This window comes from Mycobacterium lepromatosis (assembly GCF_000975265.2).
Lineage (GTDB): Bacteria > Actinomycetota > Actinomycetes > Mycobacteriales > Mycobacteriaceae > Mycobacterium > Mycobacterium lepromatosis.
On the sequence record NZ_CP083405.1, the window covers coordinates 3,171,602 to 3,229,272 of the forward strand.

General features: G+C 55.5%; 32 protein-coding genes, 9 pseudogenes and 1 riboswitch (1 of these 42 cut by a window edge). Of the genes and pseudogenes, 19 read left to right on the forward strand and 22 right to left on the reverse strand.

Going from position 1 to position 57,671, the window contains the following annotated elements; translation table 11 throughout:
- Together dop and MLPF_RS15000 are read right to left on the reverse strand one after the other, a co-directional pair.
- Nucleotides 1–527, reverse strand: the beginning of a protein-coding gene (dop, locus tag MLPF_RS14995) for a pup deamidase/depupylase (RefSeq protein WP_045843064.1). It extends 982 nt beyond the left edge of the window; the window shows 527 of its 1,509 coding nt (coding positions 1–527); it begins with the start codon at nt 525–527; the stop codon falls past the left edge of the window.
- A 493-nt stretch (nt 528–1,020) separates the two neighbouring features.
- A complete protein-coding gene (locus MLPF_RS15000) occupies nt 1,021–1,251 on the reverse strand; it encodes a hypothetical protein (RefSeq protein ID WP_237817136.1) in 231 nt (76 codons plus the stop codon).
- A gap of 642 nt (nt 1,252–1,893) precedes the next feature.
- Here MLPF_RS15000 and MLPF_RS16660 point away from each other — a divergent pair.
- A pseudogene (locus MLPF_RS16660) lies at nt 1,894–2,903 on the forward strand (acyl-CoA dehydrogenase family protein); the annotation flags it as partial.
- A 519-nt stretch (nt 2,904–3,422) separates the two neighbouring features.
- Nucleotides 3,423–3,605, forward strand: a complete 183-nt coding sequence (locus MLPF_RS15010; RefSeq protein WP_156147328.1) for a hypothetical protein — start codon at nt 3,423–3,425, stop codon at nt 3,603–3,605.
- A 440-nt stretch (nt 3,606–4,045) separates the two neighbouring features.
- On the opposite strand, the gene MLPF_RS15015 is transcribed toward MLPF_RS15010, so the two are convergent.
- Entirely contained in the window at nt 4,046–4,888 is an 843-nt protein-coding gene (locus MLPF_RS15015; protein WP_045843982.1) for a polysaccharide deacetylase family protein, read from the reverse strand.
- A 1,357-nt stretch (nt 4,889–6,245) separates the two neighbouring features.
- On the opposite strand from MLPF_RS15015, the pseudogene MLPF_RS15020 reads away from it, so the two are divergent.
- A pseudogene (locus MLPF_RS15020) lies at nt 6,246–6,353 on the forward strand (DUF2127 domain-containing protein); the annotation flags it as partial.
- Nucleotides 6,354–6,551: 198 nt separating this feature from the next.
- Here MLPF_RS15020 and MLPF_RS15025 read toward each other — a convergent pair.
- Nucleotides 6,552–6,692, reverse strand: coding sequence for a hypothetical protein (locus MLPF_RS15025; RefSeq protein WP_156147329.1), 141 nt, complete (start codon nt 6,690–6,692; stop codon nt 6,552–6,554).
- 2,326 nt (nt 6,693–9,018) lie between these two features.
- Between MLPF_RS15025 and MLPF_RS15030 the strand changes: the two are divergent.
- From MLPF_RS15030 to ag85C, 3 genes and pseudogenes are all read left to right on the forward strand, one after another.
- Nucleotides 9,019–9,126, forward strand: a pseudogene (locus tag MLPF_RS15030) (16S rRNA (guanine(527)-N(7))-methyltransferase RsmG); the annotation flags it as partial.
- A gap of 148 nt (nt 9,127–9,274) precedes the next feature.
- Complete coding sequence (locus tag MLPF_RS15035; RefSeq protein WP_045843985.1) at nt 9,275–9,772, forward strand: metallophosphoesterase family protein; 498 nt, start codon at nt 9,275–9,277, stop codon at nt 9,770–9,772.
- Nucleotides 9,773–10,378: 606 nt separating this feature from the next.
- Nucleotides 10,379–11,380, forward strand: a complete 1,002-nt coding sequence (gene ag85C / locus MLPF_RS15040; protein WP_045843986.1) for a diacylglycerol acyltransferase/mycolyltransferase Ag85C — start codon at nt 10,379–10,381, stop codon at nt 11,378–11,380.
- Here ag85C and MLPF_RS15045 read toward each other — a convergent pair.
- The 5 genes and pseudogenes from MLPF_RS15045 to MLPF_RS15065 form a co-directional block, all read right to left on the reverse strand.
- Nucleotides 11,314–11,743, reverse strand: a pseudogene (locus MLPF_RS15045) (DUF1275 family protein); the annotation flags it as partial. The gene ag85C and the pseudogene MLPF_RS15045 overlap by 67 nt on opposite strands.
- A 185-nt stretch (nt 11,744–11,928) precedes the next feature.
- A pseudogene (locus tag MLPF_RS15050) lies at nt 11,929–13,124 on the reverse strand (maltokinase N-terminal cap-like domain-containing protein).
- Nucleotides 13,098–14,530, reverse strand: a pseudogene (locus MLPF_RS15055) (alpha-amylase family glycosyl hydrolase); the annotation flags it as partial. The pseudogenes MLPF_RS15050 and MLPF_RS15055, both read right to left, overlap by 27 nt.
- Entirely contained in the window at nt 14,497–14,739 is a 243-nt protein-coding gene (locus MLPF_RS15060; RefSeq protein ID WP_162197002.1) for a hypothetical protein, read from the reverse strand. The gene MLPF_RS15060 and the pseudogene MLPF_RS15055, both read right to left, overlap by 34 nt.
- Nucleotides 14,736–15,800 (reverse strand): S1C family serine protease, encoded by a 1,065-nt coding sequence (locus MLPF_RS15065; RefSeq protein WP_045843987.1) that lies wholly within the window; start codon nt 15,798–15,800, stop codon nt 14,736–14,738. The genes MLPF_RS15060 and MLPF_RS15065 overlap by 4 nt, the downstream gene beginning before the upstream one ends.
- Nucleotides 15,801–17,293: 1,493 nt before the next feature.
- On the opposite strand from MLPF_RS15065, the gene MLPF_RS18160 reads away from it, so the two are divergent.
- Both MLPF_RS18160 and MLPF_RS18165 read left to right on the forward strand, forming a co-directional pair.
- Nucleotides 17,294–17,503, forward strand: a complete 210-nt coding sequence (locus tag MLPF_RS18160) for a GTP-binding protein (RefSeq protein ID WP_420329666.1) — start codon at nt 17,294–17,296, stop codon at nt 17,501–17,503.
- Nucleotides 17,504–18,513: 1,010 nt separating this feature from the next.
- Nucleotides 18,514–18,831, forward strand: coding sequence for a hypothetical protein (locus tag MLPF_RS18165; protein WP_420329667.1), 318 nt, complete (start codon nt 18,514–18,516; stop codon nt 18,829–18,831).
- A 660-nt stretch (nt 18,832–19,491) separates the two neighbouring features.
- On the opposite strand, the pseudogene MLPF_RS15075 reads toward MLPF_RS18165, so the two are convergent.
- Both MLPF_RS15075 and MLPF_RS15080 read right to left on the reverse strand, forming a co-directional pair.
- Nucleotides 19,492–21,022 (reverse strand): annotated as a pseudogene (locus MLPF_RS15075) (AMP-binding protein).
- Nucleotides 21,023–21,285: 263 nt separating this feature from the next.
- On the reverse strand, nt 21,286–21,540 hold the full coding sequence (locus tag MLPF_RS15080; protein WP_050039408.1) for a hypothetical protein: 255 nt from the start codon (nt 21,538–21,540) through the stop codon (nt 21,286–21,288).
- 227 nt (nt 21,541–21,767) lie between these two features.
- Between MLPF_RS15080 and MLPF_RS15085 the strand changes: the two genes are divergently transcribed.
- Nucleotides 21,768–21,914: a hypothetical protein gene (locus MLPF_RS15085; RefSeq protein WP_156147331.1), complete on the forward strand. Its 147-nt coding sequence runs from the start codon at nt 21,768–21,770 to the stop codon at nt 21,912–21,914.
- A 454-nt stretch (nt 21,915–22,368) separates the two neighbouring features.
- Nucleotides 22,369–22,581 (forward strand): hypothetical protein, encoded by a 213-nt coding sequence (locus MLPF_RS15090; RefSeq protein ID WP_050039409.1) that lies wholly within the window; start codon nt 22,369–22,371, stop codon nt 22,579–22,581.
- Nucleotides 22,582–22,780: 199 nt separating this feature from the next.
- Here the strand turns inward: MLPF_RS15090 and MLPF_RS15095 are convergent, their stop codons facing one another.
- Entirely contained in the window at nt 22,781–23,713 is a 933-nt protein-coding gene (locus tag MLPF_RS15095) for a LysR family transcriptional regulator (protein WP_045843988.1), read from the reverse strand.
- 466 nt (nt 23,714–24,179) lie between these two features.
- Here MLPF_RS15095 and MLPF_RS15100 point away from each other — a divergent pair, with 466 nt between their 5' ends.
- Together MLPF_RS15100 and MLPF_RS18170 are read left to right on the forward strand one after the other, a co-directional pair.
- On the forward strand, nt 24,180–24,932 hold the full coding sequence (locus MLPF_RS15100) for a L,D-transpeptidase (protein ID WP_045843989.1): 753 nt from the start codon (nt 24,180–24,182) through the stop codon (nt 24,930–24,932).
- A 2,099-nt stretch (nt 24,933–27,031) separates the two neighbouring features.
- Nucleotides 27,032–27,674, forward strand: a pseudogene (locus MLPF_RS18170) (MDR/zinc-dependent alcohol dehydrogenase-like family protein); the annotation flags it as partial.
- Between the two features lie 53 nt (nt 27,675–27,727).
- On the opposite strand, the gene MLPF_RS15115 reads toward MLPF_RS18170, so the two are convergent.
- The 3 genes from MLPF_RS15115 to MLPF_RS15125 form a co-directional block, all read right to left on the reverse strand.
- A complete protein-coding gene (locus MLPF_RS15115; RefSeq protein WP_162197004.1) occupies nt 27,728–29,467 on the reverse strand; it encodes an NRAMP family divalent metal transporter in 1,740 nt (579 codons plus the stop codon).
- Between the two features lie 697 nt (nt 29,468–30,164).
- Nucleotides 30,165–30,333: riboswitch (M-box (ykoK) riboswitch) on the reverse strand.
- A 710-nt stretch (nt 30,334–31,043) separates the two neighbouring features.
- Nucleotides 31,044–33,086 carry an acyltransferase family protein gene (locus tag MLPF_RS15120; protein ID WP_193386787.1) on the reverse strand — a complete coding sequence of 681 codons (2,043 nt, stop codon included), beginning with the start codon at nt 33,084–33,086 and terminating at the stop codon, nt 31,044–31,046.
- A 1,044-nt stretch (nt 33,087–34,130) separates the two neighbouring features.
- On the reverse strand, nt 34,131–34,601 hold the full coding sequence (locus tag MLPF_RS15125) for a hypothetical protein (protein ID WP_237817219.1): 471 nt from the start codon (nt 34,599–34,601) through the stop codon (nt 34,131–34,133).
- Nucleotides 34,602–36,506: 1,905 nt separating this feature from the next.
- On the opposite strand from MLPF_RS15125, the gene MLPF_RS18175 reads away from it, so the two are divergent.
- Together MLPF_RS18175 and MLPF_RS15130 are read left to right on the forward strand one after the other, a co-directional pair.
- Nucleotides 36,507–36,800: an AMP-binding enzyme gene (locus MLPF_RS18175; protein ID WP_082082456.1), complete on the forward strand. Its 294-nt coding sequence runs from the start codon at nt 36,507–36,509 to the stop codon at nt 36,798–36,800.
- An 854-nt stretch (nt 36,801–37,654) separates the two neighbouring features.
- Nucleotides 37,655–42,478: a cation-translocating P-type ATPase gene (locus MLPF_RS15130; RefSeq protein WP_045843997.1), complete on the forward strand. Its 4,824-nt coding sequence runs from the start codon at nt 37,655–37,657 to the stop codon at nt 42,476–42,478.
- 388 nt (nt 42,479–42,866) lie between these two features.
- Here MLPF_RS15130 and MLPF_RS15135 read toward each other — a convergent pair whose 3' ends face one another.
- The 5 genes from MLPF_RS15135 to MLPF_RS15155 all read right to left on the reverse strand — a co-directional run bounded on the left by MLPF_RS15135 (nt 42,867) and on the right by MLPF_RS15155 (nt 49,763).
- A complete protein-coding gene (locus MLPF_RS15135; RefSeq protein WP_237756052.1) occupies nt 42,867–43,181 on the reverse strand; it encodes a hypothetical protein in 315 nt (104 codons plus the stop codon).
- The gene (locus MLPF_RS15140; protein ID WP_156147334.1) at nt 43,165–43,395 is read right to left on the reverse strand and encodes a hypothetical protein; all 231 of its coding nucleotides are present in this window, start codon (nt 43,393–43,395) and stop codon (nt 43,165–43,167) included. Before MLPF_RS15140 ends, MLPF_RS15135 begins: the two co-directional genes overlap by 17 nt.
- Before the next feature lie 234 nt (nt 43,396–43,629).
- Nucleotides 43,630–45,870: an NADP-dependent isocitrate dehydrogenase gene (locus tag MLPF_RS15145; protein WP_045843998.1), complete on the reverse strand. Its 2,241-nt coding sequence runs from the start codon at nt 45,868–45,870 to the stop codon at nt 43,630–43,632.
- Nucleotides 45,871–48,199: 2,329 nt separating this feature from the next.
- Nucleotides 48,200–48,544: a hypothetical protein gene (locus MLPF_RS18180; protein ID WP_045843999.1), complete on the reverse strand. Its 345-nt coding sequence runs from the start codon at nt 48,542–48,544 to the stop codon at nt 48,200–48,202.
- Between the two features lie 946 nt (nt 48,545–49,490).
- Nucleotides 49,491–49,763: a hypothetical protein gene (locus MLPF_RS15155; protein ID WP_156147335.1), complete on the reverse strand. Its 273-nt coding sequence runs from the start codon at nt 49,761–49,763 to the stop codon at nt 49,491–49,493.
- Between the two features lie 836 nt (nt 49,764–50,599).
- Between MLPF_RS15155 and MLPF_RS15160 the strand changes: the two genes are divergently transcribed.
- From MLPF_RS15160 to MLPF_RS15175, 5 genes and pseudogenes are all read left to right on the forward strand, one after another.
- Entirely contained in the window at nt 50,600–50,770 is a 171-nt protein-coding gene (locus MLPF_RS15160) for a hypothetical protein (RefSeq protein WP_156147336.1), read from the forward strand.
- Entirely contained in the window at nt 50,767–50,997 is a 231-nt protein-coding gene (locus tag MLPF_RS15165; RefSeq protein WP_050039420.1) for a hypothetical protein, read from the forward strand. The genes MLPF_RS15160 and MLPF_RS15165 overlap by 4 nt, the downstream gene beginning before the upstream one ends.
- A 1,505-nt stretch (nt 50,998–52,502) precedes the next feature.
- Nucleotides 52,503–52,838, forward strand: a pseudogene (locus tag MLPF_RS18185) (CoA transferase); the annotation flags it as partial.
- Between the two features lie 256 nt (nt 52,839–53,094).
- On the forward strand, nt 53,095–53,247 hold the full coding sequence (locus MLPF_RS15170; RefSeq protein WP_156147337.1) for a hypothetical protein: 153 nt from the start codon (nt 53,095–53,097) through the stop codon (nt 53,245–53,247).
- A 1,281-nt stretch (nt 53,248–54,528) separates the two neighbouring features.
- The gene (locus MLPF_RS15175; protein ID WP_156147338.1) at nt 54,529–54,795 is read left to right on the forward strand and encodes a hypothetical protein; all 267 of its coding nucleotides are present in this window, start codon (nt 54,529–54,531) and stop codon (nt 54,793–54,795) included.
- 604 nt (nt 54,796–55,399) lie between these two features.
- On the opposite strand, the gene MLPF_RS15180 is transcribed toward MLPF_RS15175, so the two are convergent.
- Complete coding sequence (locus tag MLPF_RS15180; RefSeq protein ID WP_156147339.1) at nt 55,400–55,543, reverse strand: hypothetical protein; 144 nt, start codon at nt 55,541–55,543, stop codon at nt 55,400–55,402.
- Nucleotides 55,544–55,638: 95 nt separating this feature from the next.
- Entirely contained in the window at nt 55,639–55,899 is a 261-nt protein-coding gene (locus MLPF_RS15185) for a hypothetical protein (RefSeq protein ID WP_237817220.1), read from the reverse strand.
- Between the last annotated feature and the right edge of the window lie 1,772 nt (nt 55,900–57,671).

The window sequence follows — 57,671 nt, forward strand, 5'->3', positions numbered from 1 at the left end:
GGGGTCAACCCTGCGATGATAGCTGAAAACGGTGTCTGCCGCGACATCAGGTAGTTCTCATGTGCCCCGTAGGAGGCGCCCTTGCCGTCAACGTTGTTCTTGTACAACTGCAGCTTAGCGGCTCCCGGCACACTGGCAACATGCCGGGCGGCGGCTTCCATCACACGCTCCCCAGCCTTGTCCCAGATCACCGCGTCCAGCGGATCGGTACATTCGGGGGCAGAGTACTCCGGGTGCGCATGATCAACGTACAGCCGCGCCCCGTTGGTCAAGATCATGTTGGCAGCGCCAACCTCATCAGCGTCCACCATCGGCGGCAGTCCCGCTGACCGGCTTAGGTCGAAGCCCCGGGCGTCCCGCAGCGGCGACTCCACCTCGTAGTCCCAACGGGTACGTTTGGCACGCTGAATACCAGCGGCGGCTGCGTAGGCCAAGACCGCCTGCGTCGAGGTGAGAATCGGGTTGGCGGTCGGGTCCGACGGCGACGAAATGCCATACTCGACCTCCGTCCCAATAATCCGCTGCATGACTTGAAGCCTAGGCGAAGCGTCGACGGCTTACGTGGGCGCGCGTCTCGGCGCGACGCCGGTTCCACAACCATTGGTCTATACACCAGGAGAAGCGCAACGGCGAAAAGATCCGAAAGTGGGTGGGCAGATAACCGGAGGTGCCCGCTCTCTTCATGGTAGGAAAACAGGTTTAAGTCCGGTAAATAGATCGCTTCACCGGCAAGAAAGAGGTTTGGCACTTACATGCCAATGCACAGAGATCGGCTGAGAGTGCCAGGCAGCGGAAGGGCAAACGGTGAGATATTTAGCAGCAGCTTATCGTACCAGGGCATCGAAACAGGATGCGGAGACAGTTCGTTCGTCAAGCTTTCGTATTCGATTGCACTGTGTGAAACCACCCGATGTTTTAGGTGATCACCGTTGTTGTGTTGTGGTTGGCTGTGTTGGTGCCGTGTTGGTTTCACAGTTCGTCGATGACCTCGCAGCCGGTGATGACGCGTACGGCGGTGCTCTAGCCTAGGGCAGTACTTGACTTTTTGTGGGGATCGACCGCGGAAGGAAGATAAAAGCCATCCACGGCGTGATCTGGTGACTTGTGCGCGTGGCGGGCTAACACATCACCAGAAAAGCGCAACTGATCCCCGGCCACCCGCCACACCATACGCACCCCCAGCATCGCCAGCTTCGATGTCGCGGCCGGCGACCAACACCAACTACTCAGCGGCCCTTGCAAGCAGCCCACCTACGCCGCGACCAACCCTAAACCACCAACACAACCCACACCACCGATCCCCACCACATAACCCACCACACCCCTCAACCACACAAAACCAAACCCAAAAATCAGCACATCCTAGGACCCGAAAGAGGCTTAACCTCGAGTTGGATTGCACAACACTTAATGGTCCGCGGATAAGTTTTGGTGGGTGAGTTGTGATTGTGATCGGTGTAGTGCCGGTCAACTCACCAAGACCGGCACTACACCGATCACAATCACAACTCACCCACCAAAACCGCCGCGACAACAAAATAGTACGAGTTCGTCGTGGCCCCCGTGAGAAAGTTTAAGTCACGTGGCAGGCCACGTTCGGTAACAACCAGCGAGCAACTACTTTTCTCATCGTGCTCACGTAGGGAGGTGATTAGCTGCGTGCTGTAGCACTGAAGGTGTTTGCCTCCAAGGGTGCGCAGCAACATTGGTTCCCGATGTTCAACAAGCGTTCGGTCTGGAGCCAGGTCCAGGTCCTACATATCTCCTAGGAAATTCGACAACCTTTGATCAACAAATTATTTCAATTTCAGTAGTAGATCGATTACGTTCGAACTACAACTGAGCAATAGTGTGATTGAGCGGCGTTATTGAGTCCACTGGTTTGCGGCCGAGATCATCTGCCCCGATACAGCCGAATGAGACGAACAAGAGAAAATTCCTTAACCGGTTATCCAGAAGGCCGCGAAGGATAGATCTCTATTCCACGGAGTTCTTCAGTGAGCAGACCGCTGAGCTAACCGGGCTGGCCATGCTCACGTGTTTGAGAACATGTTCTGGGCCGACGTCGGTACCGCGCTGTCTATCATGGGAATCATTCTGGCGGCAGCAGCTTTGGCGGTCAAAGGAACTCCTGAACAACTGAGTCGCTGGATTCCGGAAATGCTTAGTAAGATCGATGCGCCTACACTCAATGCGTTCTGCTCACCCGAGCCCGACGCGGGTTTTAACGTCGGTATTATTCATACCCGCACTACGACCAGTCGGTAAGTTCTCAATGGCACTACGACCTGGACAATCAACAGCGGTATCGGCAACGTGCGCATGGTGGTGGCGTCAGTATATACGGAATTGGGTACACGCAGCCAGGCCATATTCGTCATCCCAGCGGGTACCAAAGGTTTGGCTAAGTGACATAAATGCAGAAACATGGTATCCGCGCCTCCCACACCGCAGAGGTGGTGCTCGACGATATCCAGTTGCCCCAGGATCATATTCTCGACAGCCGAGAAAAATTCTCGGCCCATATCACCTGAGTCAAATCCGGTGCTGCCGCGGGTGGGCAGGCAGCGATGAAGACCTTCGAACGTACGCGGATCACTATCGAAGCAATGGCTGTAGACGTGGTACGAACCTGCCTATGACTAGGCTCTCGAATATTCCTGCTGGCGTAAATAATTTTGACGGAAGATCGGTCGATTCCAGACGGTAGAATTCAAGTTGACAGATATGAAATTTCAGATAGACGCGGCTTGTTTGATGGTGTGGCTTGCTGGTTGAATGGCGAGGAATAACCAAAGCTGCGATTCGGCGGAGGATTCGATAGCCAAACGGTTGCAAGCAAGACTATAGTCTATGTCACCAACAAAGCTCTCCAGATCCTGGGCAACAATGGTTACACCGGCTAATACCCCGTGGAGAGGATGCACCGCTTACCTGGTGGTTTAGCGGTCGTTGACGGGTCTGTCCATCCCCTTAGGGCACCAACCATGATGGCGGAATGACCCACCGAGATACGGGGTTCTCGACAGAAAAAACAACCTAATTGCCGTAACGTATGTGTTTCACACCGTCATGGCTGGGTGGCCGCCTTTGCCGAAGTGCAGACACAGCCAGATCGCAGAGCTGCTTGAACCCAGCCCTACCGTCGATGCACAACTCATCGGTACAGCCGATTCTGTAACGCGCAGATTAACGCTTCCCCGTGGACCAGCCGGCGAACACGGCGGAGTGACTCAAATCACAATTCTGCCATTGTGGGCCTGGGAGAGGTTTGATCACCAAGCTGATCCAGCATCAGTGGCACGACATTGCGGAACTCGCTTACTCGCTTAGGTGGTGGAGCGGGAGCCGAATCGGGTTCCGCCCGGAATCGCCCCGACGACACCGAGACGCGATTCGCCGGCGCATGACGTACCATCGTGGTGGAGGACTTTTTGCGTCCACCACAAAAGCATATCTCAGGCTGCAGCGGGGTGTGGCGACTAGTGGTCGATGAACGCACTGGCGAAACCCAGGCTGTGGACAACTCGGTAGACGAAGCGATGACCTGGCTGCTTGCTGATCAGCGGGATATGCGAGCAGCGGCGGTGCATGACGAACACTAGCTCCGCATCGTCCGCGCCCACAAGAGGCTCGCAATGCCTCGAGATATTAAATACAGCACCGGCACTATTGCAGTCCATGAACAACGTTCGCTGCAAATTCGGGCAGCTTCACCATAGTTGGCGTCGATGCCGAATCGATGAACGGCCGCGCCCTAATACACGTCATGCTTGAGGGGCTGGCGGCCATCCTAAATCGGTGGCGCCACTTGGCGCAGTCTCGTCGCGGCCTAGCTGACACGGGCCGCTGACCAGGCGGCGCTTGCGGTGGCCGAATCGATAGTTTGTGGTCGACGGTACGGGCCATATGCAGAAATCTTTTTCGATATAGTTCAAGCACCTAACAAAACAACCGGGCTAGCAGCGTTCTGAACGGTTCCGCTCTCCCATTGTTGCCAAACAGCTTTCGGCGATCCTCTACGCAGATCGCATATTGTTGGGAGTTACGAGGTTGTAAGGAATACGTCGTTAAGAGTGACGGTACGAAGATTTCGTGAGCGGATGATGTCGATGAGCTGCGGGTAGACGTGAGTAACCGGTAGATGGTTGAGGTGTCCAATCACGATGGCTTGCGGGGTGAAATACTGGGCGGCCATCTTCACGATGTAATCCTCGGTGATCAACGTGGAATCCGACAACGAACCCGACCATAAGGTTGGAACGGTGTAGCCGAGGTCGACCGCCACCGCATCAACAGTGGCGTTGTGCTTGGCATAAGGTGGACGCCAGTACGGTTTCGCGGCGATACCGTAGTTCTTCTTCAGGAAATCGTCGTTGCGGGTAAGTTGCTTGGCGATCTCGCTTTTAGTCATTGCTGTCAAATTTGGGTGAGACCACGTGTGGTTGCCGAGTTGGATCTGGCCAGACTCCACCAACGGCCGCAACATCGACATGTTGTCGGTCCAGGAGTTGTAGACTCCGTTGACGAAAAACGTCAGCCTTATATCAGTGTCTTTGACGAACTGCACGTAGGCACGCACTACCTCGGTGTTGACGCCGTCATCAACAGTAAGGGCAAGCAGATCGCCATGACCCGGGATCTTGGATAGCGCGCCACCGCCAGGCAACGAGATGCGTGCACTCGTTGGTGGCGGCGGTAATAAGCCTACGGCTCTAGGAGTCAGCGGCTCCGCAGCCATCGGCGCTTGGACGAATGTTCGCGGTTGCGGGTCGACCACGAGGCGTGCTGCGCCGACGCCGGTCACAATGGACACGGCGAGTGCGCCCAAGAAACTACGCCGGTTTAGCGCTGACACAGCAAAGCCTCGAGCATACGTGCGCACCATGACGGATCCAGCAAACCCAACCCGGTCATTGTGAGTTGGTCGGCGATGCTACACGCGATAGACAAGCCCGCTTGCGGGATGCCCATGTCGCCGAAGTCGGCCTTCACAGCAGCAAACCGTACCACCAACAGGGACAATATGCTGGATAAGTTCCGGCAGGTCAGTCGCAGATTACTATCGAAGACTCAAATTGTGACCTTCGAGGACGTGTCCGTTAGCACAGCTGAGAAGCGTTCAGATGCCGTTTTCAATACGGGTTCCGTCGCGGCAGTGAATGCTCCCACTATGCGGGCTTACCCACCCTAGGTAGCCGGTGCATAGACGAGCTCCATAGTAATAATTAAGTGATTTAGGATGCATTGACCACGGTGCGGGGTGCGCTGCTGTGGAGCAGCGCACGATTCGGTTGTGGGGGAGATGGTGGAATCCGAGCACGGATCGGACCATAACGTGTCGTCGACAATTTGGCGCTCAATGTACCTGGACAACTAATTCGCTAAGGTGATAAGGACTGATGACGTCGTTGTCGACAAAGTCGAGTCGGTGGATCACCCTCTATATATTCTTATAAGGCTGCGACCGCTGCTGGCGTCGGCTTTCCCGCCGACCCGGCGGCAAATCGGTTCCGCCCCAGCGGTGCGCTTGGCCGGTTAGGTCAACCCATTGGTCGCTATAAGCTTTTATACGGCAATCCGAGATGTTCGCTCCCGGAGCAGTGGTTCACCGAGTTCAAAGTGACTAACATCGCCAACACGCTGCAGGCGTACTGGATCGCCCTGAGCTCCATCGCCGTCCGTAATCATCGTCGAACCCGATTCACTTGCGATAGCTGACTATCTGTCGAGTTACCAATCCAGAAACACTACAACTTGATTGGTTATTCCTTAAAGTGGCTACTCCGTCGATACGCTGCTACCGCAATCCAGCCATAGCCGTATAAGTTGCCGCTAGTAACTTGCGTGAGCATAGCACCGAGGACAGGGTCGGCGCGCGCTCGCTACGCATTTTGGAGCCGCAAGTTTTCCGCCCTTCCCGCTCAATCAACGAACCGCCGCCGGAATTGACCACCTGCCGATCTGCAGCTGTTACGAAAAGATATTTCGCCGCACATCCAATCGCGGACTCATGAGCTTTCCTAGTCGCCGGCCGTATCCGATACCCAAAAATTGTCGAGCTGCAAGTCATCCGGCTGCCCGGATTACTCCAGCACCCCGGAGCTTGCATGACAGTCAATTCAACGGGCGCAAGTACCGCCCATCGACCAGCCAGCGATACCCCAGTTGGCCCGGTCGGCGATCACCCCGAAATTCGAGACTATGAATGACACAACATCAACGTGTAGGGAAGTAGTCATCGGCTGATCTTGAAACGGTTGTTTGGTCTGCGAGGTGGGCCGCAAGCTTACGACGAAGAAGGACGCAGCGAACAACTGCTTGACATCCAACGTGCCGCGCTGAGCATCTGACCTCCGCAACTGCACACCACGATGCTCAGCGCGGGCCCGGGACATCACCGACTCGAAACTGGTAGCCGCATTCAACACGGGTGCGAAGGTTGCCGGGCGCAACCCCGGCCTCCTCAGCAAATGTACCGAACTGTTCACCCACGACACCGGCGAGACCGAAGCCACGTGCGCTGACGCCTTGTGGCGATTTACCGACGATCAACCAACCCGGTTGAGATCCAGCACGCTGCCGAATCGAACCCGGTCGACAAAATGCTCGCCAACCGGGTCACCGGCACCACCCCCATACACATCAATGTCGTACAAGCAGTTCTCGACGCTGGCACCATTCCGTGTCACCCCAGTTCCACCCAGGACAACTCAACGACTGCAATACGCTTCCATGTCGACAATGTAGTATCTTAACTGCATTTATAGAGTCGAGGATGGTCTTCCTGGCGTTCCCACTCCTGTCGGCGGTGCGGGCCGGTTCCTAAGACTATCGGATGGCTTCTTGACACACTAACCAACGTGCAACCCTCTGCACTGCAAACCCGCATCGCTGCAGTACTGAGTTACCGGTCGCACGTTTAAGTTAAGCGTCGTCGGATAACTCAACACTGGGTCCCGACGGGAAGCGACGAGAGAGGAGTGCTGAAGGTGAGCATTGAAACCTGCTAGGTAGCCGATACCAATGAACTGGCCGGCAACCTCACCTGGTACAAAGAAAAGTGCCTTAACAAGGCACTGTGGTTCGATAACTATATAGCGAACACCAAGCGCAATGACGACCAAGAGGCCGCCAATCTTTTCTGTAAGGCATAGGCGGACAGTCGTAAAGTGCGAAAATGGCGAAACAATTGCTCACACAGCAACTCTAGCTCTTGCCGGACACGACCGCTTAGACTAGCACCGAAACCGGGAGCCCACAGGCTTGGGCTTCGATCGCCAAGCAGGGTGCTCAAGGACCAGTTAGCTCCTTACAAAGGATCAAGGTACACGACTAGGATTATCCGGAACGATTTATGGCACAGTAGCTTTCCTCTGCTCCGCAGTATAGTTTCGACTGCAAAGCAACACAGACCAGCGAAACCGAATTACTGACAACGGAATTAAAAGTGACCAGCGTGGTGTCGGTACCCTTTCCAATGAGGACACGCTCAGCATAGTGTAGTTTCACAGGTAGTTCTCATGCATCGCAAGGAGATTCGTGCCCAGATCTACAGATGGTACTTAATAAACTATACTGGCGTAGGTTATCCGCCAGAGCATGATTGTCGACGGTGTTAGTGCTTCGAAACAAACCCGGAACATCAAACAGTTGGACTGAGTTGACAAGTTCCTTCTCGAGGAGTGTGATCTAGTCGCCCTTGATCCGTATGACAAGAAGAATACCAAGGTTATAGCGATCTGGCGCCATGGAAGCATGGTTAAAGAACAAGGATTTGTGGACCACCCATCTGCGGCACGAACTCGGCGTGCAGAGCTTCGGCCAGGGCAATTTTCCATACAAATCGAGCTGGATCCTCCTGCTATTCAACGACCGAACCGCAGGACGACTCTGATACCGGACTGTTCGTCACAAACACTATCCGCGACGACTTAGGAAGTGAGGGACTGGATCATTAATGGGGAGAATGGATTTGCTACAACGCCAAGCACACTTCGTTCCTCACCGTCATGGCCGTGACCGAGCCTGTACGTACGACAAGACGTCGTTGTTCATCGTTCCCGGTGAAATGCCGAACATCCAGATCGTTAAGCGATGGCTGCGCGGGATTGGGATGGAACCCAGCATACGTCACCATGAATAGCATAGCGTATGCCATAACCAACTTTGGGTGCCAGCAGATTACGTCCTAGGCGGTGAAGGCCAGGCGTTCATGATCGCTCAGATTCAGCTAGGAAGAGGGTGCTCCATCACGCTATGCGCATAATTACCCAGGCAAGCAATACTTTTTAACTTCTGGGACGATGTGTGAAAAAGCGGTCTCCCGGCAGACCAGACATGGGCTACCGGGAGAGATCCATATATGGAGACTCAAGAGAAGATCGCTGACTTCAGGGATCCAGATCGAGCAGTTCCGTTTACTGATGCTACGCACCACCTGGCTGATCGACAAGCACAATAACGATTAAGAAGGAGGGCCGGGACATCGCGGCAGTGAAGGTTGCTATGTCCCAGATTCTGCATGACGTCGCGCAACAAGCCATACATCATGCATGAGACGCTCGAGATCTCCGACGAGAGGTCGTTTGCCAAAATGTATAGTGGCCGTCGAGTCACCGGGCATCGTCACCGAGCTACACAAGAATTTTTCCGTGTAGCGCATATACACACAATGCGGCGATCGAAGAAATGGCCCGCATTAGTGCCGGGCGAGTGTTAACGGGATCTGCTAGTCAATGTTAGCGACACTTAAAGTTGTTAGCGACACGCCGAAAAGAGAGGCGGTAATGTCAATCTCCAGACAACAACAACGGCTACTAGACATAGCCGAACGATGTTTTCGACCACACACACCGGCTTGGCCGACCCGGCGATCTCGCCGGTGGTCTACATGATCACCTGCACGGCTCCACTGGCGAGATCTTCGACTCCGATTAACGAACAAAACGACCCCTGATCGTACACCCTGAATCCGACCGGCGCCGGTGCCAGTAAGCAGACTTAGTTGAAGCCGTAGTCAATTGCGAGCTTGACGCCGTTGATGTTATGGTGGTGATATGTGGCGTAGATTATTTGTGTCCGCCCGCAACAGTAGTCCTGAAGCAATGTGGATCCATATGGTGACCGCCTACCGCAAAGACAAAGCGGGCAACGTCATCCTGAGTATATAGTCGCTCTGTTCGATCGTCTCACCCGCAGCGGCAATAAGGATGCCAACTGGGTCGAAGATCTGCATGGGTTTCTCTTCTGCCAGTGGGTAAGCATAGAACTCATGATGCTACTGCTGATTGCCGATACCCATGTGCCGCAACGCGCACTCGACCTGCCCGCCCAGCTATGGGACGAGGTAGCAAAGGCTGATGTCGTATTTCACGCCGGCGACTGGGTAGCGCCCAAATTACTCGACAAGCTGGAATCCAAAGCTGCTCGACTGGTCGCGTGCTGGGGAAATAACGATGGGCCCGAACTGCGGTCACGGCTGCCGGAGCGAGCGGACGTGATGTTAGCAGGCGTGCATTTCACGGTGGTGCACGATACCGGCGCCGCGGAAAGCCGCGAAGTCCGGATGTCGCAACTATATCCGGAAAGCCAGGTCTTGGTGTTCGGACATAGTCATATCTCGTGGGATACCACGACAACGACCGGTTTGCGACTGCTGAATCCTGGCTCGCCAACAGATCGTCGTCGTCAAGCTTTTTGTAGCTACATGACCGCGAATGTCGACAACGGGACATTAAAAGACTTAGTCGTCCACCGCTTGGAAAAGTAGCTTACTATACCAAAATATTATAAATATTGTTTGAGTTGAGTAATGTACCGGCCTAGGCGCCGAGTGGCTACGCGTCCTGAGCCGATTTCGTCGATAGCTCCTACGGTCACCAGGTAGCGGGTTCAATACAGCGCGGCTCACCGAGTCAGAATCTGAACTGCTATAGGCTTGTCGGCCGGCACCTGAGGAGCTCGGTCAGCTTGGCCAACCACATCGCATCTAGCAGATCGCTAGGGATGACGATCTACCCGCAACACCTGACCTATCACTATGGCCGGTTAAACGCCGCGAAGCAACCTTGGCTATGTAACGCAACAACTTTCTATCAAAACCACTTTCGGCGTCCACTCTGTTGCGCCATCTCGTTTCTTAGCTACCGAAACAGTGTATCCGCTATATAACCTTCGAAAACGCCAACATCGTTCGCTAGCCAATCGTGATTTGAACGTAATGAAGCCGGACTGACTCTTGATCGTTAGCCAACCGCAATCATCAGCTCCGGCCGCGGCAGCAGATTCGGATGTTCTCCCTATGTTTAACTCGCCCAGAACAGATTGAACCGCCTAATACGGCAGATGAAAATGAAAGTTGGAATGGGTAGAAGGCATGAAGTTCTTGCAGCAGATGCGAAAGTTGCTTGGCCTAGCGGCAACATTCCCGCGACGGCTGGCCATCGCAGCTATAGGGACTGCCCTGTTGGCCGGTCTTGTCGGTGTCGTCGGCGACACGGCAATAGCAGTAGCGTTCTCTAAGCCGGGTCTTCCAGTGGAATATCTGCAGGTGCCATCAACGTCGATGGGCCATGACATCAAGATCCAGTTCCAGGGCGGCGGCCAGCATGCGGTCTACCTTCTCGACGGGCTCCGGGCCCAAGACGATTACAACGGTTGGGACATCAACACCCCAGCCTTCGAGGAATACTACCATTCCGGCTTATCGGTGATCATGCCGGTCGGCGGCCAGTCGAGCTTCTATAGCAACTGGTACCAACCGTCGCAAGGCAACGGTCAGAACTACACCTACAAATGGGAGACGTTCTTAACCCAAGAGATGCCCTCGTGGCTACAAGCCAACAAGAACGTGTTACCGACCGGTAATGCAGCGGTGGGCCTGTCGATGTCGGGCAGTTCCGCCCTGATCCTGGCCGCTTACTACCCGCAGCAGTTCCCCTACGCCGCCTCGTTGTCGGGCTTCCTCAATCCGTCCGAGGGCTGGTGGCCGACAATGATCGGCTTGGCGATGAACGACTCGGGCGGCTACAACGCAAACAGCATGTGGGGCCCGTCCACTGACCCGGCATGGAAGCGCAACGACCCGACGGTACAGATTCCACGGCTTGTCGCCAACAACACTCGGATCTGGGTGTACTGTGGCAACGGCGCACCAAACGAACTCGGCGGCGACAACATACCGGCGAAATTCCTGGAAGGCCTCACGCGGGGCACCAACGAAACCTTCCAGAACACCTACGCAGCCTCGGGCGGACGCAAAGGGGTGTTCAATTTCCCACCCAATGGAACACACTCGTGGCCGTACTGGAATCAACAGCTGGTTGCCATGAAACCCGATATCCAGCAAATGCTCAACGGCAGCAACAACGATGACTGACACCACCAACCCGTAAACCAAACAGCAACCCCAGGGCGCTCAGACAACAGAGCGCGGCGACCAGAGTGAAAGTAGGCATAGCCGGTTGTCACCCCGCACACGACAGCCGCAATCGCCGGCATTTGGATTCCGTGGACACGCACGCTGATAGCGCTGCCCAACTACAAAACTGGCGAACAACGAAAAGTAGCCGAGCCAGTCCGTCACTTTTCCACCGGCGATGTGAGGTTTGATGCCACGCAGTATCTTGACCAGTGTGCCGGTCACATAGCTAATTGGGATCGGCACTTCGTCATCTTTGCTATACGCTGTGTTCAGCATGTTGATACCAAAAACCACAAGCAGAATTGGCGTGAAATCGAGTTGGATTTAATCTTATCAGCGCACGAGATATCGCACCCTGCGCCACGGCAACCGCCTACACCACCCCGGAATCGACGTCGCTGTCGACAACCTCACGAGCCCCACACCTATGGTTTCAGATAAGCCCAATGCTCACAGCGCACAAACCACACCAGCAAGCGCTACGAACAGGGTCAGTGAACAACCTAGGCAGCGGTGAAACGGACCGCGGAAACCGCGGTGGGATTGGAAGCCATCCGGGTCCGGTTCCGATTTTCATACCCGGCTCCATAGACCGCCTTGTCAAGCTAATAGGCGACCAGTAGTTGTGCCAAACCTCGGGGATCGATCCCCGACGCGACCGCGTAGCCGTCACAAAACGTGGTGCAATTGCGTTAGATCCATTCCAGAGCGCGGACGGCACGCTGCTTATCGGCGGCGTGATCCACGAGTGGCATTTAGCCAGCGTAATCGAAGGAGAGCAAAAGGTACGCCACGTATCACGTAACAGCGAATCCAGCGCCCGTCCAACGGCTGGTCCGGCTCACCCTCGAAGTCAATCAGCAGCCAGCTCTCCGGGGTACACAGCACCTGTCTCAAATGCAGCCGCTGCGCGGTGACCGTCAAGTTCACGAGCTTTTGGAATCGATCTTCGATCAGTGCCACGTTACTGCTCGAGTGCCAGAACCACCACCACCGTCGACGGCTACCGTACTAATACGTTGTCCCCGGGGAAGGGGACCTGCGTCGTCCCCGAGCATTCGGCAATGGTGGTGGGGACGGATGCAATGGCCTCCCCTAGTCGGTAGTACTCGCCGGCGAAATCTCAGCCGACCTCGTAAACATACAAATCTCCTTCCGAAAACAGGTCATTAACGTTGGCGGCAGTCCATCGACCAGCCTTCGGCGGCGTTGGCCTTACACTTGGTCGCCATGCTCAACGGGCAAGCTTTAAGCAGTGGCGGCCTTTGGCGCAGCCGGCACCATAGCCATATAGGTGCCGAGCAGTCGGGTCATGTAACGAGTTATCCGCGCGGTCCAAAACCCGGTTTAGTTCGATGTCGGGGGTCGATAACGCTGCTGATCTGACGGAAGAGGCTAATCGGCTATAGCAGACATTGGGGACGGCGAGTATACAGCGCATCAAAGCCCGCGCGACTCTCGTAAAGGCCGATAGTTGCTATGGTGCTGTTACTCGGTGGTCGGCACGAAATCGCCCCCACAATCATCTAATGGCGCTCTTATGAAGAATCACTGTAGTTGGCGTCCACCAACACCAAGTCGAGTTCGTCTCTAAGCGAAACAGATTACCGCAACCTCAGCGGCGAAAAGCTCACCGATTGCGTACGGCGTACCAACGTTGCTGTGGCAGCCACTCAAACCAAAGCAGCTTGGCTGGCAGAATCAACAGATAGGGCAGGTGGGCAGATACACACGGAAATCCACCTGCCCGATAAGCTCGACTGGCGTGTAGCCGGTCCAATACGGCAGGTTCAGTTCGATGGGCTGCGAGAACCGCGACAAGTTGTTGACGCACAACACAGAGTCGCCATCACCGGTTCGTTTGCGTATAAAAGCCGGCACTGGCGGATTTGAGCCTTGCAGCTCCTGCAAAGTTTCAATGGCAAAGGCGTCATGCTGCCAGCTGATTACCATGCCATAATACGGGTGAAGTTGAGCAGCGACGCGGCGATGTCGCGTTGTTGTTATACATTGACCAACCTGGTAGCGGTAGACCGAATCTTGGCTGGACAGCAGATACAGCCGAGCCGAGTTAGCCGTTAAAGAAACCGGCGTTGCGGTCCGGTTTCCACTTACATCGGTAGTATTCACTCCGTCGTGGTCTCCCAACCAGACCATGTCACCGTAGTACCGGACCGGCTAGTCGGGCAACAACACGTAGAGCGGTGAACCACTTGATTTGGTTACGGTCGTTGTCCAGCAGTGGTGCCAACCGGCGCCGGCTTCCGAGATTCGCCTTCATCTGTGTATCCTTGGTATAATAGGCATACGTGTAGTCGCGTTTCTAAATAGGTGACCATTTCCCGTGGCAACTCGCCGTAGTTGCGCAGGAAAATATCCCACTGAGCCATCTCTGGGACCATAGCCGTTTGCGCCAGGATCCCGAAATGGGAACCGCGACTCCCCGGCATACCGGCATACCGGCATACCGGCATACCGGCATGAAGATACACAGCACAGCGGGCAATAAAACGCCATATGGCCAAACGACATTCGTCACCGCCGGTGCTGGCATCGCCGAAATCCGCGCCCACATCGACCGGCCACTGATTGGTTTCAGCCAGAAATACCCGTCTCGGGAATTCGTCGCCCCCCTTGCGAACGTGCTTGAGAAAAGCATGAGCCTCGGGCAATTTATCGCAATTGGTGCACCTCGCGCTCGAAGAAGTAGAGCACTACCTCCAGCTGAAACCCGTCGATGGACATGCCAAGTCAAAAGCGAGAAAGTTGATCCTCGTTTCTTGCACGCCCCAAATTATCGTAGTTCAGAGCCGGCTGGTGAGAGGAGAAACAAATGCCAATAGAACTGGTGGCAGAACTGGGTCGAACGTTCAGTTCGACTCTTCGCTGTCGACCCAGATGATTCGGGCTTCGGCGTAATTTTCACTGGTGTAGCTCCACACGTAATAGTAGCTGTATAACTCCGTCAGGAGCCCAACGAAACTCCTGAAAACCATGGATGTGATTCAGAAGGTGTGGTTTATCACCAAATCGTTTACGATCCAGATACCTCGCCGATGCACGTCAAGTCATCAACGATACGACATCGTCGGCGGTCCCCCGTTCAGTGTCGGTATACATCCGCCAGCGGTTCGGTAGCACCTCTTCGACGTTACTGCCCCTGCGGGATGCTGCTCACCAGCTTCGGCGAGATGGACTTTGTCGATGAATGACCCCACAATGCCGCGGATACCCGAGGCAAGACACCCCGAAATCAGGTATCGCTCCAAGCGAATTGGCTGGCCGGCGGCCACCACTATCCGACCGGATGTCAAGCTGGAGGTCCCTCCGTCAACGTCACATTCGCGGTGAGGTCACCACCGCCCGTAGGGCGATAGTTCACCGCAACGGTGTCCCCAGGATGATGCGGCACAAGCACATCCATCATAGCGGTGGGCTCGTTGATGGGGACGCCGTCGACCGACGTGATAATGTCGCCTACCGAAATCCCAGCCATTGCGGCGGGACCCGCCGCGACCACACGGGCAACCCGTGCGCCGTTGCCGTTGTTGTCGAGAACGCCTAGGCCAAAAAAGGCTGTCGGGCCGATGTGCACGGTGTTCGACCCAGCCCCGGACCGGATGGCACCGACGACCCCCATCGCCTGACCAATCGGAATGGCGAAGCCCTGCCCACCCAACATCTTGTAGTTATCGGTAGCAGCCGTGTTCATGCCAACCACCTGACCTCCGCTGTTGACGACGGGCCCGCCCGAATCGCCGGGTTTGATCGGGGCGTCGACCTGGATTAGTCCGGACAACGTCTCTTGGGCGCCGGTCAGGGCCTCAGACGCTTGGACGGTCTGGTTAAGTGCGACAACACGACCCGGCAACACGCTGGGAGGTCCACCCTGGCCACCCGTGTTGCCCAGTGCCACAATCGGTTCGCCGATCGCCACGTCACCACCGATTACTGCGGTAGGCAGGTTGCTCGCGCCACGAAGCTGCAGCACCGCGACGTCCTGGGTACGGTCGTAGCCAACCACGTTGACGCCATAAGTTTTGCCGTTTCCGACATCGAACGCACTGATATCGGTAGCACCCGAGATCACGTGATTATTGGTCAGCACGACACCGCTGGGATCGATAACGATTCCCGTCCCAGCTCCCACCGCACTGTTGTAGCCTAATCTAGTGCTGATGTTGACCACCTGCGGCGCAACCATCGCGCCAGGATTTAGCGGCAGAGGTGGACGGTTGCTGAACCGATAAAGCGCCAGAGTGGACGGCCCAGACAGTGTGGCTGACCCCGGCGCCACGGCTAGACCTAAACCCAGCGCAGTCAGTAAGCTTACCAACCATGACCACCAGAGTGAACGATGGGGCCGTTTGCTCATCCCGTAATCTCCCGCATCCAGCTAAGAACCAGAATTGTCCCAACCTTTGGTTCTGGGTGGCATGACTTTGTGTACATCAAGCTAGTGCAAATTGCTATCGGCTACACATTTGGGATATCGCTCCGGGCGCGGAGAAACGGAGGGCGTAGGTCGCTGTCAGACGATCTACGGTGCAGGAGTTATAGGGTTAAATATGGTCGCAGCTGGCAGGGGAATTCGCCTCAATGTCGGTCGGTGCGACTGCTGCGGCAACTGGACCGCCACTGACTATCGCCCCGCTCCAGGCGATCGTGGTATCGGCCAAGTAACAATCACCTACAGCGTAACCCCCGCTGTCTGATGTCACGCGGTGGAGCAGGCTGCACCGGGTCGCAATACCAACCTCCTCGTCGACCTCGAAATCGAATTGCTAACCACGCGTTTGATTCGGGGTGTGCTATCGGGATAAAGCACATGATTTGAGTGACTTCCAGATCGCCAGCAGTCGGACGGCATCCGGTGTCGTCGGCGCCAATGCGGATATCGGCGCGCTTGCAAGAGAGCCGACCGCCACCACCAGGTAGCGACTGTCGATACGCGTGGCATAGCGACAGAGGAGGTTTGCGATCTACGGTACCCGGCCGCATTCCGTTAATCTAATGAGGCCCTACACCGACACAGTCCGGGAATTCGACCCGACGAACGGGCTCATATACAGTCCCTGACATGTAAGACCTGATCACCGTAACAATACGAGGACATATCGCATCTGGTGCTAGTCGCTCTCGCAGTCAATCAGAACGACCGATATTACACCGCCCGTTGATGCGAACCCGAAAACGACAAAACGGCAGCTGTGTCCGACAAAAAACATCGAGAACAATCCACCGGTCCGCATGCTGACCTATCCACTACGCCGACGATCATACGCAGTTTTTGAGTTCACCGCACCACACGATGACCGAGGCGACGTCGCTCGCGATCCATCAAGACGGCGCAGTGGTGCAGAACGCATACCGGCTGTTTCGCACTCAGATACACCCAGTATCAATCGAGTCCGTTGAACGGAACGGTAATTGCGGTCGTCGTGCACCACTGGTCCAACTGGCACGCACGGCAAACCCGAGTCGACACACGCAAGCCAGTGCTACGGACCAATCATTTGTACCCAGCCGGCGGCCTTGTGTTGGGCGGCCGATGGCGGGAAAGCTGTTTACCTCATATGTGAGATAGGACACCCGCATGTAAGGCGCGTAATGGCCCAGGAAAACTGCGATAAGATCCTATAGTGGACAGGATGAAGATATCTTGGGGCAAGGTGTAGTCGCTCCCATCGCGAACAAGCTCGACGATGTTCACAATGTGGTTCTGGTTAGTCCGTCCGGAGCTGGTAAGACCACCTTCATCGAGACCCTATCGACCTCGGCCAGCGTTTTGTCCAGGCCGGGCACAGTGGGTGCACGACAACACGGTCGGCGACTACAGCGAGGCTGAAATCCGGAAGCAGCGGGTCAGTGCGAGTTCCCCTGACTTATCTGCTACACGACGGCATTAAGGTCAACCCCGTCAACACGCCCGGATACACCGATTTTGTGGGTGAGATACGAGCCGTAGATTGCGCGTTGTTTGTCATCGCGGCAAGCCAGGGCGTCGACGAACCAACCAAGTCGCTCTGGCGGAAATGCAGCCAGGTCGGGATGCCCCCACGCCGTAGCAATAATTAAGCTCGACCACGCCTAAGTGAATTATCAGGAGCCAATTTCTGGCTTACACAACACGTTCATGGGAAGGATTTTTACGGCTTTACCTGCCTACCGAAGACAACCTGATCGGATTGTTGTCACAGACCTGCTATCGGTACACCGACGGCCCAGAGCAACGCACGCCCTCGACCCGTCGGATTCCTATCGAATCGAGCAAGCGCGACACCCTGATTGAAGGAATCATCGAGGATCCGAGGATGCGTCGATGATGGAACATCCAACGCCAAAGATCTTCACACCGAAGGGCTTTCCACACGCCTAGCTGACTTGTGACGCTAACGCGTAGTTACTTGCAGAGGAGGTGAAGACGACGTCAGACCCCTACGGTCGGCAGCCTCGGCCTGCTACAGGCGTTCTCCGGGACTATCAATCCTGACACGACGGTTCACGTTTCGGGCCATTTTGCTATGATTTTCAGATAGACAATGGCGCGACAGCATCTGCGCAGAGTTACCATGACGAGGATGGACGTATTGGGGTCCTTGCATTCCCACTCAGCGGGTAGCTCTCTACACCGCTCGCGGTGGTAGCGGGCTTAATCGGCAACTGGGCTGAGCCGAAACCGGCTACACATTCTCGGACAAATCCGAGCCCTTGGTACTGAAATCCTGGAAAATTCCTGAACCACTGATGCCGGGCGTCATTCAAGCGCACGCCAAGACCGACGAAGATAAGCTGTCGGTCGGGCTGGGGTGGTTGGATGCCTAAAATCCAACACTGCGTATCGAGTAAAATCGGGATACACACCAGATCGTGTTGTGATGCAGGAGCGAAGAACTCATCGGGTCGTGCTCGATATGCTGGACAACAGGTCGGAAGCGACCACGGACACGATGAAAGTCCTTATCCTGCTGAGGGACACCTTCAACGGCAAAGCGAAAGGCCATAGCCACCATATCAAGCAATCCGGTGGCTACGGCCAGAACAGAGTGTGCGATTCGAATTAGAGTCGCTGCCAGAATGCTCCGGGTTTGAGTTACTCGATAAAAGGTGGTAAGCGAGACAGTGCTGCGGCAACTCATCCTCAGCGTGAAAAAAGGGGGGTACAAGCCAGCTACCCGGTATTCGATGTCCGGATAACACTGCTCGACGGCAAAGTCCACAGCGTCGACTCTTTGGACTTCACATTCCAGAAGGTGGGTGCGATGGCCTTACTGAAAACGGCAGCTGCGACGAAGGTGACCTTGCTCGAGCCGATCGACGAGATCTCTGTGCTGGTATCCGATAAGGTCGTAGACGCGGTGATAGGCGACCTGTCGATTTTGTCGCGTCCGGGTTCTCAGCATTGATACCGCCGGTCAGGAACGCACGGTGCTAAAAGCCGAGGTCCCTAAACCGAGTCTGCCCCGGTACACAATCGATTTGCACTCACTCAAACAACGACGTTGTGTTATTCATCCGCTGTGAACCTATGAAGGAATCCGCAACGGCCTGGGTGAATACCACGCATGTTTAGTAAAGCCTTATGTTGACGATTAGCGAACGGCCCGCCCACATACTGCTAAACCATTTCGTCGTCTTGGAAACGCTGACAACGATTTTGGCGATCCGTTGCGCGCTGTGGACGCAACCGACGACGACTGACTGGTTGGTTCTGGTGCTTGCTTTCAGCGCTTAATAACTTGATATCTTGACCCTATTGACCCCGCGCGCGAATCTGATGGATAAAACCCCAGATCGATCCGTCCATCGCCTTGCGGATTCACAAAGAACTCAAACGAAACCTTGATTTACATCCTTGTGCAGCTGGTAGCCGCGTTAGCTTTGCTAGCCGCTGTTGATAGAGGTCGGAAAACAGTGAAATTCACTTTGCACGAGACTGATCGGAGTGCTGGTGATCGCCGACGCTGTAGCCACCACTGGTCCAGACTATCGCATCGGCGATTCCGGGGCGTTGGTCGCGGGGGAAACGTGGCCTCGAACGTAACAGGTCCTAACATCTTCATCATTCACTCCCGATGGGCGAACTGTGCGGCCACAGCGCGGCGGTCGAGTGAACCTTTAGCGGTGTGTGGAAACGCGACCGCCTCCTGAAAGCTGGTGGGTATTTCGAAGGCCGCCAACCGATCACGGCAGAACACCGCAAGCTCCGCTGGGGTCGGCGCTCTGGCGAGATCTTCTCGCCAGAGCAGTTTATGAGTTCCTTGATCCGGCCACGGATCCTCAGGTCACCGGTCACTGACAGTGACCCCAAATCACCGGTACGCAGCCATCCGTGGGTGAAGTTCGCGGCGGTTATCGCCGGATCACCCAGATACCCGTGAACCACTGTGGGGCCACGCAACCAAATCTCCCCTAAGGTATCCGGGGGGAGGGGCTGGCCGTCGGAATCGACGATGCGGATCTGGACGCCAGTAGATTGACCTACGAGACCGTTTGGTGAACTAGGACTTTCGCTTTGGTTCGAACCACTCTATACCCGTAGTTGTCACCTGGTGAGTGGCCTCGGTCATGCCGAAAGCACATACCACCGGCGCCGAGAACTCTTCACACAGCGCTTGTGCCGTTTCCTGGGTAAGAGACGCGCTGCAACTGCGGATAAAGCGGAGTTTAGCGCGTTTACTCCCGAAAAATTGAGTAGAAGCGAACCTCAACAAGATCCGGTGAATCGTCGGCACCGCGGTGTACCAAGTGGCCGCAACGGCGTCGAGGTCGTCCCAGAATGTGTGCGCCGAGAACCGCGTGCGAGCAGGGAGTAACACCACACCCCCAGATGCCAGAGTCGACAGCAACGCAGCAATAAGCCCGTGACCGTGGTATAGCGGCATCACCACGACGGGCGCATCCTGCGGGCCGAGTTGGTACGCGGCAATGATAGCGTGAACGGAGCTGGCGGCATTCTCGTCTGTCCACAGAACCATCTTCGGCAAACCCGTAGTTCCTCCGGTGAACATGATCATGGCGTCGTCGTTCCGGAGCCCGCGAGGCGTTGAAGTGACCGGATGCAGCGGCGCAGTGTCGTCCAAGTGGACCGACAAGCTGCCTTTCGGAACGCCTGTGGCACGCCCGTAGGAAACTGCGATCGGCCCGTAGCGCATCGTCGCTTCACGCTGGTCGCTAGCGTCCTTAGGGGCAAGATTATACCACCAGTGTCAATCGCGGGCCCGCTGCTTGGCTCCGGATACATTGCTCGTTGACGGGTAGAGCCGGATCTAACGGAACCACAATCAGGCCGGTTCGCTACGCCGCTAGGAGGCCGACAACGAATTCGATGTTGTTAACCGCGCACAACCCTACCCGATCCCCAGGAAACAGGCCACCCTGCGCCAGCTGGACGGCCAAATCATCGACCAATCGGAACATATCTCGGTAGCTCACCGCTATGCGACCGTCGGTCACGACAAGCGCTGGCGCATCTGGATTCCGAATAGCCGCCGCCTCGACCAAGCTGGCGATAAGCGGGCTTTCGAATTGGCCAGTTAGCCTCGCACCGAGCTGTTCAACTGGAGCTTCGCTGCTGGTGATCGACTCTGATTTCATCGCCGCGCACCTTACGCCTTCTTCGATATTGAACGGCGCTTCTCTTCAGAAAACCATGCCGAGCAGTTTGTCATGCGTCCAATACTCATCCGCTAATGTTTAATAACACATACTATTGAAGTAATATAAGGCGCCGACTAACAGGTAAAGAGTCCGCCGATAGACGACGTGAATCGCCGCACAGCGGCTTAGTCTTGGACAACGGCGGTCGGGTTCGTAATCAGTGCGATTACACAAGTCGCTGCGGATCGCCTACAGACCGCCTAAACGCACACGATGTAATCTGCTCTACATGCCCCTCCTGGCAGCGAAGCGGCAGCAAGGTCGGAAAGCGCGCGGTTGTCCGCGTTGTGGATGCACTCAAGGTCAACGGCATCAAAACAATCCACAGGGTCGCTGGTATCCCGATCATCGACTTCGTGCGTATCGCGCAGGTGTCTGAAATCCGCTATATCAACTTCCGGCAGCAGACCTCCGCCGGCTACACCGCTGCCGCTGCTGGATTCCTCGCCCAACACCCTTGTGTGTCTAACGGTGTCGGCACTCGGCTTTCTCAACGGCCTAGTTGCCTGGGCAAACGCCACGATGAAGTGCTTTCCGATGACTCAGACCTAGGGGTACAAGCGATCAAGCGCTGGCGGATCTGCAGTAAGAAGATTACGATGAGCTCGACCAACTCAACGCTGCAAAGCTTTTCGCGAACGCGACATCCCAGATTAACCAAGTTTAAGACATTGAGAGCGGCGTGGCGCGCACCATTCACGTTGCAGTCTCGGGATTCCCGGGCACCGTCTACCGCGATATCCTCGGTGATGTGCTGGTCCGAGCCATGGCGGCCTCGGCCACATCCGACACAATTTACAATTCGTCGATTTCGCGCCCCGCCAACTGACGGCAGCGGAGGCTGTCTATCGCGCACTGAACATGTTGGCAACAGGGACAACTGTATTAATTATAATCGGCTTATCCAGAAGCAGACAACATGATTCAGGCCATGTCGAAGGTCTCCTGGGCAAACGTCCACGTGGATGTTTACGACCAAAGGGCTATTGCCCAACTAACACCCGAATTCCGCTACCGCCGTGCGTTTGCTGGCCATCTATATGCAGGTGCAGTATCGTCGGGTCGACGCCCACCCAAACTGGCTTATCGGCTATGGTGAATTACCGCAGTGGTAGACTGATGCTAAGAATTATTTTTATTCAGGTCGATATTAAGGCGGCGGAGTTTGCCAGTAAACGGCGCCGAGATCAGCCGACGGCTGGTCGACGATTCTCGTCCAATGCATTTCTATAACACACTGGGAGTTATCCGCGAGATGCTGCACGAAACCCTGAATTATCTATGTGGTCGACGCAGGAGCCCATATACTCACCCTGGCCCGCAATGTCCTTAAGATGGAGGAGCCCCAGCACCGACTGGACACAGGAACCTGGGACGTGACAGGTATCAGTATGGGCTACGCCATCGCCGCCGCAGTTACCGAAATCATGCTCAGCAATGATGCCTGCCACCGCGGGGCGGTCCCCGCAATAAATCTAAAACACCGATTCGACTAAACGCGAGCAGCATAACTTAATCGAAAAAGCCTTCAGTAACAGAGTATACAACATCATAACACTTTCCTAGCTGCGGTCGGCTCTAACCGAAGCGATCACATCGAACAGACTTATAAATCGTTGACTGCGAGCCCCCGACCGTGGGGGGTGAAAAACGGACGCCTGGCGCACCTCAATCCCACGAGCGCCGCAATACCGGTCAACGTCGACGAGTGATTCCTGCTAACTGAGCTTCAAAAAACTCGTTCAACGCAAGTTGCTTCGCAGATGCGACGAGCGCACGGGCTACCGGAGAACCGGGCCCTGCGGAGTTGGTAGCGAGCGCAACGTCGGCCTTCAGAACCGGGTCAACCATTTCTACCGCGCGGATCTCTGAGCCTATCGGCGTCGTCCACAGCCAGGTATGTGGAACGATGCACGCCCAGTTTCCGGTGGCTACCTGGGCGAATAACGAAGCGACAGAGTCGGTTTCGACTTGCGGGGTAGCGGTTATCGCGTGACCAGCAAAGGCCCTATCAATCAGCTGGCGGTCCCGCATGTCGGGTGTGAGTAAAGCCAGCGGCAACTGCGAGGCGTCCGGCCATGCCAACACCGACGCCCCAGGCGGCAACATATCCGCCGGTGATACCAACACGTAGTGTTCATGGTAAAGTGGAACCAGGTCTACGTCGTGAGTGTCGTCGGGAGCAGAGTGTACGATAACGGCATCGAGCTCAAAATCGCCCAGCCGCCGGTGCAGCTCAGTGACAGGTAATCGGGAAGAGATTTGCACCTTTATCAATGGATGCTCCGAACAAAAGGCCGAAAGCACCAGGGACGCCGTCGTCGAAGCAGTAGGCACCGTGCCTAGTCGAAGCGTCCCAGTGATCCCGGACCGTACTGCGTACACCTCGGCCTTGAGTGCATCGTGTTCGGCGAGAATACGTTTGGCCCACACGACTAGGCGCTCCCCTTCGGGCGTCAGGCCCTCAAAGCTGTGGCCCCGGTTAATCAGTGTGACGTTAAGCTCGCGCTCAAGTTTGGCGATCGCGGATGAGAGAGCGGGTTGCGAAACGTAACACCTCTCGGCAGCTCTGGCGAAATGCCGCTCCTGGGCTACCGCGACGAAGTACTCCAGTTGACGGAAGAGCACCCTTACCTCCTCCCTTTGGGTACCAATCTCGCTGAGGCTAACGCGTCGGCTATCAGCCCAGCCAACCTACCCACTCGAAGCAACCACAAATAGATCTACTGACAGCTAGGCGGTTAGTTTGGTATCAGCGGACAGGTGGCGATGTTGAAAACTACGAATACTTATTCTTGTTGCTATTTTCACCATACGGAGGTCAACGTCTGCCAAGTTTAGAGTGCTGCGACTTGTTGCAGGCCACCGGCCATAAGAAAAAACTTGTGTCCCAGTTCAACAACATTGAGCAATGAACCGGGATTGCTTGGTGCGCCAATCCGCGCAATGTGCGCACCAACCGCTCCTCATGCTGGGACAGCAAGCAAGAGGCTCCCCGAGCAAATGATCAACGTTTGCTAAAACCTGTACTGGGTAGATGGCAACTAACTAGAGTAACGTTGCGTTGACCGCACCATCTCGAAGGGCGGACACCATGCATCAAGCGGTTCGTTATCTACTGGTTATGGCCGCCATCACCCTGATGGCGGTGGCACGATCAGACAACCCTAGCGTGGCCGCTACCCCTGCACTAAAGCCGACCCCTGGGGTTGCTTTGGTGTTGCCTACTAACGGCGCGGTGGTGGGTGTGGCTCATATGGTGGTGGCGTTCACCGCGCCAGTGACGGACCGTTTCGCTGCCGAGCGATCGATTCGAATCACCTCGCCGACCAACATGACCGGCAACTTCGAGTGGCTCGATAGCAATATCGTGCAGTGGATTCCAACCAAGTACTGGCCCGCCTACACTCATGTATCGGTAGAGGTTCAGGAGCTGACGACGGGCTTCGAAACTGGTGACACGTTGCTCGGCGTTGCCAACCTGTCCACGCACACCTTCACCGTAAGCAGAAACGGAGAGGTACTCCGTACCATGCCGGCGTCCATGGGTAAGCCCACCCGTCCGACACCGATCGGTACGTTCACCGCATTGTCTAAGGAGCGAACCGTCGTGATGGACTCACGAACCATCGGTATTCCGCTAAGTTCTCCCGAAGGGTATTTGATCACCGCGTACTACGCAGTTCGCGTTACCTGGAGCGGCGTCTACGTGCACTCAGCCCCATGGTCGGTGAACTCACAGGGCCACACCAACGTAAGTCATGGGTGTATAAACCTAAGCCCAGACGACGCCTCATGGTATTTTAACATCGTTAACGTCGGTGACCCTATCGAAGTGGTGGCCTAACTCGAGACAACTGCGGTGTCGCTATGCGAGACACACAACTTGTGCGGACTACCGGGCGCAGGCGCGTTAGCCGTTCGACTTCATAACCGAAATAGTCACCTCACAGGTTGCAAAGGTGTACGGCGACTAGCGGTCCGACGACGTGATGAACTCACACGATGACGGGCTCTTCCCGGAGGTGTTCGTGGACTGGCTACTCGAACCTGGCCACGACATCCAACGGATCGATGATTATGACCAATAGCTAAGACTTTTCGAAGCCGCTATGCTGACTTTGTTTTACAAACAGAGTCAGCAGTCAGCCCTTTAATCGCTTATCGTAATCCGGGGCAGACGAACGATGTTATGCGAAAACAGTCCAGACAGTCAAAATGAGTGCGTATAAAATATATTTCGCATCCATCGCCGTATTTGATCGAACAAGTACGTTACAGATCTGCGGTTACTTGACCTGGTTTAACCCGCAATCATGCGGGCAGCGCAGTACTTGCGTGGCCGCTAGCTTACCGAAGAAAATCCGACATTCGGATCTAAATCTAAAACGTGCAGCAGTTGGGTAAGTCGTTGAATTGGTCGGCGATCCACAACAGCAGCGGAATGACGGATGCGACCACCGCGCCGTCAGCACGTGGTTGATTGAAGTCTTGTCCTGGAACCGCGGCTCCTCGTTGGTCTAGAACTGGACATCCGCGCCCTGCTTGCACCAAGCATGTCCGAGTAGGGTTGGGGTGCGTACACAGTACCAGCGGATCGTACTAATTGCTGGCTATGAATACCGGGAAATTTTTGACTTATAGTGTCCGATCAACTATATATCGAACAACTTCTTGAACGGCTCTTAATTGACAAGTTTGTCCATATCGTCGATGAAATATCTCGGAGATTCCGTAACTGGAATTTGAGCCGCTTTTCGCCGATGCATTGGTGGAAGATCTTGACCAGTAAATCTTCACCGTGCAGAGCCAACAACGCATGAATCGCAGCTGCCAATTTCGGGTAGTTATAAATGACCTCATGGAGCAAAACCTGCCGCGCCGAACAAGGCGTTGTCGTCGACATAGTGCAGGATTTCTGACCATGTTGGCGGACGATACCCAAGAACGGGCACCCACTACATTTCGACCCGGGTAGGCTGACGCAAGTGCGTCCGTTGAGGCCAGCCTTGGCTGTAGCCGAGTCCTCATAGTCGGTCATGACCATGAAGACCCGCGAACTACCAGCGTGGCTACGAACGAATTTTTCGTAGTTAACCATGCAGTATAACCACGGTAACCAGTGTATGCCCTGGCTGAACAGTCGTGACAGCACGCAGTGGTACCCTAACCCTTGATGCTAGGGCCTTAGTCGAGCAGCGAGGATGACCCTTTTCCGGGGCCAGGGATTATCCGGGTCGAAGTGCGGGCCGGTTTATCGGCGACCAGCCGACCGCGAGGGTTGGTGTTGCGGTGGCCGGCAGTACTGCATGACATCGGCAAGATGTCCAGACGGCCCGAGGACTAGCCCCATTGGCTCGGTGCGGATCAGATCGGCCGGGCTGACCGGGCGACAACAGGTCGTGTGGTGTGTAAGACTCCTCGAAACTGATTTCGATAGCTCTTGAAATAAAAATGGTCTTCTGTGTGTCCCGGCGGACAATACTTCATTAAAACTATGATAACACAAATTAAGCCAAATGCGGTTGCGGAAAATTGGCCTTAAGTTACCCGAAGCATGGTCGGAAGACTACCGAGGCCATCAACCCCTAACGAACGGAGCCGGGTAGGAAAAACCGCAGCTAACTGGGCAATCCATTCTTTCATCACGGCAGCTTGCTGCCGCCGATATGGGTTACAACGCCTTGGACTGATCGGATGGTCGGGCGCGCTGTCGAATTTAAGATTAACGAACACTTTGCCCGCGATAAATAGCAACAGCGGCTGGCGGCGAATTGCTGGTGCAGACCGAGCGATTACCATTGGTAGTCCGTTACTACGAAAAGTTGGCAGGAACACAAGGGGACGGCAAACATGGCCACACAGGCCCATAGTCGGCAGGTGCTTCACCACCTATGGTGTTGTGCAGCAACGCATAAACTCTGATTCACAGGTAAGGAGCTCGAGATGACGGCCGTTGTGGCGCGTGCTGGGCGGTTCGACCGTTACGGAGGCCTTAGCTTGTTATACCTAGCGGACATCTGTATGCCGGCTCCTCGGCTTGGCGAGTTAGTAGCCGAAAGTAACACAGACGGCATCAACCCCGGAGCAGAAGCCAGCAGTGTTAGCGCGGTGCATGAGATCTTCCCCGTCGAGTTTGCGTTCAGTGAGGGCAAGCGACCTTGCCAGCGTAGTAACCGCCGAGTTGCCTGACGTCACCTAGTTCTTCGTCGGCGACGAGGTCCCGGGTGCAGCTTCAGCTGCCCCAGCCACGCCACTCGCACCGGTGTTCCATTGGGGCAGTTTGATCTCGCAACATCCCTTAATTGAGTTGGAAGGTAGCTGGTTAACTGTATGTTGTCGGGGGCGACGTTGGCAGCCTTGTCGTGCAGTTGTTGGTCCTGCTCAAGGCGCGAGTGCTTGACATTGTAGGGCTGAGCAACGCCGACTGGGTGCGCTCGTATGGCGTCATCCGGATCGCCTACGGAAACGTTTCCAGGGGCTGGCCAAATCGACTGCGGAAGACGGTGCCGAACGGAATCGACGCGTTAATCGACTTGTATATCCTACCTACGTTCAGCTCGCCGTGGATCTTAACGTAGCTCTGGAATGGGTCGGCAACCACCGTCTTGTACAGAGTGACGTCTCAAACTGCCCAGCACGCTAGCCGATACCGAACTGGCCAACTTTAACCACAACCAACACACAGGCCAGCACCAAATAACCGCGTAGCATCAACAGCCCTGCCCGACGCGCAGGTGACATGACGGGCCGATCCAGGGTTGCTAAGACGGGCATGGTCCAGTTTGCGCGACGCTCGTCACACAAGGCCCTTCTTTCAGCACGCGTCAGTTTAGCCAGCGCATCGAACTGCGCTTGCTCAGAAACCGATCGACTAGGCTGCTGCACGATGCCCGCCGCGTCGCGTCGCTCAGCTAACCAACCGACCGCAACGACAGCGGCCGCCCCGACAACGCCAAGCACGGCGGCGGCACCCAAGCCACCCACCATCGTCGCTGTCGATAAGTTGGGGAAGAATGTCACCACGGTCAACATCAGCGACAACACCACCAGCGACCACACGATCATCCACGCAAGAACATTCTGGCGTGCGGTGTTCACCCACGGACCCAGCACTGGGCGGTCATTGCACAGCAGCACCAAAAACACAGTTGCCGAAGGTAGCAACACTCCAGCGAGCGCCTGCACACCTTGGGTGATGAGACCGAGGATGTGATCAGGGCTAAACGCTACCACAGCAGATATTCCAAGAAGCGCTGTGTAACTAGCATAAAACAATGGGGCTTCGGTAATTTTCCAATGCAGCGAATGCGGCTTGCCCAGAGCGTCGCCAAGTGCATAGGTAGTGGCGAGCCCAACGACATTTGCACCGATCAACGACGCATCCAACAAGATGATCGCAAACAATACACCGATCGGATGCCCGACGTGGCTGGACAGGTGGTACGCCACCGCTCCCGCATCAGTGAAGTTGCCAGCGTCAGCCGTACCTGCGAGCCCGAAAGCGGTTGCCGACATCAGGGCGATAGCCCCCGCCACAGCGCCAATGATACCGATAACCAAATCAGCTCGGCCATAGTGCATCCAGCGCGGCGTGATGCGTTTGTCAACCACATTGGACTGTTGAAAAAACAATTGCCAAGGCGCCACCGTGGTGCCCACAATCGCTATGATGACCAGCAACACAACGGAGGTCGGGGAGTCCGGCTTGCCGGGTAATGACGGCATGAGTCCGTGCAGGCTCGGACCTAGAGCAGGATGCACCGACAACACCAGCGGAATGACAGCGACATTTACCGAAATCAGCATGAACATCACTTGCTCCCAACGACGGAATGAGCCGCCAGCGACCACCGCGAACAACAGCACTGCGGCAGCGGGTATAGCGATCGACTTCGGGCAACCCAAAAAGCCGAGCGCCAATGACACACCGATGAATTCGGTGACGATTGTCAACGCGTTGAGTATCAACAGGTCACCAACGCTGAAAGCACCCCAAAACTTACCGAACCGCTCGAAAATCAGCCGCGCATGTCCAACCCTGGTGACCGCACCCAACCGGAGCACCATCTCCTGGTTGACATATAGAACCGGGACCATCAGCACCAACGTCCACAACAAATTCATCCCGTACTTCTGTCCGGCCTGTGCGTAGGTAGCGACACCACCAGCATCGTTGTCACCAATCATCGCAATCAGTCCCGGACCTGTGATGACCATCATCAATCGAAGTTGTTGCCAACGACTGCGGCCCGCATGAGTGACGTCCCGCCCTATGCGGCCAAACGCGCCAACGATGTCACCAACGTGCGCGGAATCCAACACCGATGAGCCGGATGTGTCGGGTGTTACCCTCGGTGTAGCACAGTTTTTGACACACATAATACCGTCACCGGTGGTAGGCGGAACCGCTACGACATTGATTGCATCAGTAGAGATGGAAGGCATTGGATTCTCGCTATCTCGACGGGCTCGTGCTCAAACAGGTGGGCGACAAGGCACGCTAAACAGGGGAAATCGCCCGACGCCGGGTGGGTTATAGCAGGACAGACCAGAGTGGTTCTCCGTACTGACCGACGGATAACCGCCTAGCTAGCCGGCTATATATCGAAATAGGCATTCGCAACAGACACCGGTCGGCCGGCTCCTGTGAGCCCAGAAGGAGCAGGGTTCCCCGACTTTTGGTTCGCTGCTGCCACGCACGCAACACTGACCATCCGGTAACCCTCGTGGCATAGATAACACGTTGGGCGCCAAAAAGATCATAATCGTTCTCCTACCAGGAACCCAATCGGCAGGTGGCATTCAAAATGTCATACACAATGGCTTTCACAACATCGAGACGCATTTGGGCATGCGCTACAAACGCCACATAGCGATAGAGGCACACGGAACGTCCGAGAAAGCTCAGGCAGCAGAAAGAACACCGGAACTGGATCGGGACAAGACAATTTTTTTCACACACGGACTGTCACTCGGACTCATCTCGCCCCCACCTCCTCACGGCCGGGACACACGCGGTGTCGGCTATAGTCACCTGTACGGAAGAGGCAAAAACATTCAGCAGCAAACCGCCAAACGCACCCCCCTCTCGTCGGAGCTTCGGCACTGCACGGCGTATCTGAACCAACGTCCAGAAGCCACTTGAACCCAAACCCTTGGATATAGCCCTGACCTGATCCTTCTCTCGAAGTTTCGAGGGTCTATGGCCTGGATCCATGCAGAAACCTCACCCACCGAGGTGCTTGCATTCTCATACTTACACCCGACACCTGGTGCTCGTCAAACGCCTTAGTAAAGAACCCTAACAAGCTTAGATTGGCATTTATGGCCAGCTGCACGCTTCCAGCGTTTGGTAGAGACCGCCAAATAAAATATCCAGCTAGGGTCGCGGCAGCGCTCAAACCAAATGTATGACGAGGAGAAAAGCGAGACGTCGCTGTTACGCTAGTAAGATGGACGAGTTCGAGCAGATGTAGTCGACAAATGCACAAAAACGCGCCGATGCGCTGCGTGACTTCCGTACATACCAGTATACTCCGAATTCGACCACCGTCATACACATCGCGGTGGCAATACAGCTCACAAAGACAGCGGCGATTAGTCCATTCAGGTTGCGCTTAGCGCCACCAAGATCGCTGCTGCGAAAAAGCTCAGCAAGACCAGATAAACTACCTGATCACATGTCTAAAAGAAGGCGAGCTTTCGACGCTTGTAAATATCAACAGAACAGTCGATTTCGTTTGATCGACAGTTACGAAGAAGCACTATCTACCGTAAAACTGCTCAAAACGCAGCTTTCGGTGGGCGAACTGGGCGTAACTGACAACAGTAACATGCCTGATAACCAGCCACACCTCAATTACACATGTAATCCAGACAATAGCTACATCAGTGTCGATTGCTCCGGCTAAATTCCAGAAGCATAAAACTAAGTGGGTGCGGCAGTAATTAAAGACTACCGCAAAAATTCTTCTAGCCACGGTGTCAACCATTTAACGCCTTCCGGAGTGAGGTGGACACCGTCGCTACGCACCTTAATTCCGTCGACCTTAGCGGTGTAAAAACCGTCCGGACATAGCTTTTTGTTCAGATCGAGGATCTGTACGTTCGAATGTTGACTAACTGTATTACGCAACATGGTGTTCCACTGGTTAACTCGATCCGGCTGATCCTCTGGATACAACTGACCATCGGGCTTTTCGCCGCCGCGGCTGTAAGGCACCGTGGCAACGACAACTCGAACACCAGAAGAGCCCAGGATATTCAATGCTTGCTGTAACTCCGCATGGAGATAAGCATCGAAGGTTGGATCGCCGATGTGGGTCCATTTTCCTTCGTTAACTCGGTCTACCGTCTCCCAGCGACCTATAATCAGCAGAGCGACGTTTGGACGGTCTTTGTTGATCTGCGTCGACCACCTGATAGGCCAGTTATCACATTCTGGTCGCTGCTCCAGGATTTGGCCAAAATACTGATATGGTGTACCACGCACCAAACTGCAGCCGATGACGGTGTGGTCGATAAAGGCGAATCCAGGCGTCGGCGGAAGATAGTGCATCCAGGTCCACCCGATCGAATCACCAAATACCGCAACGGTAAACGGCTGGCTGGGGTCTCGCGTACCCGGAAGTTTTCCTCTCGGCGGGGACGGTGATACGGCCGCTACCGCCGACACTCCTGGCGGCAGAGCAATCTCACGCAAACCCGTTCCGGTTCCCACCGGAACCACCCACATCGTCGCTGCGGCGGCACTAGCGACAGTGGCCGCAGCCAAAGGCAATAACGGCGCTCGTACCGGTCGCCAGTGGCGGATGGGTTGTTCGATCAACCACCAGGATGTTGCAGCCACGGCCACTGTCGCAGCGCACCGAGAGGCAAACAGTGGGACTCCAGACCAGCCGGTGCGCTCGCCGTTGAGCGCTAGGAAGATCGGCCAGTGCCACAAGTAAATGCCGTACGAAATGGTGCCCAGCCACACCAGCGGGCGTAATGCAAGGAGGCGGGCCACTGTTCCACGCTGCTCCAATGCCACCGGCACGATCACGACGACGGCCGCAATTGCGACTCCGATCAGCAGGCCGTGGCGGAAGTCAGCGACCCCTCCCGTTGCATAGTGTGTAGCCGCCGCCAACCCTGCCAGACCGAGAACCGGTAGGAACCGAGCGATCAGCCGCCCCCACCGAGTCCTAATCAGGCACCAACCACGGTTTAGCGACGGCCAATCCCGAACCAGCAGAGCCGACGCCGCGGCGCCAACCAGCAACGCTTGCACACGGGTATCGGTGCCGAAATAAATGCGGTCGCGCGTAGCGTCGCAAACAAGAGCGATGGCGAGTGTGGAGGAAGCTAAAGTTCCCAATGAAGCTAGGACAAAAACAGCCAACCGAATGGCACCGAGGGTCGCGTAGCTGCGACGCCGCCTAGCCCTAGCGGCCAACAGTAAAGTTACCGCGATCAACAGCAGAGGCCAAACAAGATAGAACTGCTCCTCCACCCCGAGCGACCAGGTATGCTGCAGCGGCGAGGAAGGCGCACCTTGCGTGAAATAGTCGGCCTTATGGACCACGAAGCGCCAATTCGCTACCCACAAAAACGCTGCGATCGAATCGTTCCGTAAGTTGGTTAGCGCTTGGTACGGAAGAAGTTCGCGGGCAACGCCTACAGTGAACACCATCAACACCAAAGCTGGCAGTAGCCGGCACGCACGCCGAATCCAGAAGCTGATTAGGTCAACACGCCCCGTGTGTCTCAGCTCGTCAAGCAGCAACGACGTGATCAGAAATCCACTGAGGACAAAAAAGAGGTCGACTCCGATGAATCCGCCTCTCAGACCGGGGACGCCGCCGTGCTGAGTGAGCACCAACGCAACCGCTATCGCACGAAGACCATCCAGCGCCGGAATGCCATTACGCCGCCCGGGTTGGTCCCAAATCGTCAGCCGACCAACACGGCGCACAGGAACAACCCATCGAGGCCGCTCAGCAAAACAAGCCGACACGGGATGAATCCCTCCCTGCTCAGTGTTCGCGGTTAGCGGCCCTGACCACCAAGGCGTCCTGCTCCATAGTTGCTGCCGATACGTCGCTGCTCCTCCTGTTGATCCCCGCAAGCTTAGATGCGGCACAAACCAGATACCGGCTAAGACACACCACGGTTTTCCTATGCCGGGCTTCCTATCTGGTCTGGAGCCCTGTTGTCTAGGCCGGCCCGATTTACATCAGCACCAACCGACCTGTGGTCTTCGTCCATTTCTGCGGTACTGGCGTCAAAATCGCTACGGCCAGCAACGCATACACCCGTGTCGATCGGGTACTCCTGCTGCTCGAGCGTGGCGTACAGACCGCTGGCGTCCGAACACTCATACGTTAAGCACGTCATGTCGTTCAACGACTTGTTGGCGTTTGCAATCGGATTGCGATCGCGATCATCGACACTGAGCGGGTGGCTGCACCAAATAACAGACGAAGTGCAATGACTCAGCGTACTAGGCTTCCGTTCGACGGAGGGCGTAAAGCCTTCCTTTGTCACTGCTCGATGCACTTCTCGGTGTTAACCGAGAACACCCGTTCGCCACCCTATTCGTGCTCCGGCGATACTTATTCCTCCAGAGCGAGCAACTGGCCGCAATGTCGAGTACGGAACACCAGGTCCTGCAAGTGCAATGGATCTACACGACGTCTGCCAGGCAAGTAGCCCAGATTACGATCAACGCCCTCTCTGCCTCTCGTATCCGTTGCTCCATGATCCTGCTACAGATACTTAACCAATTGAGTGCCGGCGACAGCGAGGATTCAATGAATATTGACAGAAAACTGATCGGAGTACTATGGGTTGTTGGTGCGATCAACTGCACCACCGATGTCTACGCCCACTGCTAGTGAATTCATGGCGCGCTGGTCGATTCGCTACGCGAGGCCGAACAGCGCACGCCCCGTGATGTGGTGTTGATCGATGGCGATAGACGGCTTAACGGCCGAAGTCTCTGCCAGTCGGCAACGACGCTGGCACATCCCCGTGGGCGTGGTGATGTCGTTCATGTTGCCTAACTGGCACGAATCCGCAGTAATCTATTTGGCGTCAACGCGGGCGGGAACAGTTGCCGAGCCATTTTACCGCAAAACAAGATCTTATAATGCATTTCATCCGCGAATACTCCGACAGCCGGATGGTCTTTGTCCCAGCGTGGTTCGGCAGTCATGACTACACCACTCTTGTTAGAGTTGGGTGGCAGCCCAGCTACCATCACAACTGTGCTGTTGTACTGGTACGCCGTGATCACGGCGCGGGTCACATCCCGTTCATGTCGTTGCTTGCTCAGCATACAGTTACCAGAACAATTACCGAAGCTGAACCCCGGCGGAACGTTCGATGGTGGCCGGATCTCCGACTTCCCGATCAAGCTCTTCGCGTAGGCTGGTGCTTCTGTATCGACGTCGTTAATCCCTAGGGCAACAGCGTATCTCGAGTCAACGGTAGTAACGCGCATGTATGGTTCTACAGAAGCTCCAGTCACGACGACCGGAGCACCGAGACTCTGCGCTTATGCTGCAAACACCGATGGCCGCTGCGGTCGGGCCAGTGATCAGCTAGTCTCCTGGTAGATTCATGTGCCTAGACCGCAAATGCTGTTCGGTTACCAGTAACCAGAAGACGAAGCCGAGTCCTTCGACAGTGAGAGCTCTTCCGCACCGGAGATCCAACAAAGTCCTCTTCGGAACACTTAAGTGACTGTTCAGCTTTGGGTGGGGTAGTTGTGGCCGGCTGTTGGTGTCGAAGCAGTCCGCACTTGGCCGATGAGGCTGCCGTTGATGGCTGTGATGGTGAGGATCCACGATGTCTGTGATGGGCATGTGGGTTGGAATATCGGGTGTGTGGATCGAATCCACCTCAACAGTGATGTGCCACATCTGTAGATGAGCGGGCAGGTGATGGCGTTGCTAACCCAGCATCTGGGGCAATCCGATCCTTTCGCATGCGGTTCTGGAAAAGATTGGTATTAGGTTTCACCGGGAGGTAGCATCATTCGCTGAAGACCGTTAATCCTGGTGGTGTGTTTCGCCAGGAATAACCGCAAGATCGACGTGATGTACGCCCGTATTTGGCTGGGCAGGCCGTAGCTGGAGGCGCCGGTAAGGCTGCGATCGAAATGGTCCAGAAGTCGCCTGTTTTACACCGCGACAAACACATCGGGAGTGTAGTTTCTCTTCACCGTATTTCAGCGACGGGTAACGTGTTTTTACTTCTATCTATCTATGTTTGGGACGTTGATTTCGAGCCGGCATCGTCAAGTTCTTCTGTGCCTATTTTCCATATCCAATGAAGATGTAGCTCAACGGGCATGAGCGGACCCAACGGCAGGCGAGCAAAAGCGGTATAGGACTCACCAAATTGTCCAACGAGTTGACTACAATCATCGATCCGTTCGCGCTGCAGGCAATTTGCGATCGGTTGGGTCCAGATGCGATCCAGATGTTCGCCCAACACTAGTGGTCGATGTTGCCGTTGACAGAGCACGGCCGTGGAGGCTATTGGCGGGGGCTATTGATGCGCCGAGTCGAAACCTCACACCCTGGTGGTCAATGTTCCCCGCCGAGCTTGGGGTTCTTCGCGGCCTTGATAGCCGATAACCTCGACATCGGTCGACTGGAAGTGATAAAAATTAAGCTTCAAACGCGGCTAACGCTGTGGAGCAAAGGTGGGTGAGTGACAAAAAAGTATTCACATAGTCACTTACAGCACCGAGGTCAACGTCAACGCCTTCTACCGACACTTGCGCGTCAAATCTAGTCAAATCTATTTGAAGGATGGGGCGGTTGCTGGGCATCAAACCGTTATCAACGACCCCGACGATGCGGGCTGCTGGCGGCACCTATGCCATCTCGATGCGTTACAGGTCCGCGCGCGTAGGCCATAGCCGTCCGCTCGATACGGAACCGGTCAACCAGGGCTGTGTCTTTGCGAGTCTAGCCTTTGAACTGGATCACCCACTCTCACCGAGGATGGCAGCACAGCCCCCCGGCTCTGTGGTTCAGCGCCCTATGCACCAGCGTGCTCACCGACACAAGCATCATCAACAAAAGCCAGTGCAGCTCGGGCCTCGGTAAGAACCGCTACCACCTAACTGACGGACTGCGGTTCGCGATCTTCTACACCCCACGCCAGGCTGCTGCGTACGTTGCTCACCGCCAATCATATACCCGCACTACCGCTGTGGCAAATGGGGTGGCACACCATCGACAAGGCTCGACTCCTACCGAACTCAACCCAAAAACTCCAAGGCACTTCTCAACGTTCTAACGACCAAAGTCACTAGCTCGCTGGTGAGTCCCTCGTTGCGCACCGCTCGCGCGAAAGATGTCATTATCCGCAACGGCGAAAACATCTACACCCAAAAAATCGTAATACATCCTGCCCCGCCATCCCAGACATCGCTATCGTAAGCGTGCCTGATGAAAACACCGGGAAGCAAGCATGCGCAGTCGTGGTGATCTACTATCACTCCCGACCCGCCAGCTTGCGCAAGTTCCTAAAGTCCGCAGGTACGGCCCGATTCAAAGTACCCGAACAAGTGATTATTCGGGATGCTATACCGACAAACAACACAGGAAAAGGGCCGAAGCACCAGATTCGAAACAATATCGATATACAGCAGACCAGTTACATGAAAGTAGCGATCGGAACCAGAGCTAACTGTGGGATCGGCTCCGATTGATGCAGGCAAGCTCGCCGAGGTGGGCATGGTGGTGCTTGCGACGGGCCACAGCGCTCCCCGGAGTTCAAGGAATACGCGGCGCTGCGGACCTGCACTATACCGGATCTTGACGCCCGCATGCCTGCGGAAACTAGAACACCGAACCCACTAGGCTGGGCGATGCCCCGGTCGACTCGGACGTCAGTCTCGACGGCAATGGCGGCGCCCAAATCAATCTTGTCAATCTTGTGGGCGAACTAGTCCTCGTCGACGTCACCTCCTCGGCGTTTCCGAGGCATGCTGCGTTGACCACCGAAGCTGCCAACCCAAGCGAACAACCTTCGCCGCCCGGCAAAAAAGTATGCGTAAGACTATGATAACCCCGCTTTCGGGATGCTGAAAAACCTACAGACAACTTAAAATGCCGCCGTCGGTGCGGTTCACAAGTCGAAACACTTTGCTGCGCTGTAGTGATCGCGTCGTCAAGGCGGGCAACGTGACACTGCCCCCTACCACGGCAAACGCGCAAGCCACTGGTGCCTAATACCTTCGAAACGCCGGTAGCTCCAACCACGTAATTCGGGACCAATCCATTCACGTCCATCCCAGCCAGCGCAGCCGGCATCACTACAACCTCGCCATCTTTCTCGATCCGGCACTGTTTACCACGTTCGGTTTGTCGTTAAGCTGGTCAGGCTCCATAACATTGCGCTAAAATAACTAGCACCCTATATAACTAGGCGAAAGCCCAGTGCCCACGCAGTCACTGAAGTTGTTTCATTCGCCTATTGGCCCATTGATGGGGCCTGGCGGTAGATAGGTGAGGTAGACGTTACCGGGATTAGGCACGATAGCGGCGATTGATAGGGTTAGGAATGAACATTCTGCATGTGACCGACCTCGTAGGCAATATGGTCGGCGGCATGGTGCAGGTGGTGCGTGCCGGCACGTATGCTGCAACTGGCACTGTCAAAACGATGCAGATTCTAGCCAGCCCGGTCGTCGAGTTCGCTGGCCCGGTAGTACAGTCGGTGGCTAAATCCACCGGCCGAGCGCGCGGGACAGGCCATGCGCCGAATTCTGCGAACCGAATCGATCCGCCGGTGCGTTGGCACAACGGTGATCGTGTGCACTTTGACTTGGATCCGCTGCTACCGTTCCCCCGCTGGCATGAATATACAGCGATAGTAGAGGAACCGGTTCGTAGTATTCCAGGCGTGGCTAAGGCCCATGTCGAGGGCTCATTGGGCCGGCTAGTGATCGAACTCGACAAGGACGCGGATAGCAACGTTGTCTTGGGCAAAGTGCGTGACGTGGTTATTGCCCTGGCCGCCGACTTAGCATTGGCAGCGGCGGGATCGGCCCCTAAGGTTGCTCCATTTGCTGACCCAGGTAATCCGGTGGCAATTCTGGTGCCGCTAACCGCCGCGGTACTGGACCTTGTCGCGTTGAGTGCCGCAATAACCGGCTGGGTCACCCGACTGCCCGCCGCACCACAAACTACCCGGGCCGCGGCAGCTCTCGTCAATCATCAACCGCGCATGGTGTCACTGCTGGAGTCACGACTGGGTCGGGTGGGCACCGATATTGCACTTAGCGTAATAACAGCGGCGGCTAACGGGCTGACCCAAGCGGTAGGCACACCCCTGCTGGATCTGGCACACCGTGGCCTACAACTCTCCGAGGCGGCGGCTCACCGGCGCGTTTGGCGAGACCGAGAGCCTCAACTGGCCTCACCTAGGCGACCACAAGCGCCGGTGGTCCCCGTGATCTCATCGGCCGAGGAAAAATCGCATGCCTCGCGCTACAAATGGACAGCCGCGGCATCAGGTGAAGCTTCGCATGTCGTGGTCGGCGGATCAATCGACGCAGCAATCGACACCGCAAAAGGGTCGATCAAAGGACCTGTGGAAAGCTATGTTGATTCGGCGGCAAACGGCTCGTTGATTGCCGCGGCGAGTGCGTTACTCGCAGGCGGTGGCACCGAAGACGCGGCCGGCGCGATCTTGGCCGGGGTGCCAAGAGCGGCACATATGGGCGAGCAAGCGTTCGCGGCGACACTGGGCCGCGGGCTAGCCAATGCCGGGCAACTAGTACTCGATCCGGGTGCACTGCGCCGCCTGAACCAGGTGAAGGTGGTCGTCATCGACGGCGCCGCATTACGCGGTGATCACCGCGCGGTGTTGCTTGCCCAGGGAAATGCGCCCGGCTGGGACGACGACCGTGTCTATGAGGTTGCCGACGCACTGCTGCACGGTGAGCGGGCACCCGAGCCCGACCCCGACGAATCGCCGGCCACTGGCGCGCGGCTCAGATGGGTTCCTTTGAAAGAACCGTCAGCAACGCCCGTTCAGGGCCGCGCGCACGCGGACCTGGTGGTTGATGGCGAGTGCGTCGGCGGTGTCGACGTCGGATGGGAGGTCGACCCCTATGCGATCCCACTGCTGCAGACCGCACACCGAACCGGAGCACGCGTCGTCTTGCGTCATGTAGCTGGCACAGAAGATCTCTCCGCCAGTGTCGGCGCGACACATCCGTGCGGTACACCGCTGCTGAAGTTGGTACGTGAGCTGCGCGTCGATCGCGGGCCGGTATTATTGATCACCGCAGTACACCGGGATTTTGCATCGACCGACACACTGGCCGCATTAGCCATCGCCGACGTCGGGGTCGCGCTGGACGATCCCCATGCGGCTACACCGTGGACCGCGGACATCATCACTGGCACTGATCTGGCGGCCGCAGTGCGGATCCTATCGGCGCTGCCTGTGGCCCGGTCGGTCAGTGAATCTTCGGTGCATCTTGCTCAGGGCGGAACTACCCTGGCCGGGCTGCTTCTGATCACCGCGAGCGCTAGCAGCAAATCCGCTAACCCAATTACTTTGTGGCGCTGGTTTAGTCCGGTCAATGCGGCCGCAGCAACCGCATTGGTGACCGGCGTCGTCTCAGCCAGCAAGGTGCTCCGGCTGCCGGATCCCACCCCACAACCGCTGACCGCCTGGCACGCGCTGAACCCCGAGATCGTTTACTCACGACTGGCCGGCGTAGCGCAACCGTTGGCCGTTAAGCATGGTACCCCTGATTGGCGACGTCGTCTCGACGATCTGTCCTACACCCGGACGCTGTCACCGCTACGTAAACCCATAACTCACCTGGCTCGGCTGGCCACCGCGACCCGGCAGGAACTCGCTGACCCGCTGACTCCTATCCTAGCGGTCGGGGCGGCTGCATCAGCGATCGTTGGTAGCAATATCGATGCCCTTTTGGTCGCGGGCGTGATGACGGTCAACGCGATTACCGGCGGCGTGCAACGGTTGCGGGCCGAGGCGGCTGCCGCCGAGTTGTTCGCCGAGCAGGACCAGTTGGTGCGACGTGTCGTTGTCCCGGCAGTGGCAACGACACGTCGTCGATTGGAGGCAGCACAGCACGCCACACGGACAGTCACGGTGTCCGCCAAGTCGCTGCGAGCCGGCGATGTCATCGACCTGGCTGCCCCGGAAGTGGTACCAGCGGATGCTCGCGTGTTGGTGGCCGAAGACCTGGAAGTCGATGAGTCTTTACTCACCGGAGAGTCGTTGCCGGTGGACAAGCGAGTGGACCCCGTCGCCATCAACGATGCCGACCGAGCGAGCATGCTGTTCGAAGGTAGCGCGATCGTGGCAGGACATGCCCGCGCGATCGTGGTGGCCACCGGGGTCGGCACCGCCGCGCACCGAGCGATCTCGGTGGTCGCCGACGTAGAAGCATCAGCCGGAGTGCAAGCACGGCTGCGGGAGCTGACCAGCAAGGTCCTTCCTCTGACACTGGCCGGCGGCGCCGCGGTGACGGGTTTGGCTTTGCTGCGCCGCGCATCACTGCGTCAAGCAGTCGCCGATGGAGTTGCAATCGCCGTGGCCGCTGTCCCGGAGGGCCTGCCTTTGGTGGCCACCCTCTCCCAGCTCGCCGCGGCCCAGCGTTTAACGGCGAGAGGTGCTCTGGTCCGCTCGCCCCGCACGATCGAAGCCCTGGGCCGCGTCGACACCATATGTTTCGACAAGACCGGCACGCTCACCGAAAATCGGCTGCGTGTTGTCTGTGCGGTGCCGAACACGAAAAGGCCACACGATCCACTTCCCGCCATCACCGATCCGCACTCTGCTGCGGTGCTGCGGGACGCCGCGCGGGCGTCCACCCAACCCCATGACGGGCAGGATCACACGCATGCCACTGACGAAGCGATCCTCACGGCAGCGAGTTCGCTTAACGAGCATACCGATTCGACCTGGAATCGAATTGCGGAGGTACCGTTCGAATCCAGTCGCGGGTATGCCGCCGCGATCGGCACAACAGGGAATGGTAAAGAGCCGATGCTGATGCTCAAAGGCGCGCCTGAAAAGATCCTGCCGCGTTGCCGGTTCGCCGATCCAGAGGCCGACGTTGCGCACGCAGAGTCTTTGGTGCGCAACCTTGCCGAGCAAGGCCTGCGCGTTCTAGCGGTGGCGCAATGCTCCTGGGACTACGACACCACCGAGGATGACGACACCGATGCTGAAGCCGTCGATACTGCCGCGCATGACCTCGAACTGATCGGCTATATCGGACTAGCGGACACCGCACGGCCATCCTCGCGTCCGTTGATCGAAGCGTTGGTAGCAGCCGACCGCAACGTCGTACTAATAACCGGAGACCACCCCATCACCGCACGGGCTATCGCCCAGCAGTTGGGCCTGCCATCGGATGCGCGGGTAGTGACCGGCACCGAACTTGTCGGCCTCGACGAGGATGCATGCGCCGAACTCGCCGCCGACGTGCAGGTTTTCGCCCGGGTCAGTCCGGAACAAAAGGTGCAGATTGTGGCAGCGTTGCAACGCTGCGGGCATGTCACGGCGATGGTTGGTGACGGCGCCAACGACGCCGCCGCCATCCGGATGGCCGATGTGGGCATCGGGGTGAGCGGCCGCGGTTCTTCAGCCGCCCGAGGAGCCGCCGACATCGTCTTGACCGACGACGATCTGGGTGTACTGCTCGATGCTCTGGTCGAAGGCCGCAGCATGTGGGCAGGAGTGCGTGATGCGGTCACGATTCTGGTCGGAGGCAATGTCGGCGAAGTCGTCTTTACTATCATCGGGACGGCACTCGGTGCTGGACGGGCACCGGTGGGAACCCGTCAACTGTTGTTGGTGAATTTGCTCACCGATATGTTTCCCGCACTTTCGATCGCTGTTACCTCGCAATACGAAGAACCCGACGAGGACGAATATCAAACCGACGAAGAGGCATACGAGGCGCGACGAACACACCAACACGAAGTATTGACCGGACCTACGCCCTCGCTCGACGCGCCACTGATGCGACAGATCGTCAACCGCGGTGTGGTCACGGCCGCCGGTGCAACCATAGCCTGGGCTATCGGGCGCTGGACGCCGGGTACCGAACGACGAACGGCTACGATGGGACTGACCGCATTGGTGACGACGCAGCTGGCGCAAACCCTGCTCACGCGCCGACATAGCCCGCTCGTCGTAGCAACCGCCTTAGGCAGCGCGGGTGTTTTGATAGGTGTAATTCAAACCCCGTTACTCAGCCAGTTTTTCGGGTGCACACCGCTTGGGCCACTGGCCTGGTCAGGAGTGATTACTGCAACGGCAGGAGCCACCGCAGTCTCGTTACTGGCACCCCACTGGTTAAACAAAGCTATTGGTATCGTGCAACCCGATTAGGAGTGTGCATTAAACTCACTTTAGAATGGTCAACCCATTGCGCACCACCTTGTCAATGGGATTGCGCAGAATGTTATCAGCAATGCGAATATATCTGGTCTGTTCAAAACTAGATACCTTGCCCTTCAAGTACTCTCTTATATCCGGCTCATCGATAACGTCATTGCATGCCGTAGCACGCTAAACACAACAAGTCATTGCCCTAACTACTCGTTTTGTCAGAGACACCTACGACCGCATTCTCGGCGATACCATGATGCTCGGCAAGCGCGTTTTCCAGCACACCTGGATAAAGATTCTCGCCCCGACACAATCATCTCATCGTATCTACCGCTGATGTACAGCCTGCACGAATGGTAGAAAAGGCCATTTTGCAGGTGCTAGCAATCTAGTCAATGATGACTTCGCCTTTCCCACAACCGAGCCGTCCGTGCAGCCCGAAAACGTTGGTGCACCGCCAACGAAGATACGTCCGGCCATGCACGTACCGACGGGACAGTAGCTTCTGTCGAAGATACTTACCGGGCATCCCGCAACCAGCCTCCCTACGGTTTCCTGGACATGCCGTAGTTTGGCCGGTGTCGGCCAGTACGCCGATATCGACATCGGTTGAGCCATAGTAGCCGTTGTAGAGGAGGTGGTCGTAGTCATCCATACACCGGCACGCCAAGCTGGAATCGAGCCAGTCACCGCTGGACAACACCAACTATAGGGACGGGGTTACGGGCGCCCACGGGTCGAAGCAGTCCGAGGATGCGCGCCAAGGCATAATTGGAACCACGCTCATAGCAGCGGCCAAGGGTAGCTTGGGCGTCAAAACACCGGTGGGTCAACACTGTGCCACCCAGGCCGACAACTTTTGGAAGACGGGCATCGAGTTCGGTATGTCCAGCAGCAAAAATCGATATCAACCACATCACGGATCCTTTCCGATGACGGTGAAATTTTGCCCACTCGATGGCAAATTCTGTGCACTACGTGGTTTTCATTAAGGAGCTGGTGTCGTGCGTCTGAAGTTCGTTTAATATTCACCGAAACGTAGCCAATGGCAACCAATGCGGCCCAGCCGTTGGTGTTGCCCACGACTCGTGTTTCGATGGGTGAACTCGCATGTCGGCGACAGCGACACAAGGGCCGAAAAGCGAGGTGCCTTAACTACCTTGCACGGCCGCCAACGCAGCATTGAACACAGCGCTCGGCCGCATCACCGCCTTGGTCAGCTCAGCATCCGGTGCATAATAGCCACCGATATCGACCGCCTTGCCTTGGTCCTCGTTGAGCTCAGTAACGATAGTGTATTCGTTCTTGGCCAACGTTTCGGCCAGTGGGGTGAAGTGGTTCCGCAGCTGTTGGTCATCAGTTTGCGTGGCAAGCTCTTGAGCCCAGTACATGGCGAGGTAAAACTGGCTTCCACGGTTGTCGAGCTCACCGGCCTTGCGTGACGGACTCTTCCTGTTTTCCAGCAACTTTCCGGTTGCGGCATCCAGCGTCTTAGCTAAGACCTTGGCCCTCTCATTGCCAGTCTTGATGCCTAGGTCTTCCAGGCTGACGGCCAGCGCGAGGAACTCACCCAGCGAGTCCCACCGCAGATGATTCTCTTCGACAAACTGCTTGACGTGCTTGGGCGCCGATCCACCCGCCCCTGTTTCATACATCCCGCCACCGGCCATCATCGGCACGATGGACAACATTTTGGCGCTGGTACCTAGCTCCAATATCGGGAACAGATCGGTGAGGTAATCCCGCAGAATGTTGCCAGTGGCGGCGATGGTATTTAGCCCGCGGATCAGGCGTTCGCACGTGTAACGCATGGAGCGCACTTGCGACATAATCTGGATATCGAGACCACTGGTGTCATGGTCCTTCAGGTACGCCCGGACCTTTTTGATCAACTCATTCTCGTGTGGACGGTACGGGTCCAACCAAAACAATACCGGCATATCAGAGTTGCACGCACGGGTGACAGCCAGCTTGACCCAGTCGCGAATTGCCGCGTCGGTAACGACGCACAGACGCCATATATCACCAGTTTCTACATTCTGGGTCAAGAGCACCTCGCCCGTCACGAGGTCCACGATGTTGGCTACGCCGTCCTCAGGAACCTCGAATGTCTTGTCGTGCGAACCGTACTCCTCAGCCTGTTGCGCCATGAGACCGACGTTGGGGACGGTGCCCATAGTAGCCGGATCGAAAGCGCCGTTGGTCTTGCAAAAGTTGATGATTTCCTGGTAGATACGGGAAAATGTGGACTCGGGGTTCACGGCCTTGGTGTCCTTGGTCCGTCCGTCGGCACCATACATCTTACCTCCCGCACGGATCATTGCTGGCATCGAAGCGTCCACGATGACGTCACTAGGTGAATGGAAGTTCGAAATTCCGAGAGCTGAGTCGACCATGGCCAACTCGGGTCGGTGCTCGTGGCACGCGTGTAGGTCTTGGATGATCTCATCGCGCTGCGATGCGGGCAGCGTTCTAATCTTACTGTAGAGATCGACTAACCCGTTGTTGACGTTTACGCCCAGTTCCCCGAACAGAGCCTGGTGCTTGGTGAAGGCTTCCTTGTAGAAGGTTTTCACCGCGTGTCCGAAGACGATAGGGTGGGACACCTTCATCATCGTCGCCTTAACGTGCAGTGAGAACATCACACCGGTCTTGCGAGCATCCTCCATCTGCTCCTCGTAGAACTCGCACAGGGCTTTCTTGCTCATGAACATGCTGTCGATGATGTCACCGTCCCGTAGCGACACCTTGGGCTTAAGCACGACCGTCTTGCCTTTCTTGGTGGCCAGCTCCATCTTCACGTCTCGCGCGCGGTCTAAAGTCATCGACTTCTCGCCGTGATAGAAGTCGCCGTGCCGCATGGTCGCGACGTGTGTGCGCGAGGCCATCGACCATTCGCCCATGCTGTGCGGGTTGTTACGTGCGTACTCCTTCACCACCTTGGGTACGCGGCGGTCGGAGTTACCCTCCCGCAGAACCGGGTTCACAGCGCTGCCAAGGCATTTGCCGTAGCGGTTACGGATGTCGATTTCCTGATCAGACTTCGGAGATGGCGGATAGTCTGGAAGCTTGAAACCCTTGGCCTGCAACTCCTTGATGGCGGCCATCAACTGCGGAACCGAAGCACTGATGTTCGGCAATTTGACGATGTTGGTGTCCGGTAACTGCGTCAACCGGCCCAGTTCGGCAAGGTTGTCCGGCACACGTTGCTCTTCGGTCAGGTAATCGGGAAACTCAGCCAGGATGCGTGCTGCCAAGGAGATGTCGCTAGTCTGGATCTTAATACCCGCCGGCTTGGTAAAGGCACGCACTATCGGCAGAAAGGCGTAGGTCGCTAACAGCGGCGCCTCGTCGGTCAGCGTGTAGATAATGGTCGGCTGCTCGGCGCTCATGATTGTTCTCCCAGCGTAACTGTTGGTCAGATGTTGAGGGCTCTGCGTTATAACGGCGGCTATTAGTATCGCGGCTCCAACATACGTAGCAAGTGCGCAGCGGCCATGAGTTTGGGCATCCACAGCCCGGCCTCCGGTCAGCAGTTGGAAATTAAGGTGACCATTGGATTCGGTCGCCGACTCCGGGGCGGGTTGGGCGTGCTGTCGTAGACAGACGACGAGATACAGCTCATTCCCGAGAGCGATGGCCAAGCCGGATAAAAATAAAAGGAAAGGACAGATGACAAAGATAAAGCGTTGCCGGGACATGCCACCGGTCAACCACACGGTGGGTGCATTACTCCCGCAACACACTCGGTGACGGATCCCTACATACGCATGTTCGGGATACCACTGCCGATGCGTGTGCTTTCACTGCGAACCATCGTCATCTTTGGGCAACTATCGATGATTACTCTCGTCTTTCCCCCCTGGGCGCGTGAGTGTGGACTAGCGTCACCCACGATCAATACAGTCAGCTCGACCGTCACCTTGATTCAGTCAGCAGCCTCGACGATATGGACGCCCTGCTCAAAACGTGTAGCAAACCATATCCTAACTGGCCCCCATCGATGACAACCTATATACATAATACACGAATGAATTGGAGTGACCGCATCAGTGCCCGACTGATATCATCCTGCCCAAACTCACACTAAGAATACTCAAACACCACCATCCACGGCGTGCAAATACAGCGTCCGTACCTTCTCGACAGGTCCGACCTCGATTACGGTAGCGGCACCGTTGACCGAAAAGCAGCATCAGATGAACGAAGTGCACTTAGCAAGTGTTTGTTGATCGGTGCCAGAATCATAGGCGGAACAGTTCCAGTCGGTTGGGTGATCTCGTTGATCATGGTTAATCAGTTCCGGCTGCTAGCCTAGCAAACTCGTGCCATCCAAGCCCAGTCCAGACCAGAAAAAGCCCAGTTCCGCGACGTGCTTTAAGCCGTCGAGATCGTCAAGAGAATACTAGACCGCATCGGAAATGAGCAAGAGCATGCCAAGGCGGCGCTAGAGTAGGCTCGTGTTTCTACCGCCGTCGCCTTACACGAACTACGCACTCCGTTTGACCGCGATGCGCACTAAACCTAGAGATGTTATCCACCCTGGAGGCTTCAGCCTCCAGCCGCACGATGGACCGCTAAACGAGCCATTAAACAAGCCGTCGGGGTTAATCATAAGTATACATTTCGAGGAGCTACATCGATGTTCGTTCGACGTAGGGGTTTTAAGGAACATGACCGACGTGATGTACAGAAAAACCTAACTGGCCTTGTTATTATTTATCCGTACAACGACATGCATTTTCGAGGACAATAAGGTATGGGATTGTCTATTAAAGTGTTGCTGAAACCAACCGGTACGTTACTATACATGATTCATGTTTTTACTGCTGCACTCAAAGCCAATATCTATTTTTCCGCACAGGGCACCTGCTAGATCACCTGGCTACTACGATACGTAGATGCACGCCGCTCCTGATATCAATATCCCGAACTATTTCGCTGCTATTATTAACAATAATAAATTATCTAGGAAATTTCTTAGCGAAAATTATAGCTGTAGCATCACCAAAGATGAGTAGCGGCACCTCACGGGCCTTGACCGCCAGAAGATAGGGTCTGATCTTGGCAATAAGCGCCAGCCGGTCCGCTGCAAGTGGATGTGAAGGCATCCAACAAGGACGTCGAGTCGGGGCAAGAAACCACCGAGGACTTCTAAGATATTGTTATACATATGCAATAGTCACGCTGCTTGTCGTAGGCAATGCAACACAGCTCCCGACCGGGTATAAGACCGCCGATAAAGGAGTCGCTGTCAACGATCGGATACACCCATTAACAGTTGCATGTGGACGCGATCACGATCCTTGCGGTTTTGTTGTGGGGCGCAGCGGTGCCTATTATCAAATCAGTTGTCTATCTCCCCGTACTCGAACGGTGGCATGAGTTTTTACCACCATGAATTGGTCGTGATCAAGCTACTTTCCACAGTGGTAAGCGGCATTCTTGCGCTGCTGATGGCACCGTTGTTCCCGATGATTGTCGCGATTCCTGCTAGCGCTTTCGCGACACGAACGGTTATCACAGTGACAATCAGGCAGCTGGCCAGCGTCGCTAGATTGCAGTGTGTGATCGAGGTCGATACGGCACTCGCGTTTGGAAGTCCCTGAGAGATGGGCAAAAGCTAAACAATCAGGATCTCGACGTTGAAATACTCCAGCAGTGGGTACGCCGTACAGCCGATCAGCGGCTTAAACTGCGATGTGGAGTCGGGGACGCGGGTCAATCTCGCAGAACGAATAGAAGCACCGCATGGGTGACTTGAGCGGCGCTCAGCAGCAACGCTGTGCCGCTGCTCGCGCGATCCACACCGGATCCGCCCTGATCCTCACCGACGAACCAACTGCGTACCTCGATTTCATCCAGGTGGAGGAGGTGCTGCAGCTCATCCGCTCGCGCGCGCAGAGCGAACGGAGCCAACGGTGTAGTGGTGGTTGCGACCCATGACGGTCGACTGTTGCCGTTGACCAACCGGGTAATCGAGCTGGTATCCGCAGCTTCGTCAACGAATCTGCCATCCGAAACGGTGTATGTGAAGGACGGTGCCGTGCTGTTCACGTAGAGCACAGTAGGAAAGCATATCTACGTGGTATCTGAAGGTGGGTTCGAGATTGTGTATAAATTGGCTAACGGCGGTAAGGACTTTGTCAAAGTGACCGGATCCTGAATAATACTTCGGCAAAATCAGCGTGCTGTTTCACTTGCGAAGCTCGGCTACTGTGTGCTCCTGCACCGATACGATGGCCGTCAGTTACACGGTGCCAACTTTCCGTGGACAACTCAGCATAACACAACTCGACGATGTCGTAGACATATCGTAACATTTTTTAACTACTAATCTCCGCATTATACTGAAGTTAGTTAAATGACCGTTCAGTTTTTGTCAGTATCTGCGATTGAGATTCTGGATTTCCATGGTCGGCAGCTGGAAAAAGTCGAACTGCGACTATGACGAAGCGCTATGCCGGCTAGTACGCATGACAAGCAGTGGCAATGTCAACGAATCGATCGTGGAATTGTTAAAGGGTCTCGCCCATTTGCCGCCCTGAATTAAGCGATCTCAATCTGCAGACGCTGTATGGCACGTCCGACAAGGTTGGGAGACGAGAGCGGCATCGGGCCCGAGATGCGGTGTCCAGAAGACGTTGAAGCACTACACGTCGTCGAAAGCTATTCCGGTATGGAACATCGAAGACGGTATGGGTGAAAGCGACACCTAAGGCTAACGCATGCTAACTGAAGCCTTGGGCGAAAATGCAACTGGTTGGTGATGACAATTCGGTGACTAAACCTAAAATTAATCGCTAGCCCATTGCGCTCCGGTAACACCAAATCAGCTGTTGAGACTGCCAGCTTCTCATCGTAGCTTGCCTACAGTCGCAACATACCTGCCGTAACGACGGCCACCGTCATTCACACTGCCACATAACCGAAAGCAGCACCGGTGTGGCAACCACTGCTGCCACTAAGGTTAACTAGACCGCGGCGAGCACATCGATGGCGCGATACCCGCCTAGATCAAAGCGAAACCCAGTGTCATCACGAACACACTATGCGGTACACCGGTCAAGAATCCATAAACGATTTTAAGAGACGACGTACAGGACTGTGAAGCCACCGTCACAACTACATTGTGCTCTGCATAAATGCGGATAGCGAGCGACGTCGCCTCGGTCGCAGTGCAGTGCGGCGAACTCAACAACTGCGTTGCGCAAAGAACCAACAAGGTTGTCGCGAGATCGACGAACTCGAACACTGCAGCCGGCAACATACCGGCGTCCCACAATACTTTTAATTCCAACCTCCGCGGTGCCGATTCGGCCATGGAATCAACCCGCCTACGAGGCTCACAGGCCGATCACAACGATCGCCACCACGGCGAAGAGAGATCAAAGAGTAATGGCGGCCAGATACAGCGCCGGCTGGAGGCCCAAGCAGGCCACCAACCAAAGGGTCCATCACCGCCGCGCCCAGAGGTGGTCGCTGGCTCGTTCACGCTCAAATACCAGGACGTGGGCCGATGCCAGACTCAGCGGCGCCAGCTGCACACGAGCCGAGCGGCGTAGAGAGCTACCAGCCGAGATGAGTCTCCGCTTATTTGGGTCGTCAGCCAAAGGGCCGCCGACCAGCTTCACTGACCCCGTCGAATACACCGAGTGCCGCTGCCAACGTGCCCGATGTTCCAGTGAAAAACGTGGGTAGCACCAAACGTCATTACCTCATATCCAGTATCTGAAAAGAAGCTCGCCGCCACTACGATACCAACACCGGAAATGAACTACGTTTGTTTAGATTCGCCGAATTCCCTACAAGGTGCATTGGACTCAGCGCTCATGGCTTGGAGATAACAGTGGTCAAGAGTCATGCACAATCGGACTGCGGCGCACCCAAAGGACCGTAAAGCATTCGCGAGCTATTCATTAACCAAATATGATCTATCGTAAAACTTCGTCAGAACACAATCCATCGCAGTAACAGCGGATGTCGCCGCTGGCGAGCACCAAACGGGCAAACAGATACCAATGCGGGATCAACTGACCGGATGTGTCTTGGACAGTGATGATGTGACGAACCTTCTGTTGTTATAGCAAGGTAGATCGACCGAGAAAAGCATTCATTTAAGTGACCGCTACGTCCACCGAAGAGCTCGATCTCGTCGAAGTATCTACTGTTGAGCAGCCGTGTAGCGATGAGCTACCGGTGGTGCCAGCCAAGCCGGAGAGCGTCGCTATAGCCGTGGAGATATTGGGCGGAGACCCCGAAGGACTAGTGGCGCGCATTCCACCACGATGAACTGCCTGACGCGTGAGCTGCTGGCCGTCAGCATGGCACTGTCCGGCTGCAAGCCTGAATATGCACCGGTAGCATGGACAGCCGTTCTTGTGTTGATCGATGATCAGTTCAACCTCAACGGCATGCAGGCCACCACTCATGTGGTAGCACCTCTAACTGTGGTCAACGGCCCCGTAGCCTGCCGGATCGGGATGAACGCCGGCGGCAAACGTGTTCGGTTCGGATAACCGCACCAATGCCACCATCAGCCGCATGCTTTGACTGATCTTGCTCACCGTAGGCGGCATTCCGAGTGAACTCGACAAGAGCACCCTCGACTACCCCGACAAGTACACGTTTTGCAGCTCCAAGAACAAAAATACCAACCCGCGGACGTCGTATCGCGTCGAACACTGACGTACAGCACCCCACAAAAACCGACCTGTCGGGGTACCGCACAGCATGACCACGTATATCTCGGATGACCCGCAACGGATTCTGGATTCCATCTCCTTAGCGCCAAGCGCCATAGTGTTCTTCGGTTGGTCCCGCAACGACGTTCGTAGCTACCTGTGGCCCAACGGCACCAACGATTGGGACGACGTCAGTTACGGACAATCGCCATGTAACTCCCCAAGAACGCACCTACAACCACAATCTGCCGAAGTGGCATCTGGCGCATGTCTAGCAGACAAGTGCTAATCGTCTTTACTCCCTACGACATCCACCTGTTCGTGGCGAATGGAGCAACCGGCCGATCTTCGGCGTTCCTGCCGAGGTGATGTACCACGACTACACTTATGCTGTAAGCCATTAACGACGACCCAAACAATTGTCACCAGCAGCGCGGTAATCCACGAAACTTGCCTGCCCTAACGACATCTGCCAGCTCTGAAATCTCCCCGTGAATCATCACCAAATAGAGTGACAGGTGTTATCGAGGACCCCTGCAACGTGATCGAGGTGGCAACCATCCCCACGGTGAACCGATCCTGCAGCACTGGGTCCTACGCTTTAGGCGTGCTGAGCAACACCAAATGGAACGCGAACTGACTGATCATGGGCTCACTCACCTCGGTGGACTTCACTGCTCGTCGGATGCCAGCCCCGAACTGATTAGGAAGATCACATTCGAAAACGACTTCGCACTGACCGCGATCGATACGTACGGATCTTGCTACTCAGCGTTCGTCAACGATGTGGTTCACCCATGAATCCGCTGGACTGCCAACCATGGTCATTGTTACGACTGAATTCGAAAATGAGGCCCGGACTGCGGCGTAAACCGCACAGAATGGCTGGTCTCAACTCCGCGGTCGTAACCCATCCGATCAGCAACCTGACCCTCGAACAGCTCGACAGCCGTGACACCAACGTCGCGCCGTAAACAAGCCAAACGTGGGTTCTATACCGTCGCAGAGCCATGCGAAAAGCTCGGCAGCAACGGTGTTCGAACTATCTATCCAGGAAATTCTGAATCAGATAGCTCCTCTACCGCTTTCACATCTGCTAGTAGCCGACTTTTCCCGAAGTACTCGCGGGTCCTTTGTTCACCCCGACTAAGGGTTACCTGAGAACAGAAGTCGTCGAAGTGGAACGACCAAACAGCGATAACACCAGAGACCGGAATCCTCCGTTCGTCGATGACGAAAACACTACTATATCGGCATCAATCGCAATAAGCGCAGTATCGTGATCGACTGGAACGATGCAGCGGATCTACGTGTAAGTGTGACCAAAAAATTTAGCCGAGCACGGCGACAAACTGGTGGAAAACTTTCGCCCCAAAACGATGGAGTGGTTCGCCCTGGATGAACCGTCGATCAGCAAGATACACCCTCCACTAGTGTACTGGAGTATCCCGGCCTTCGGTACTGTCGAGATCCTCCACCTTGCTGTCTACGATCTGCTAGTGTCGGCACTTGACGAATTAACGAGTTATCACCGGGACCGATTCGGACACCCTGACCAATGCCTGGGTAGCCTTGATCGAAATCCTAGTGGAGTTGTTTGTGACAGTCAACATCCTGTCGACACCGCATGCTACGCTACCGATCCAGAGGCGGCTAACATGTCGAAATCAACCTAATGTCCGTGTCAATCTGTGCGCCGGCTAACCAATCAGCAAGTTATGTTCTGGCCAAAAGATTTAACGTTCGATGGGCAACGGGAATCTGGGTATCTCGCTCCGTACTACACCTTCATGACCGGTTACGGCAGAATGGTGCTGGCAATGATAACCTATAAGCAGTTTGGTTAGTTCCATAAGATCTTGGGCATCTCCGATGCTGACGCGGGATGAGCCATTCCTCACAAACTATATGCGCGGGCACAACTAGGTGCCGATGCGCGATAAACTCAAACACAAGCTGGCTGCGAACCCTGCAGATTATTGGATTGCAGTGGAAATTCCTCCGGGCGATGTCAACAACATCGCCGAGGCTATTAACATTTCCCAAGCAGCTGGGGCTGCAACCGATCCAGAACACACAGGATAGCGACAGTCGATTCGGCCTGTCAGATAGCCAGTACAATCAATCTGTCCGCCACACCAGTGACCTATCGCACCAGGGCGCCGAGAGATATGCAAACACAGCATCAGCACCTGCCGTTGGCTCACCCAATACGACGCGCGTAGCAATACGACAAAGAGCGCGAAACGGCCACCACCACCGATGACCACCACATCCGGAGTAGACCCAAAGCACTCGCGGCTGCCCACGCATGATCGGATGTCTGCGACGTAGGCGGCCAAGATAGATTTCTGTGAATATTCATTCCAATTGAATCCGCTGCTTCGCACAAAAACGTTGTCAACCGAAATTTGATCTGCTCGACTTTCTGCCCGATCAACCCCAAAAGAGCATCGTCAACGTCGCAACACTAACGCAGCCAGGGATACTGGCTGTTCGGCGCTGGTGCGTAGCACCTCGGTCTGTGATGCGATCATCCCGTTCTTTTCTGCAGGGTGGACGACACCCTGGCATAGATTCCCTCAACACTGTCGCCAACGCCTGGAACTGGCACTTCGGTTCTCCGGCATCCTCTTGTCCCTGCTAACTTTTCGGGTCTAAGTAAGCCACCAGCCCCACGAACTTCCCTTTGAATTTCTCTACGGCTACAGTCGGGGTACAACAGCGCGGTGCGTGACGCACACTGTGCATGCCACTCGTCGTGGAAATGCCGAGGTCCGATTACGCCGATTAGATGGTTATTACGCTTGGTAAAGCGGCTTTAAGTGGGGTTTTCGGCATAATTTTGAACGGCCATTGGGTTGATGCTGGCTTTACCGGAGCAAGGTGCCCGGGAAGCAGAGGCGTGATCATGAGTAGGCCATTATTACCATCGAGGGTGGCAAGTATCGTCGCTACAGGGATGATGCGGCAGGTTTTCCATGAGGGGGTTAGCTACACTGGGGTACTCGGTACGTGAGGCCGGCAAGTGACCTAAGCGGCTGGCTGATGGCGCATTTAAGCCGGAGGCTAGTGAATATTAGCTCTTTCCAGGCGAATTTCCTCTAACTCAGGTTGAGCTGTTTGCGCAAGACCAGCGAGACGGCAATCTGTCGGGTGTATCGGCGTTTGACGTTGCAGGAAATGCAACTGCTGTTGAGGAATTTCCAACGGATAGGAGTGGTTACAACAGCCAAACCGGTATTCCCATCGAGTGGTTGTGATTGTGGTGATCGAACAGTTCGCTGATTACCTAACCGACGAGTATGGATTGGTTTTATCGACCAGCGATAACTATCGCAGTGTCGCAAACGGGTTCCTAACCGGATGTCTTTAGGAATCCGGGGCTTGTCTGGCGAATCGGTGAACTCGTTTCTGTTGGGCCAGGACACCGACTATCGCAGCAGATCGTTGAATACGATAACTACTGGGCTGCTGGCATTGCTGCGGTTATTTCATTCACGACACTACATCTGTGCTCCATCAGCCAACGCGGTCCTGGGCGCTACGAGTGGGCGTGATTACGGTGTGGTTCGCGCGTTCGACACCGAAAAAACCGTGGCTATGGTACCTGGTGACGATCAAAGACACTAACACAGAACGACGTTACTTCGCGATCCTGACAGCGGCTGGCCTGCTTTAGATTGCGGCGGAGCCAAGAGGCAAAGGCAACGGACTTGAAGCCACTGGCGAGTACCGGTCAATGTGGTCGACACGATCGCTGGCTACTGCCGAAACGAAAACTGCCCGAATGCGATCAACTGGAACCTGGAGCAACGCGAGAAGCTGACCTGGAGAAGCTGTTCAAGCAAAACTCTGCAGCGATCTCGGGCTTCGAACAGGTTACCAGCAGTAATGGAGTAAACTCCGGCGCTGTGGAGGTTTACGCAACTAAAGGGGGGTTAAGACTAAGCCTTCTGCGCCAACCTCGTTCGACGAGGTTGGCGCAGATCAGCAACGAAAGTTGGGTTGCTCCAGGAGGCAACCATGGTCTAGCAGACCAAACTAGGTTATGGACAATGCGCTTTGCTATGGCGCGTAGTAGCCGGTACTCGCCAGTGAGTCCCCTGGTCTTAAGAAGCCTAGGTCTTTGTTTGATTTCAGGCTCATTTGATCTCACAGGTTTGTATTGAGTAACACTTGGATGGGCACCGGTAGCCCACTGCTGAGTAGGCTGTGCCGGCGTTGTACTGCACACCTAGAAATAGGGTAGCACAGCCCGACCTAACACCAGCTCATAGCGTAGTCCATCGAACCGCACCAACTCGCGTTGCAATTTCAACAATTCCTCCGGAAGCGCCGATCCCCAAGACAACACCTGATCGCTTATAATAATACTCATAATAATAAGATTATCTCGATACCCTTTCCGTACAAAGACTTGAGACCATTCTTCCTGTCCAACACTTCGCCCACGGGTCAGAGCCACGAACTTCATCAGGTCTTAAAGTAACTCAACATTGAAGGAGTCGGTATGCGTAGATCGGTGTAGGCAACGGCAGTGTTGTGCCTGGCCGCGATCGTGGTTAGCTGCTTGCCGTCGGCATCCGAACCACCGTTATCGTCGGCCAAGGCCAGAGAAAGCCTGGCCACTCTGCCTGTTCGGATGACTCCGATAGAGTGGCCATCGAGGGTAGGCAACGCCAACACCCCCAAAAACCATCGTGGTGCACTAGAATTTCCGATGTCTTTTTGCACTTACTCCGAACGTGTCAATGATCCCGAATCAGCGACACGGGCTGTCGTGCCGATGCCGCTCATGCTTTCTGTCGAGATAGATGGCTTACCCGCCTACCACCGACGGTGGTTCGATCACCAACCCGTTGATGGTTCCGGCAGATTCACTGCCGATTTCTGCTGAATGACGACGGTCCATTCCCGCTCTTAGCTCCCAAACGTTCGGTGATGCAGTACACGACGAGTCGTCGAGCAGCCACTGGGTAGCGACATCCCAGTTGACGTACATGACCGCTCAGCGGTTGCCGCCAGATGGTGTACCCGCTGTGCTGATCGGCTCAATCGAGGCCAATGCTGCGCTAAACGCGCATTCACCAAGTTTCTCGACAAGGTTAGCGAAGGCCAATATAGGGTACCTCGATCTGAGGATCCTCTCGCGTACTGAGTTGCCGTACAAGCGCCTCGTTCCCGTTTGGGGATGAATGCTCTTGTAACGCCGAAGATCACGCTGCGAAAGCATCAATTACGATACGGTTGTGGGCCCCAGACGCTGGGGATACGGGTGCGTTCCTTGTAGGTTTTCATTTTCGTGGCGGATTACGACCATGCCATCCGCAGTTTCCCAATGTTCTCACCAAGAGGACAGGAGCGATTTTCTCACCTCGGTGGCGGACTTCTAAAACCGTAACGTTCTGCACCGAAAGCTTAGACAGAACAATAGGATCAACGCTTGGACGTCACCGTTGTGCATCAACAAATGCAGCTGCGCTTTGTGCGTATCTGCAACCCCACGGGGGCGGACAACGTACGTTACCACCTAACGATGCAAAGGTGTTCGTGTTGAGTCTCTCTGACTGCCAATACAACCTGATAAAAAGGTACGCAGAGGACGATCGTCAGTCAATGAACGCCTGGATCGAAGCGTTGGTCGACATTGAGGATATGAGGTTACTACATGCAGTCTATGTCCAGTAACCTCGAATTAGTGACGTTCGCAAAAATGTGAGCTGACCAAAATTTTGAGTCCTTGCTCATAACCTCGAGCCTCGACAACAGCGGCCTTGTCCTCGGCGTGTCTTATATAACTAGATTGCCTCGGAAACAACGGTTTCGTGGTTCCTGTATTCATCGATGAACCCGCCACCGGCTTCGGGGTGCATATCGGAGCCAACGCCTGAGTCGCGCCTGGAATTATCGCCAGTCCACAAAAGACAAAGCTCGCTACATTTTATCATCGCTACGATGTCCAGTACTTCACCAGTGTGAACAATATACTTTTGACAATTCTAGTGAATCCTGATCAATAGCTGTACGTCATAACTGCACGCAACCTAATCAGAAAGAACACGAAATGCATCGATAGCAATCGTAAGCTGGGAGCACGTCAATACCGACCGTTATCGGACGGGATTCTCCTCTTTTTAGCAAATCATCCACTGAGAAAAACTACCGATGTAAATCGCTACGTTCGACTGCATCTAGAAACTCGTCTGAACTGGTTTTTTCTCCGCCTCATAGCGACAGCACACAATTTGTCTCACGATTCACTTCATTTCCTAAGGGGCACGCGATCAGTATGTATCAGATCATACGTTTATCTATTTGCTAAGCACCTCGAATTTCTCTCCCTAACATGAATCGAACGTGCACCGTAGCGCACAAACTCTGCGAAAATTTCGCAGGGGCTTTATGGTTAGATTGGCTCCACACCAACGAAAGCCGCACGATCGGCCATCCGTAACTTCGTTGTCTGTCCGAAGCAGCTCAATGTAACGCATATTGTCAAGCTCACC

What these genes read in the sequence shown, in the direction of transcription:
- ag85C (WP_045843986.1), top strand. Translation starts at nt 10,379, where the DNA reads ATGAAGTTCTTGCAGCAGATGCGAAAGTTGCTTGGCCTAGCGGCAACA.
- MLPF_RS15140 (WP_156147334.1), bottom strand. Translation starts at nt 43,395, where the DNA reads ATGTGGTTGATATCGATTTTTGCTGCTGGACATACCGAACTCGATGCC.
- MLPF_RS15130 (WP_045843997.1), top strand. Translation starts at nt 37,655, where the DNA reads ATGAACATTCTGCATGTGACCGACCTCGTAGGCAATATGGTCGGCGGC.
- MLPF_RS15175 (WP_156147338.1), top strand. Translation starts at nt 54,529, where the DNA reads ATGTCTTTAGGAATCCGGGGCTTGTCTGGCGAATCGGTGAACTCGTTT.
- MLPF_RS15015 (WP_045843982.1), bottom strand. Translation starts at nt 4,888, where the DNA reads ATGGTGCGCACGTATGCTCGAGGCTTTGCTGTGTCAGCGCTAAACCGG.
- MLPF_RS15180 (WP_156147339.1), bottom strand. Translation starts at nt 55,543, where the DNA reads ATGAGTATTATTATAAGCGATCAGGTGTTGTCTTGGGGATCGGCGCTT.
- MLPF_RS15065 (WP_045843987.1), bottom strand. Translation starts at nt 15,800, where the DNA reads ATGAGCAAACGGCCCCATCGTTCACTCTGGTGGTCATGGTTGGTAAGC.
- MLPF_RS15035 (WP_045843985.1), top strand. Translation starts at nt 9,275, where the DNA reads ATGATGCTACTGCTGATTGCCGATACCCATGTGCCGCAACGCGCACTC.
- MLPF_RS15100 (WP_045843989.1), top strand. Translation starts at nt 24,180, where the DNA reads ATGCATCAAGCGGTTCGTTATCTACTGGTTATGGCCGCCATCACCCTG.
- MLPF_RS15165 (WP_050039420.1), top strand. Translation starts at nt 50,767, where the DNA reads ATGAACTGCCTGACGCGTGAGCTGCTGGCCGTCAGCATGGCACTGTCC.
- MLPF_RS15145 (WP_045843998.1), bottom strand. Translation starts at nt 45,870, where the DNA reads ATGAGCGCCGAGCAGCCGACCATTATCTACACGCTGACCGACGAGGCG.
- MLPF_RS15115 (WP_162197004.1), bottom strand. Translation starts at nt 29,467, where the DNA reads ATGTGTGTCAAAAACTGTGCTACACCGAGGGTAACACCCGACACATCC.
- MLPF_RS15170 (WP_156147337.1), top strand. Translation starts at nt 53,095, where the DNA reads ATGCGCGATAAACTCAAACACAAGCTGGCTGCGAACCCTGCAGATTAT.